Source organism: Pseudomonas sp. GM78 (assembly GCF_000282475.1).
GTDB lineage: Bacteria > Pseudomonadota > Gammaproteobacteria > Pseudomonadales > Pseudomonadaceae > Aquipseudomonas.
Window position 1 is genome coordinate 1 of sequence record NZ_AKJF01000206.1, and the last position, 54140, is coordinate 54140.

A 54140-nucleotide genomic window follows, 5' to 3' on the forward strand; every position below is an offset into this window, starting at 1 on the left:
ACCTGCGCCTGGTGCAGCAAGGCGCCGACACCTTGCTGCAATGGGACCGGGACGGCGCAGGCATCGCCACTAACGGTTGGCAGACCATCATCACGTTGCAGAATACCGAGGCGAGCACGCTGACCAGTGAGAACTTTGCACCGGCCACCTCGCCGGAAGCCAGTTTGTTCAACCTGATCGCAGGGGGTACCGGCGACGATTCGCTAACCGGCTCGGCGTCGGCCGATCGCCTGCTGGGCGATGGCGGTAACGATACGTTGTCTGGCCTTGCAGGCGACGACCAGCTCAACGGCGGTGCCGGCAATGATCGGCTCGACGGGGGAGCGGGCAACGACAGCGCTCGTTACAGCGCCGGCATGAACCAATACACCGTCACCTTCGACCCGCGTGGCTATCTGGTGGTCGAGGCGGGTGCAGGAAGTGGCGAGGCGGGGCGAGACCGGATCGATGATGTCGAGCAACTGCGCTTTGCCGATGGCACGATCACGGTCAACGGTGCTCCCGGGGGGGAGCATCTGATCAACACCACCACGGCCAGCGATCAGTATTATCCGAGTGTGGCCGCACTGGCTGACGGTGGGTATGTGGTGAGCTGGACGTCCAGCGGCCAGGACGGCAGCGGGCAAGGCATCTACGCGCAGCGCTACGACGCCAGCGGCGCAGCGGTGGGTAACGAGGTACGGGTCAACACCACCACGGCCAACGATCAGGTTTTTCCGAGTGTGGCGGGGCTAACTGACGGTGGGTATGTGGTGAGCTGGACGTCCAGCGTCCCGGGCGGCAGCGGCATCTACGCGCAGCGCTACGACGCCAGCGGCGCAGCGGTGGGTGAAGAGGTACGAGTCAACACCACCACGGCGAACTTTGGTTCTTATGCGAGTGTGACGGCGCTGGCAGACGGCGGCTATGTGGTGGGCTCAGAGTCCTACACCTTCGTTCGGAGCGAAGGTTTATTTTTAATAAGGGCTGACGTAAACATGCAGCGCTATGACGCAGCGGGCATGGCACAGGGTGGTGAAGTTCATGTCAACACCAGTACGGTCGACATCGATATTTTCAACAGTCCAAATGACATACAACCGATGGTAGCTGGACTCAGCGACGGTGGCTATGTGGTGATCTATAGCCCGATCGACAGCGGCTATAACCTCTACGCGCAGCGCTACGATGTCAACGGTGCAGCGGTGGGTGCTGAGGTGCTGGTCACAAGCAATACGCATCCGTTTCAGTCCGAGCCGGCGATCGCTGGGCTCAGCGACGGTGGCTATGTGGTGACCTTCAGCCAGTACGACAGCAGTTTTGACCTCTACACGCAGCGCTTCGATGCCAACGGTGCAGCGGTGGGTGGTAAGGTGCAGGTCAACAGCACTACGCAGTTCAATGGTTATGAGCCGGCGATTGCAACGCTCAGCGCCGGTGGCTATGTGGTGAGCTGGAGTGCCCACAATCAGGATGGCAGTGGCGCGGGCATCTACACGCAGCGCTACGATGTCAACGGCACACCGGTGGGAGGCGAAGTGCTGGTCAACAGCACGACCGTCGGCTTTGAGCAGCAACCGAAGATCGCCACGCTCAGCGACGGTGGGTATGTGGTGAGCTGGGTGTCCAGCGGGCAGGACGGCAGCGGCACGGGTATCTACGCACAGCGCTTCGACGCCAGCGGCCAGGCGGTCGCCAACACGCTGACGCTTGTGGGCGATGCTGGCGACAACCTAATCCGGCTGGGCAGCGGCGACGAGCGCATTGTCGCAGGCGCTGGCAACGATATCTTGTTCGGTGGAGAAGGCCACGACACGGCACTGTATCTGGGTAACCAACACGACTTTGCCTTTGGTGTGCAGGGTCGAGATCAGATCAGCATCAATGATTTGAATGCTGATGACGGCAACGAAGGCCTCGATGCATTGCATGACTTCGAAACGTTGCGGTTTGGCGATGGTGTACAGCTGCAGGTACTTCGCGGCGAGGTGCGGGTCAACAGCACCGCCCTCGGCTATCAGTTTGATCCGACTATCGCGGGGCTCAGCGACGGCCAGTATGTGGTGAGCTGGGTGTCCCTGGACCAAGACGGCAGCGGTGGAGGCATCTACGCGCAGCGCTACGCTGCCAGCGGCGCGGCGGTGGGTGACGAGGTGCGGGTCAACAGCACCACGCTTGACTATCAGGCGGGACCGGCGATCGTCGCGCTCAACGACGGTGGGTACGTGGTGAACTGGACATCCTTCGGCCAGGACGGCAGCGGTGGAGGCATCTACGCGCAGCGCTACGACGCCGGCGGCGCAGCGGTGGGGAACGAGGTGCGGGTCAACAGCACCACGCTCGACAGTCAGCACGAACCCGCGATCACCGCACTCAGCGACGGCGGCTATGTGGTGAGCTGGACATCCAACGGCCAGGACGGCAGCAGCTGGGGCATCTACGCGCAGCGTTACGCTGCTGGCGGCGCTGCGGTGGGTGACGAGGTGCGGGTCAACACCACCACTATCGACAGCCAGCAAGACCCCGCGATCACTGCTCTCAGCGACGGCGGCTATGTGGTGAGCTGGACATCCAACGGCCAGGACGGCAGCGGCTGGGGCATCTACGCGCAGCGCTACGCTGCCAGCGGTGCAGCGCTGGGTAACGAGGTGCGGGTCAACACCACCACGCTTGATCATCAGTATGATTCGGCGATCGCCGCTCTCAGCGACGGCGGCTATGTGGTGAGCTGGACTTCCAACAGCCAGGAAGGCAGTGGCGCGGACATCTACACACAGCGCTACGCTGCCGGCGGTGCGGCGCTGGGTGACGAAGTGAGAGTCAACAGCACCACGGTCGACCAGCAGGCTGAGCCGGCGATCAGCGGGCTTAGCGACGGCGGTTATGTGGTGAGCTGGGCGTCCCACAGCCAGGACGGCAGTGGCTGGGGCATCTACGCGCAGCGCTACGCTGCTGACGGCGCAGCGGTGGGTAATGAGGTGCGGGTCAGCAGCACCACGCTCGACAGTCAGCACGAACCCGCGATCACCGCACTCGGCGACGGCGGCTATCTGGTGAGCTGGACGTCCGACGGCCAGGACGGCAGCAGATCTGGTATCTACAGCCAACGCTACGACGCCAACGGCAACCCTGTCGCCGACCATCTCGAATGGACCGGCGACGCCTCTGCCAACCTGATCCGCAGTACCGTCGAAACCGACTGGTTCAGCGGCGGCACCGGTGCCGATACCTTCCAGTTCGCCCAGTTGCCGGACGATCGTGCCGACCTGATCACCGACTTCACCCAGGGCAGTGACGCCTTGGCGCTCAACAGTGCACTTTTCAACCTGCAAGGCCAGACCGTCGCCGACACACTGGCCAACGTCAGCGGCGAGCAGCACGAGGCGGCGGGCGCGCACCTGGTGTTCAACCAGAATGACCACACGCTCTATTACGATGCCGACGGCGCAGCCAACGACAATGCGGTCGCAGTGGTGACCCTGGTGGGTGTGACGACTCTGACGGCAAGTGATGTGCAGATGTTCGTCTAAGGTGCCGGGGGCTGCAGGACAAACCCGTCCTCAACCCCCGATCAACCGGGTGAAGAGCTTGATCAGTTGCACCTGACCGGTGGTGCCGGTTTTGCGAAACAGTGCGCGCAGTTGGGTCCGCACAGTGTTGATGGAGACGCTCAGGCGCGCCGCGCAGTCTTTCAGGGGCAGCCCCTGGGCCAGCAGTTCGGCCAGTCGCAGTTCGGCTGGGCTGAGCTGGAAAAGCTCGGCCAGCAATGGGCTTGGCAAGCGATTTTCCAGCAGTGCCAGTAGCACCAAGGGTTTGTTGAAGTGACGGTTGTAGCCCGCGTCGGCGGGAACCGGAGTGACCAGCAATTCTTGTGATTGGGTAGTGTCGAGGCGTAGGCAGCCGGCCTGGCGCTTGCCGTCTTTACCCGCAGCACGGCGGATAAGTGTCCGCAGACGAGTGTCTTGAATCGTGCTGTGCAGATGGGCGAATTTTTCAAACAGCGGTGAACCACTCAGGCTCATGTGCCGCGCGGCCTGATTGCAGTGCAGCACCTGGCCCTCGTCATCGAGCAGCCAGAGCGGCGTCGTGTGGTGGTCCAGCAACAGGTCGCGCTTGGCCAGGTCCTGTTCCAGGCAGTTGATCCTGGCAGACACTTTGACCGCCTTGAGCAAGTGCGGGGTGATTCGCTCCAGCAGCGCATAGTGCCAGGCAGAGGGGGAAGGCGCGCCGACCTGGTGGAGTACGGTCAGGTAGATGCCCGAATCGGTCTGCTCATCGAGTCTGACGCTGGCGACATGATGCAGGCCATGAGGAAGGTAGGGCGCCTGATCATTCGGATCGTGCAGGGCATGCTCACTCCCGAAATCGATGAGCGCCTTGCGCCAGGAGCCCAAGGAGTGGAAACCACTGAAATCCAGGCCCGGGGTAAGCTGCCAATGCAGGCTGTTGTAGCCGTTCAATCCTGCAGGGGTGCGCAGGTTGATGGTCGGAGCGGCTTGGGCGTCGCTCTTGTGGTGACTGGCGTAGAACAAAAAAACCTTCTGATGACCGCTGGCCTCGACCAGTCGCTCCAGCAAGGGCTGCCAGCTTGTTATACCCAGCGCAGACTCATAGCACAGGTCGACGAGTTCGTCGTACAGCCGCTGTTTGTGTCCTTGTTTCACCATGCTGAGTTGGCCTTTTGCCTTGAGGGAATACCTTGTAACGATGATGGCGTATTGCTTTATATATGGTTCAAGGTCGGCAGCTCTGCAATGCCGGTGGTCGGGATAGGAGCTGCGAGGAGATGAAAAACATGCATGCGACATGAGTGCGTTGTCAGCAGTTTCTTTTCAGGTGGAGCATAAATGCTTGCAACGAGTATCGATGTCCCGCGGGACAGTCACTGACAAGGCGACATTCGACGGTGGAAGACGGAATGCCAATTTAAATGACTGCTATTGGCCGATAGTTGCCCGAAGGGCAGCAACTGGCCGATGGCAGCCGGTTGCGAGGATCAACAGTCGCAGGGGACGAATCCCCCTGACTTTCGCCTTACTTAATTCGCCACCGTCTCGCCATAAGCGGGATAGTCGGTATAGCCTTTGGTTGAGCTGCCGTTAACGCCATAAAAAGTAGTCCGATCCCCTTCAGCGATCGGCCAGCCGTTTTGCATCCGTTGGACCAGGTCGGGGTTGGAAATGAAGGGGCGGCCAAACGCGATCAGGTCCAGGTCGCCGGCTTCCAGTGCAGCCTCCGCCAGCTCCCGGTTGAAGCCTCCCGCAGCGATCAGCGTGCCTTGGTACGCTTGGCGAAACTGGTTGGCGAAGCCCTCGGGAATCGCTTCTGCGCCAATCGTCAGCTGATCACTCAAATGCACATACGCCAGGTCTCGGTCATTGAGTGCTGAGGCCAGGCTCAGCCAGGTCTCGGTTTCTTCGGCGTAGGGGTGCATGTCGAAAAGGCGACCAAACGGGGATAGTCGCACGCCCACTCGGGCACTGCCGATCGCTGTGGCCAGGGCATCGAGCGTTTCGAGCAGGAAGCGTTGGCGATTGGCGATGGAACCGCCGTAGGTGTCCTGGCGATTGTTCAATGCACCGTTGAGGAATTGCTCGAAGAGATAGCCGTTGGCGCCGTGCAATTCGATGCCGTCAAAGCCTGCCTCTATCGCTCGACGCGCGGCGCTCACGAAGTCAGCGGTAATGCGCTGGACTTCAGAGGTGCCCAATGCTCTCGGCACGCTTGCTTGCACGGGGCCTGGCTGGCCTTTTTCAACCCACGCATAGGCATTCGAGTGGGCGGCAACGGTAGCCACCGACGACACCGGCGCGGCGCCTCCCGGCTGCAGTGAGACATGGGACATGCGCCCCACATGCCACAGCTGCGCGAAGATTCGCCCGCCTTTGGCGTGGACGGCATCAGTGACCCGGCGCCAGCCTTGGGTCTGTTCATTGCTATAGAGACCGGGGTTGAACAGGTAGCCACAGCCCTCGCGGGAAATCGGTATGCCTTCACTGATGATCAGCCCGGCAGAAGCTCGCTGGGCGTAGTAGAGCACAGTGTGTTCATCCGGAATGTCGTTCAGGGCGCGTGCCCGGGTCATGGGGGCCATGACCACGCGGTTGGCCAACCGGGTGCCGGCCAGATCATAGGATTTGAATAATGGGTTCATCAGAAACTCTGCAAATGAGGGAGAAGAGGGGATGTATCAGGACGGCAGAACCAGCCCGTTGCCCGGATCGCCGCCGCCGACATCGGGTTCAGGCCACACCACATCCAGGCGGGTACGGCTGATCAGCCATTGACCATCCACCCGTCGATACTCATCGGCGTACAGCCCAACCAGCAGCAAAGGGTTCTGGCCCGGCGCCCGCTGGGTGGCGAAGTCGATCAAATAGCAACGGCCTTCGGCCCGGTCTTCATCAAGGATCTCGATCCAGTGATTCGACACCGCGTGCAGGAAGGGATACGCCCCACGTTGTTGCTGATCGAATGCCGAGAATGCTTCAGACAAGCCCTGCGCGATGGCGTCACGCCCCCGCCAGCCAGCGCGATCAACCTGGCAAATGGCGTCATCGGTAAACAACTGCGCGAGCGCATCCATCCGGTTGGCGTCGAGGTGATGGCAGTAGCGCAATCGCAGGTTCCTGATCGCTTCCAGCGTGAGCAATCGGTTCAAGTCGGTGTTCAGGGTGGCCTCCAGGGGAAGGTCGTTTAAAAGTGCGGCCACCTTAATCCAGTCTGCAAATTCCATTAATCCGTGAAAATTACGATCAGTTGATCCTCTAGGGATAGAATCAGGTTTTCATGTCAGTGGAGCCAGTGATGGATTCCCTTCAATTCGATGGCATCCCCGAGTTCATCCTGGCTGCGCAATGCGGGAGTTTCACGGCGGCTGCGTTGCAACTGGGTGTGACCAGTTCGGCGGTGGGCAAGAGCGTGACCCGGCTGGAAAAACGCCTCGGCACCAAGCTGCTGCATCGCACCACGCGCAAACTGAGCTTGACCAGCGAGGGGGAGATTTACCTCGCCAGTTGCTTGCGGGTGATGGACGAGTTGCGGGGCGTTGAAGGCAGCTTCCTCAACGGCGTTGCCGAACCGAAGGGACGTCTGCGGATTGATCTGCCGGCCGCCTTTGGACGGCGGCATATCGCACCGATGCTGATTGCCCTGGCGCGGCAATACGCGCAACTGGACTTGACCCTGACCTTTGGTGAACGGACGGTCGACATGATCAACGATGGCATTGATCTGGCGGTACGAATCGGCGATCTCAAGGATGATCCGGAGCTGGTGGCGCGCCGGCTCGGTGAGCAACACCTGGTGGTCTGTGCGGCGCCCGACTATTTGAGCCGATGCCCGCCGATCCGGCACCCGTCCGATTTGCTTGCGCGCGATTGCATCATTGCCTGGCGCAGGGGGCTGCGCATGACGTGGTTGCTGAGCAATGCCAAAGGCGAGGTGCAAGAGCAGGAAGTGCGAGTGCGCCATGAGTTCGGCGACGGTGACATGATGCTGCGCGCGACCCTGGATGGCTGCGGACTTTGCCAGTTGCCCACCTGGCTGGTTTCCGAACACTTGCGCAGCGGCGCATTGGTCACGGTCCTGGACGACCACGCGGGAGCAACCATGCCTATCCACGTCATCTGGCCGCGCACGCGTTACCTCCAACCGAAGGTGAGAATGGTCGTCGATGCCTTGCTCGAGATGGCTCAAGAGCAAGTCGTCCTGTTCGGCGCAAGCCGGGATTGATGTCGAACTGGCTGGCACCTGTTTCCAGGTGCCTTGTCCCTGTGGTTAAAGCCAGGCCTTGATTTGAGTGCAAACCGCTTGGGTTGAAATCCCGTAACGATCATGGAGTGTCGGCAGCGCCCCGGCATCGAGGAACGCGTCGGGCAGGGCGATCTGCCGGAAGGTGGGCGTGACGCCATTGCGCAGCAACACACCGGCCACTGCTTCGCCCAGCCCACCAATGATCGAGCTGTTCTCTGCGGTGACCACCAGGCGACTCGGTTTGCGGGCTTCGGCCAGAATGGTTTGCTCATCGAGCGGCTTGATCGTCGGCACGTGCAGCACGGCGACATCGACGCCGTCCGCTTGCAGCGCTTTGGCAGCCTCCAGTGCACGCATGGTCATCAGGCCGGTGGAGATGATCAGCACATCGTTGCCGGTACGCAGGGTCTTGGCTTTGCCGATCTCGAATTGGTAGCCGTACTCGTCCAGCACCAGCGGCACATTGCCGCGCAACAGGCGCATGTAGACCGGTCCCTGGTGCGCCGCGATGGCGGGCACGGCCTGTTCGATTTCCAGTGCGTCGCACGGGTCGACGATCATCAGGTTGGGCATGGCGCGGAAGATCGCCAGGTCGTCCGTGGCCTGGTGGCTGGGGCCGTAACCGGTAGTAAGACCGGGCAAGCCGCAGACGATCTTGACGTTGAGGTTCTCCTCGGCGATGGCCATGCAGATGAAGTCGTAGGCGCGGCGCGAAGCGAACACGGCGTAGGTGGTGGCAAAGGGCACGAAGCCTTCACGGGCCATCCCCGCTGCCGCACTCATCAGCAGCTGTTCGGCCATGCCCATTTGATAAAAGCGATCGGGATGGGCCTTGGCGAAGATGTGCAGGTCGGTGTACTTGGACAGGTCGGCGGACAGGCCGACGATATCTTTGCGCTGATCCGCCAGCGCGGCCAGTGCATGACCAAATGGCGCCGACTTGGTGGCTTGGCCCTCAGAGGCGATCGAGGCGATCATCGCCGAAGTGGTCAGGCGTTTCTTGGCCGGCGTAACCGTGGAAGTCGGAGTGTTGGCTGCGTTGCTCATTGGTTGTTTCCTTCTTCAAGGTTGCTCAGTGCCAGGTCCCATTCGTGTTCTTCGACGCGGATGAAGTGGGTCTTTTCGCGGGTTTCCAGGAAGGGCACGCCCTTGCCCATTCTGGTGTCGCAGATGATCACGCGAGGTTGCGCGCCAGGGTGGTTACGCGCGGCATCGAACGCGGTGACCAGTGCCTCCAGATCATTGCCATCGACGCGCTGGGTGAACCAGCCGAAGGCCTGCCAGCGATCGACGATGGGTTCGAACGAAAGGATCTCACTCGAATGACCATCGGCCTGCTGGTTGTTGACGTCGACGATGGCGATCAGGTTGTCCAGCTTCCAGTGCGATGCCGACATCACCGCTTCCCAGGTCGAGCCTTCGTTCAGTTCGCCGTCCGACAGCAGGTTGTAGACGAAGGAGGGTGAGCCTTTGCGCTTGAGGCCCAGGCAGGCACCGACGGCGATGCCCAGGCCCTGGCCGAGCGAACCGCCGGTGATCTCCATGCCCGGGGTGTAGGCGGCCATGCCCGACATCGGCAGGCGGCTGTCATCGGCGCCGTAGGTTTCCAGTTCGTCCAGCGGGATGATCTCGGCTTCGATCAGGGCCGCGTACAGGGCAATCGCGTAGTGACCGATCGACAGGTAGAAGCGATCGCGGGCTTCCCATTCCGGGTCTTCGGGCCGGTAGCTCAGGGCGTGGAAGTAGGACACGGCCAGCAGGTCGGCGGCGCCGAGAGCCTGGCCGACGTAGCCTTGCCCTTGAACCTGACCCATGCGCAGGGCGTGGCGGCGAATGTTGTGGGCGCGTTGCGCCAGCGTCGTGGATGACGTGAATGCGGTTTGAGCAGTCATGGTGAAACTCCAATGAATCAACGATTGACCGAGGCGGCGGGGATGCGCAGGACCAACGTGGCACCGAACAGCAGGACGCCGGTGATCAGGTACATGCCGATGGCGCTGGAGCCGGTCTGTGTGGTGACCCAGCCGATCAGATAGGGCGAGCAGAAGCCGGCGAGGTTGGCGAAGCTGTTGACCGCCGCGATGCCAGCGGCGGCGGACACGCCACCGAGCAGCGTGGTGGGCAGCATCCAGAACATCGATGTCGCGGAGAGAATTCCGGAAGCGGCCAGGCACAGACTGAGAATGGAGAGCAGTACATTCCCGCCCATCAGCGCCGCCAGGCTCAAACCGATGGCACCCGCGATCATCGGCACAATGAGGTGCCAGCGACGCTCACGGTGTTTGTCACCGCTGCGTCCGGCATACAGCATGGCCACGATTGCGCAGAGGTAGGGCAGGCTGGTCAGGAAACCGATGTGCAGCGGATCGGAAACCCCCGCGTTACGCACCAGGGTTGGCAGCCAGAAGGTGAGGGCGTACTGGCCCATGACCACGCAGAAGTAGATCCCGGCCAGCAACCACAGACGACGGTCGCGAATGAACTCACCCACTGAAGCATGGGTGACTTTCTGCTGGTCGTCCTCGGCCAGCTCACGGCTGATCAGTGCCTTTTCGTCATCATCCAGCCAACTGGCCTGATGCACGCCGTCCTTGAGATAGCTCAGCACCAGCAGCCCGATAAGCACCGTGGGCACTGCTTCCAGCACGAACATCCATTGCCAGCCGGCCCAACCGTGCATGCCGGCGAAGTGGTTCATGATCCAGCCCGAAAGCGGGCCGCCGACCATGCCCGACAGCGGGATGGCGATGAACCACAACACGGTCATGCGCGCACGCCGGTAGGAGGGAAACCAGTAGGTCAGGTACAGCAGCAGACCCGGTGCCAGGCCGGCTTCGGCAACGCCGAGCAGGAAGCGCAGGGCGTAGAACTGCCAGGCGGTTTCGACGAAGGCGAACAGGGCGGAGACGATGCCCCAGGTGATCATGATGCGGGCGATCCAGACCCGCGCACCGACCTTGTGCAGGATGATGTTGCTGGGCACTTCACAGAGGAAGTAGCCGATGAAGAACATGCCCGCGCCAAGTCCGTAGACGGTTTCGCTGAGCGCCAGGTCGTTCATCATTTGCAGCTTGGCAAAACCGACGTTGACCCGATCCAGGTAGGCGCACAGGTAGCACAGCATCAGGAACGGCATCAGGCGCCACGCAGTCTTGCGGTAGGCGTTGGAGCGCACGGTCGAAACCGCTTCGAGCGACAGGGTAGTCATGATGGTCTGATCTCTTGTTTTTATTGACCGCCAGGCTTGTGGCCCGGCTGCGTCGTCGATCCAGAACCGCACGGGCCGCGAGGCCCGTCAGCTGTCATCAGTGAATCAGCATGCCGCCGTTCACATCCAGGGTGATGCCGGTCAGGTAAGAGGATAGGTCGCTGGCCAGGAACAGCGCCGCGTTGGCCACATCCTGCGCCTCACCCAGGCGTCCGAGGGGGATGCCGTCGATGATCGCGTGGCGGCGTTCGTCCTGCATCAGGCCGCCGGTGATATCGGTATGGATCAGGCCGGGGGCGATGGAGTTCACGCGCACCTTGTCCGGGCCCAGCTCGCGCGCCATGGCTTTGGCCAGGCCCAACACGCCGGCTTTGGCGGCGCTGTAGTGCGGGCCGCCGAAAATACCGCCGCCCCGTTGAGCGGAAACCGATGACATGCACACGATGCTGCCGGACGACTGCTGGCGCATGACCGGGATCACCGCCTGGGACATCAGCAACGTACCGCGCAGGCTGACGTCCAGCACCTTGTCGTAATCCGCAGGGCGGATGTCCAGGGTCTTGAGGGGTTGGGTGATGCCGGCGTTGTTGATGAGGATGTCGATGCGACCGAAGTGCTCGATGATTGTCGCGACCGCCTGCTGCACCTGGGATTCGTCCGCGACGTTGGCGGCCAGGCCCAGATGGCCTTCGCCCAGGGAGGCCGCGGCATCGCGTGCGGCGGATTCGTCCAGATCGAGAATCACCACGCTGGCGCCCTGTTGCGCGAACGTGGTCGCGGTAGCGCGGCCGATGCCACGTGCGGACGCTGCACCGGTGATGATCGCGACTTTGCCTTGAAGAAGCATGGAACAGTACCTCGGATGATTGTTTTTATGAGTCGATCCACCAGGAACCGATGACTCAGCTTGTTCTCCAGACTGCCCCTGAGCAATAACGCGAACGTCACTGGGTGCTGAAAAAAATTCAGCACTCGCCAGCGAAGTATCGGAATGATTGAATGGCGAAACGCCCGGTTTAAGTAACTTGCAGCGGAATAACCACAATCATGCGCTCATCCGACGATGCACCTGTGATACTGCCACCCCTGAAAGCCATTCAGGCCTTCGAGCAGACAGCCCGTTTCGGCAATGTCGCTCGCGCCGCTGAATTGCTCGACCTGACACCCTCGGCGGTCAGTCACCAGCTGGCCAAACTGGAGGCGATGATCGGGCGCCAGTTGTTTTTCCGGACCGCCAGGGGCGTGACCCTGACGCCGGTCGGCGAGCAATACCTGACGGAGGTTTCCGGCATCCTGCACAGCCTCGCCGTGGCCACCGAACGTGCCTCCAGCGACGTCAGCCTTGATTGCCTGCGGCTGCATTCATCACCCAGTTTCGGCCTGCTGTGGCTGATGCCGCGCCTTGAGCAGTTTCGCGAGAGCCACCCGGATATCCAGCTCAACCTTTCGTGTTCTTATGAATCGCTGCACTTCAGCCGCGACAAGATCGACGTCGACATCCGCCATGGCATGCCCAATTGGCCGAGCTACGAAGTACGCACGATTCGCAATGAACGGATTGCGGTCATGGCTTCCCCGAAGTTGCTGGAAAAACACCCGATCCGCAGCGCTGCGGATTTGCTCGACAGCCAGTTGATCCTGTCGGAGGCGACGCTGATCAAGTGGCCACAGTTGTTCGCCCAGCACGGCGTCTCACGCCCGGAAAAACCCTACACCCTCAGCTTCGACCGTTCCTACATGACCCTGGAAGCCGCCAGTCACGGGCTTGGTTTTGCCCTCGAAAGTACCTTGCTGGCGCAGGACTATCTGGCACGTGGTGCATTGGTCGAGGTGGGACCTGCGTTGAGCGCGCCGATCACCGCGCACCACCTGGTGTTTCCCCGCGCTCACTCGAACTTTCCCCGTGTCAGGCGTTTTCTGGAATGGATGCAAAAAGAGTTGGGGCATGACTTCAGCTACTGATTTTGCGCTACTTCATCATCAAGTCGGCCAGCTCCCGTTCGCGCTGGGAAACTTCCTCTTCCACCGCCCGCACTTCGCGCATGTAGGCCTCCACGGCGGGCGGCAGCGAGCGCTCCTTGAGCGAGATAAAACCGTAATGGGTGTGCGACGCCTGATCGTGGATGGGCAGCGGGACGATTTCACCCGCCAGCAACTCCCGCTCAAAGGTCGTCAACGTGCCGACGGCCAATGCATTGCTGTTCGCCGCGAATTGAACGATCTGCATGGGCACGTCAATTTCAATCGCCGGCACGAAATCGCCGGTCACTGTGTCGTAGGCGCCGGCGCAGCCTGACGTCGCGCGTGACAGAAGGCCGGCCAGGCGGGACGGAATGCGCGACGCCACCCAAGGGTAATCGAGTGCTTGCGCCCGCTTCAGGGAGCGTTGCGCAAGCAACGGATGGCCGGGCCGACAAAACAGGCGCCCCTGATGCTCACCCAACAGCTCGCAATTGAATTCCTTTTCGCCTTGCAAGGCGCTGATTTCAGCGATCCCCAGATCCACCACACCGCTGGCGACCTGCTGCGCAACCTCTCGCCAACCGGCGACATGGGCCGTCACCTTGAGGTTCGGATGGCGGGTGTGCAACCGGGCAATGGCGCGGTAGCCGCTGATCACACTGGGGTAGGGCCCGAGGGCCACCTTGAGTGTACCGATGTCGCCAACCGCCAGCAGGGCGATGTCCCGCCGAAGGTCCTCTTCGGCCATCAACAAGCGCTGGCTTTTGCCCTGCAGCACCTGACCGAACGCCGTCAGGCTCACGCCCTCGGTGCGTCGATCGAACAGCGTAACGCCAAGCTCCTGCTCCAGCAGCTGGATACTTTTACTGAGCGCCGGTTGCGAAACGCCCAGCGCTTTGGCGGCCTGACCAAAGTGTGCGTGTTCGATCAGCGCTAAAAACTGGCGTAGGCGGCGCGGGGTCATGTCATAACCTTTGTGTTATCGATATTGAGCAAAACGGAATTTTTCGTAATCAAATGAATATGCTATTCCTTGCCGGGCGGGTCAAGACGAACAAGAGCAAACCCGCGCCATCAAAGGCATCGATACTCTGGCGAAGGAACATTTCATGAACAACAAGACCCTCAGTTGCGCGCTGGCCGTCGCACTGTCCACGGGCTTCAACCCCAGCATTTTTGCTGCTCAGACAACTGCCGTGCCGGCCACGATTGAGCATTTCGATAACAAGGGCAAGTCGCCGTCTACGTACACCATCGAATATCAGAAGGGCGTGCGCGAGACGCTGCCTTTTGCAGACAAACGCGATTTTGAAGAGGCCAAAAAAGGCTTCATCGCAGCCCCGACCTACAACAAGATCATGGGCGATGCGGGCAACGTCGCCTGGAACATGGGCAGCTACGATTTCCTGCTGGACGGCAAGGACTTCGACACGGTCAATCCTTCGCTGCAGCGCCAGGCCGTGCTCAACATGGCCTATGGTCTGTACGAGGTGGTGCCGGACCGGATCTATCAGATCCGCGGCTTTGACCTGGCCAACATCACGTTCATCAAGGGCGACACCGGCTGGATCGTTTTCGACACCCTGACCTCAAAGGAAACCGCCAGGGCGGCGCTGGCATTCATCAATGAAAAGCTGGGCAAGCGCCCGGTCGTGGCCGTGGTGATTTCCCACTCCCATGCGGACCACTTTGGCGGTGTCCGCGGCATCGTCGAAGAAGCGGACGTGCGCAGCGGCAAGGTCGCGCTGATCGCCCCCGTGGGTTTCATGGAGCATGCGGTCGCGGAAAACGTCTACGCCGGCAATGCCATGAACCGCCGCGCATTCTTTCAATACGGCCTGCTGTTGCCACACAGTCCCTACGGTCATGTCGACATGGCGATCGGCAAAAACGCCGCGTCCGGCACCATGGGCCTGATTGAACCTAATCGATACATCGAAAAAGATTTCGAAAGCCTGACGATCGACGGCGTTCAAATGGACTTCCAGAACACGCCAGGCACCGAAGCACCGTCGGAAATGAATACCTGGTTCCCGCAATTCAAGGCGTTCTGGGCTGCCGAGAACATCACCGGCACCATCCACAACATCTACACCCTGCGCGGTGCTCTGGTGCGTGATCCGCTGGTGTGGTCGAAGAACATCAACAACGCCCTGTACCTCTACGGCCAGCAGGCGGATGTGATGCTCGCCGCACACAACTGGCCACGCTGGGGCAACGAACGGATCCAGGAAGTGATGCGCGCGCAACGCGATGCCTATGCCAACCTGAACAACGCCGTCCTGCACGCGGCGAACCAGGGCGTCACCATCAACGAGATCCACAATGTCTACAAGTTGCCCGAGAGCTTGAAGAACAACTGGGCGACCCACAGCTATCACGGCTCGGAAGAACACAACAGCCGCGCGGTGATCAACCGCTACCTGGGTTACTGGGATGCCAACCCGGCCACGCTGATGCCGCTGTCACCGAAGGATTCGGCACCGCTGTACGTCGAAATGATGGGCGGTGCGGAAAAGATCATGGCCAAGGGCAAGACCTTGTTCGACCAGGGCAAATACCGCGAAGCCTATGAAATTCTCAATAAGTTGGTGTATGCGGAGCCGCAAAACACCCAGGCCAAGGACCTGCTGGCGGACGTCTATGAGCAGGTGGGCTATCAGAAGGAAAGTGCCGGCGTGCGCAACAGCTTCCTCGCGGCGGCCTATGAATTGCGCCACGGTATGCCCAAGGGCCTGGCACCGAAATCCAGCGGGCCGGACATTGTCCGCGCCATGAGCACAGAGCTGTGGCTCGAATACCTCGGCATCTGCCTGGATGGCAGCAAGGTGGCGGACCTGCATTTCGTCCTGAACCTCAAGACCCCGGACAATGGTGAACAGTTCGTGGTGGAGCTGAGCAATTCAACGCTGACCAGCATCAAGGGCCAGCAGGCAAAAAACGCCGACCTGACCCTCACCCTCGATCGCTCGGCGCTTGAAGGCGTGATGGCGAAGAAAGTCAGCCTCGATCAGCTGGTCGCGGACGGCAAGGCGACCTTTGAAGGCGATCGCAAACCGTTCGCCCAACTGATGGCCGCGATGACCCCGTTCACCCCGGACTTTGAACTGCTGCCGGGGACGAGGCAGTAACTCCGATTGTGCGGCTGATCCTGGCAATGGACAGGTAGGCGGGCGCGTCTGTGGCTTGGACGCGCCCGTCAATGTTCAGTGCCGTGGGCCGGCATGAAGGCTTAGTTAACCATCACCTCGTCCAGTGCCTGCTCAAGGGTGCTGACCGTGCGCTCGATATTGTGCAGCTTTTCGAGGCCGAACAGACCGATGCGGAAGGTCTGGAAGTCGGCCGGCTCGTCGCATTGCAACGGCACTCCGGCGGCAATCTGCAGGCCGTGGGCGACAAATTTCTTGCCGCTCTTGATGTCGGCAACATCGGTGTAGCTCACCACGACGCCAGGGGCCTGAAAGCCGGCGGCGGCCACGCTCTTGATGCCTTTGCCGGTCAACATGGCGCGCACCCGATCGCCCAGCGCCTGCTGTTCGTCACGGACCTTGTCGAAACCGTAGGCTTGCGTCTCTTTCATCACCTCGTTGAACCGCGCGAGGGAATCGCAGGGCATGGTCGCATGGTAGGCATGTCCGCCCTGTTCGTAGGCCTGCATGATCTGCAGCCACTTTTTCAGGTCGCAGGCGAAGCTGCTGCTCTGCGTCTGCTCGATGCGCTCGAGGGCCAGGGCACTGAACATCACCAGGGCGCAGCAAGGGGAGGCGCTCCAGCCTTTCTGCGGTGCGCTGATCAGCAGGTCGACGGCGCATTTGTGCATGTCCACCCAAAGCGTGCCTGAGGCGATGCAGTCCAGCACGAACAGGCCACCCACCGCATGCACGGCGTCGCCGACGGCCCGCAGGTAGTCGTCGGGCAAGATAATCCCTGATGAGGTTTCCACGTGGGGGGCGAAGACAATCTGCGGCCTCGAAGCCTCGATGGCTGCCAGCACTTCATCTAGAGGGGGAGGGGCGTAGGCCGCCTGGCGACCCGTGTCGACCGGTCGGGCTTTCAGCACCGTAGTGGCCGCCGGGATGTTGCCCATCTCAAGGATCTGGCTCCAGCGATAACTGAACCAGCCGTTGCGTATCACCAGGCATTGCTGGTTGGTAGCAAACTGTCGCGCCACCGCCTCCATGCCGAATGTGCCGCTGCCCGGCACCACCGCAACACCCTGGGCGTTGTAGACCTGTTTCAGGGTCCTGGAAATGTTCTTCATCACGCCTTGAAACGACTGCGACATGTGGTTGAGCGAGCGGTCGGTGTAGACCACCGAGTACTCGACCAGCCCGTCGGGATCGATGCTGGGATACAACTTTGACATGGAGTGACTCCTTTGGCAGAGATGTTTGGCAGAGATGTTTGGCACAGATGTCCGTGGTATCGACCGTGCCCTAAGCCTTGGCAAATGACAAGATTGCCCGGAGAAAACAACCCATGGCTATCAGGCTGAATCCTCTCACATGTATTCGCGACTAGAATTTCACTGCCGGCTCTTCCAGGGCCGAGAGTCAGATTTCAACCGCGCAGCGACAGGTCTCCGAGTGTTGTTCCGGTCTACGGGAAACATCTATGACAAATCCGCCAGATAAAGCCGAATCCGACGAGGATTTAGGTCAGATGGTCATAGGGCGAGGGCCCTGCACCCATCTATTGCTGCTCTTGCTGGGATTGATCCTCCTGTTTCCCTTTCTCGAGGAAGGTATAGCTGCTCGTACGTTGCTCGGCATTCTGTTTTCAATCGTGCTGCTCGTGGGCGCTTTCGCCACCCGGCAGACGCGGCGGGGGTTCATCCTCAAACTGGGCCTGGCGTTGCTGGGGGTTGGCCTTCAATGGGCGGCGTTGTGGGCTGGAAGCACCACGATGCTTTTCTGTGTCGGGATCGTTTATGCGGCATCTCTTGCCGTCTCGTTCATCGGAGTGCTTCGCTATATTCTCAAACGCGGGCCCATTACCGCCGACAAGCTGCATGGCGCGCTGGCGGGTTACATCATGCTGGCCTTCGTCTGGTCCTTCGTCTATGCCCTGGTCGAGATCTCCAGCGCTGGCTCATTCGGCCCTGCCCACCTCGACTTCGGACAGCCCGGCACTTTCTTCAAACTGATCTATTTCAGCCTCACGACGCTCACGACCACAGGTTTCGGTGACGTTCTCCCGTTGACTAACCACGCCCGCTCACTGGTGATGGTTGAAGAGTTTTCAGGGGTTTTTTACGTTGGCGTGGTGATCGCGCGGCTTGCCGGTCTTTATCCGTCGAATCAGATCCAGTGACTCTCGATTTGCCTGGGGCATCTTCGGGCATTAGTGATTGGGTGGTCTGCGACCGACTGCTTTTGGCCGTTTTCTGCCTGTCACGAAGGGCAGCAAACGACCCATCTCAGTCATTTAGCCTGCGGCCACCGATCCTGAATCTCATACCACGACGCCTTGGATTCAACTTCGATATGTCGCTGTGTCTCGGACTTGAAAGACGTGTCCAGGGTGCCCAGCGCTATGGATATCCAGTCGGCGTATTGCCCTTGGCTTTTTGACCAGAACAACGATGAACCGCATTGGCTGCAAAACTGCCGAAGTACTGATTCGGAAGAGTTGTAAGCCGTGATCTGCCCTGCACCTTCGATGAGATGCAGGTCAGTGCGGGGCACGCTTGCGTAGCTGGCAAACGCGGCCCCATGGCCTTTGCGACATTGGCTGCAATGGCAATGCGAAAGTGCTTTGGGGCGTGATTTGAGTTCGTACCTGACGGTGCGGCAGAGACAGCTGCCTTGGAGCGTGCCGGTCATTGTGTGTGCAGCCTGATAAGAAGGACTGGCAATTTAAACGGGGTGCAGGTGCGGTGTCGAATGACGGCTTCTGGTTTTATGACCTTTTTACTGCCTGGAAATTGTGTGTAGGACGTGTGCGCTTATCCGTTAAACATCACCCGAGAGTGCTTGTTTAAAGGCTCCTACAGTTACCGGATGAAAGCCACAAAACCTTGCGCCGCTGCCTACGGTTACGCCAGAATCCGCCGGCTTGTGCGCCTTGGGGGTCATCGGTAACTTGATTCGCGTCACTGCCCATCAGTGATCGGGTTTAGCAGCCTGTGGTCAATCGAAGCTCATCTGCATCCAGAGAGTCAGGTCATTTTATGCCTGCACTTTATGGTAGCTGTGCGCAGGGCGCCCTCGGGCGCGCCGGTTTCGGTTCTCCCCGGTCTGCTAACCTGCGCACGGCTGCCACCCATCGTTTAGCAGCGATTCGGTGACGGCTCCAATTGTTGGAGAATCGAATATGTTCAAAGTCACACCCAATCCCCCGGACACCGATCCCGCATCCCCCTACGAACCCGATTCAAAAAAGCTCAACGAGGCTGCCGAACGTGCCCTCAATTACCATTTCCCCTCGACGGCCGATATCAAGGCCACCCCACGAACGCCCAGCACTTTGTTTGCCGTGAACCCGCAAGCCACGACCGAAACGCTGGTGGTGTACCTGGTCGAAACCTTGGCCTCGGTGGATGTGATGGTTCATCAGTTGGTCGATCATCTGGACGGTGGCGATCGCCATGCGCTGCTGGGTATTTCCAACAGCATCATGCTGGCGGAGATCACCGCGAACCGGGTGCTGGATCGGATTGATCCGCGCTGAAAGATCGTACCGAGGACCTGTAGGAGCGAGCCTGCTCGCGAAAAACGTCCAGGCAACGGGCTCATCCAGATGGCCCGCGTTATCGTTGACGTCCATCGCGAGCAGGCTCGCTCCCACAGGGGGAGCGCGTTCATCCAGACGGCCCGCGTCATCGTTGACGTCCATCGCGAGCAGGCTCGCTCCCACACGGGAGTGCGATCATTCAGACGGATCGCGTCATCGTTGACGTCCATCGCGAGCAGGCTCGCTCCTACAGGGGTAATGCGTTCATTCAGGCGGGGGCAGTCTCAACGCTCCATGACATAGGTGCCAGGGGCGGGGCAGAGGGTCGGGTACTTGCGCGAGCCTTGCTTCTTCGGCGCCGGCAGCTGTTCGCCCGAGCGCTGCCCGATCCATTCGCGCCAATGCGGCCACCAGCTGCCTTGCTGGCGCTCACCGGCGTTCTGTAGCCAGGTTTGCGGGGTCTCCTCAGAGGCAGGCGCGGCGTAGTAGAACGACTTGGGATTGCCCGGCGGGTTCACCAGGCTCTGCAGGTGGCCGGCGTTGGACAGCACGTAGGTGGCGTCTTCGCCAAACAGCCGGGCGGTGCCGTAGCAGCCCTGCCAGGGGGTGATGTGGTCGGTGGTGCCGCCCACCACATAAGCGCCCACTTTTACCTGGGTCATGTCGATTGACTCGCCGGCAATCTCCAGGGTGTTCGGGTTGCTGTAGGGGTTCTGCTGGACCAGGTCGAGGTAGTCGGCGTGCAGCTGGGCGGGCAGTCGCGTGGTGTCGTCGTTCCAGGCCAGGATGTCGAAGGCCGGCGGCTTGTTGCCCAGCAGGTAGTTGTTGACCCAGTAGTTCCAGATCAGGTCGTTGGGCCGCATCCAGGCGAACATGCGGGCCATGCCCTGGCCGCTCAGCACGCCTTTGCGCCGGGAACTGGCCTTGGCTGCACGCAGGGCGGACGGGGTGGTGAACAGCCCCAGGGTGGTGTCGTCCAGCGCCGAGGGCATGTCGAGTACGCACACCGCCCAGCTGGTATTGGCCACCTTGTGGCCTTCGCCACGGGCCGCCAGCCAGCCGAGGTAGGCCGCCATGGTGATGCCGCCCGAGCAGGAGCCCCACATGTTCACATCCGGGCTGCCGGTGATCTTGCGCGCCACGTCCACGGCCTGGTCGAGGCACAGCGCGTATTCGGACAAGCCCCAGTCGCGGTGCTCTCGGGTGGGGTTGCGCCAGCTGATGACGAAGAGGGTCACGCCGCTGTCTTGAATCCACTTGATCAGGCTTTTTTCCGGCGACAGGTCGATGGCGTAGTACTTATTGATTTGCGGCGGCGACATCACCAGGGGCCGGGCATAGACATTTTCGGTGGTGGGCGAGAACTGCAGCAGCTCGAACATCTCGTTGCGAAACACCACTTGGCCCTTGGCCGTGGCGATGTTTTCGCCCACCGTGAACGGCGTGCTGTCGACCTGTCTCGGCAGCCCACGGTTGTGCAGCATATCCTCGCCGAATTGGCGGATGCCCCTGGCCAGGCTCATGCCACCGGTGTCCACCAGCTTGCGCAGCGCCGCCGGATTGGTCAGCGGTGAGTTGCTCGGTGCCACGGCATCGGCCAGCAGCGTTGCGACGAATCGGGCCCGGCTCTTTTCCAGCGGGGCAAGGTCGGTGGATTCGATGAAGCGGGTCAGTTCACTCTGGCCGGCCAGGTAGCTCTGCAGCAGCGCGTGCAGGAAGGCGTTGGATTGCCAGGCCGGATCGGCGAAGCGCTTGTCCTTCGGGTCCGGCGCGATGCTGGAGTTGCCGCGGACGATGCCGCGCAGCGACTTCAGGTAGCCACCCAGATGAGCGCCAGCCTTGAGCGGCGACTTGCCCACGGCCTTGACCAGGTAACCGGCAGAGCTCGCCAGGTCCGCCGCACGCACGCTGACCAGCGGATTGGCTGCCAGGGTCTGGTTGGCAGCCGTGCCGATCAGCTCTTGTTGCTGGGTGTCGCCCGGAAGATCGCCATCCTTGCGGGTGCGACGTTTTCGGGCGGTTGCCGGGGGACGCTGGGCGGGGGTTACGGACTCGGTCGTTCGGGTGGATCTGCTCATGACGGTTCTCGTGTTTCCGGGTGCTGGGCCCGGTTGTTATTTTGTTCCGACTCTAGGCTGTAGCAGGGGGCGGCCACCTCGCATTGCACGACAGCGATTTTTCATTTCATGACAAGGGGCATCGGGCGCCGACGAGTTGAGCGGATGGCTTGCGGGAAAGGTGGTGGCTACGAAAATGCGTCGCGGTGTTATTTTCATAAGCTTTGGCAGTTGGTTTTTTTCTTACCGGTGGCTGTCAGCAATATCTTTTGCGCCCGGGGCAAATACCCCGGCTGGCAAGCGGATGAACTACGCTGCAAACACAACCCCGCAGATCGAAGAAACAGTGCGCAAGGAATCCAGCTGACCCTTCTTCGGGATCCGGCATCCCTGATCGCCACCACCCGGAGCACGCTCCGTGAGAATCAAACAGCCCCCGCTTGCGCTTCTGTTGATCGCCTTGCTGTTTGGTGGCTGCACGACACTCAATGTCCCTCACGAACCCAGTCAAGCCTTGCCCGCGAGCGATTCGGCGTTCGGTCGTTCCATCCAGGCCCAGGTAGCCCCGCATCAGGGCCAATCAGGCTTTCGCTTGCTATCGGACAGTGCCGAGGCTTTCACCGCCCGCGCCGAGCTGATTCGCAACGCCCAAAGCAGCCTCGACTTGCAGTATTACATCGTCCACGACGGCATCAGTACGCGGATCCTGGTGAGCGAGCTGCTCGACGCCGCCGACCGCGGAGTCCGCGTGCGGATTCTGCTCGATGACACCACCAGCGATGACCTGGACAAGATTATCGCGACGCTGGCGGCGCACCCGCGGATGCAGATCCGCGTGTTCAATCCGCTGCACCTGGGCCGCAGCACCGTCGTGACGCGAACCATGGGCCGACTGTTCAACTTGTCGCGGCAACACCGGCGCATGCACAACAAACTGTGGCTGGTGGACAACAGCGTGGCCATCGTCGGAGGGCGCAATCTGGGGGACGAGTATTTCGATGCCGAGCCGAACAAGAATTTCACCGACATCGACATGCTCAGTGTCGGCCCGGTTGCCGAGCAGTTGGGGCATAGTTTTGACCAGTACTGGAACAGCGCCTTGAGCAAGCCGATCGAGCAATTTCTCTCGTTCAGGCCGACCACCAGGGACCTGGAAAATACCCGGACCCGGCTGGACGAATCCCTGGAGGAAACGCGCAAACAGAATCATGCCCTCTACCAACAGTTGATGACCTACACCACTCACCCACGCATGGAAGTCTGGCGGCGGGAGCTGATCTGGGCCTGGAACACGGCGATGTGGGATGCCCCGAGCAAGGTCTTGTCGAAGGGCGAACCCGGCGCGCACCTGCTGTTGACCACCCAGTTGGCCCCCGAGCTTGATGGGGTCACCAAGGAGCTGATCATGGTGTCGGCCTACATGGTGCCGGGCCAACCGGGGGTGCTGTACTTGACTAATCGTGCCGACGCCGGCGTGTCGATCCGCCTGCTGACCAACTCACTGGAAGCCACCGATGTGCCCGCCGCGCACGGTGGTTACGGCCCTTATCGCAAAACCCTGCTGGAGCATGGCGTGCAGTTGTACGAGTTACGCCGCCAGTCCGGCGACAATGACGACAGCGACAGCGGACCGCGTCTGTTTCACAGCGGATCCTCCAACAGTTCCGACTCCAGCCTGCACAGCAAGGCGATGATTTTCGACCAGCAGAAAGCGTTTATCGGCTCGTTCAATTTCGACTCGCGCTCATTATTGTGGAACACCGAAGTCGGGGTGCTGGTGGACAATCCGCAACTCGCCGCACGGGTGCGCGAACTGGCCCTGGAGGGGATGGCACCGCCTCTCAGCTACCATGTCCTGCTGGAAAAGAATCAGGTGGTCTGGGTCACCGAGGATGACGGCAAACAGCATACGTTGACCGAGGAGCCGGGGAGTTGGTGGCGACACTTCAATTCGTGGCTCAGCAGCACGATCGGGCTGGAGAAAATGTTATAGGGCGAGATCTCCATTCATTTCACTTTCAGGGCCAGGGTGAATCATGCGGATGTGGACAGGCGGCACCGCGCGGCTTATCAGCCAATTGATGATGGCTGCGTGTATCAGCCTCATCGCAATCGTCACTCATGTGCAGGCTCAAGCCACACCTCAAGCCACTCAATAGATAAAAGGCTTGCTGGACTTTGTCGAACACAGTGAGTGTCAGTTTGTGCGCAACGGCAGCGAATACCCGGGTCCGCGCGCTCGGGCGCATCTGGAAAAGAAACTGAATTATCTCGAAGGCAAGCACCTGGTGAACAGCGCAGAAGACTTTATCGATCTTGCTGCCACTAAAAGCAGTGTGAGTGGCCGCGCCTATGAGGTGCGCTGTCCAGAAGGTGTAGAACCGGCAAGCACCTGGTTGAAGAGGGAACTGGAGAGGCAACGGCAACTTCATTGATATTGTCTCAAGTCTGATAACAGCCAGGATGGCAATGGGCTTTTTCACTTACATAATGTGAAGCGTATTGACCCAACCAAGATGTCACCTACCTGTGCCAAAACTTCAAAGCAGGTGTGATTTATTAGCTATATCCATCAATTCTCGTCGGGTTTCTAATTTGCGGACGGTGAACTCCAACGCTCTCATTGTTTTGGAGTCGCCTGCAAACCCGACGTTGCGAATGCTCTGCGCTGATCAATTGTCGGGGAACAATAAAAAGAAAACTCAGCGGGAGATATTCCTATGGGCCTCGCTCAAGAAAAAGCAGCTGTTATTCCGTCGTTCACCCGGGTTTCCAAAGGTGCAGGAACAGCCTCGTGGGGCGCAATGGCGTTGCTCTGGCTGGTCTACGCCATGGACGCCAACTCACGCCAGATGTTCTTTATGGTATTGCCTTCGATCACCAGCGAATTCAAAACCAGTGCAGAGATGACAGGCCTGCTCGCGGCGTTTATCACCATCGCAACATCGTTGATCGCTGTGCCTTGCATGATCTGGGCTGACAAGGGCGGGCAAGGTTGGATGAGGAAGTACCGGCACCTGCCAATCGTGATTGCCTACACGCTTTTTACCTTTCTGACCGGGTTGAATTTCCTGACCGGTTCACTTGGAGTGCTGGTGGCGTTGCAGGTGATTTCACACGCCTTTGGTGGTGCCGGTGAGGCCATCGAAGTCACGTCGTTGTCCGAGTGGTGGTCTCGCGAAAGGCGAGGGTTTGCGTTGGGTCTGCATCACACTGGCTATCCGTGGGGGACGTTGATCGGTGGTCTGGCGATCAGTGCATTGCTGAACGCCTACGGTCCGGAGAACTGGCGCCTGGCCTTCCTGCTGTTTCCGGTGCCAATGATCATCATCTTTTCCATCTACTGGTGGTTCTGCACGAAAAAGCGCTATGAGTCGTTTGTCGATCACGTGCGTGAGGTTGGGGAAACCGTTCCGGCGTTGAGTGCAGCCCAGGGGGTAGTGGCGCCACCCGAAGGTGCCTTTCGCTCGGCGATGCGCAATCCGAACATCAGCACCATCGCATTGGTCTCGATGCTCGCCATCGTCGGTTATTTCGGGATCAGTTTCTGGCTGCCGCAGTACCTGGCCTTCGTGGCGCATTACAACTTCGCCGAGGCCGCGGCGTATTCCGTGTTGTTCACCATCACCGGTGGCATCGGGCAAATCGTCTGGGGTTGGATCTCTGACCGCATGGGCCGCAAGCTTTGCCTGATGATTGTTTTCGCCTGGCTGGCGATTGGCATGTACCTCTTCCAGTTCACGTCCTTGAGCCTGACATGGCTGGTCTGCATTCAGTTGTTCGCCGGTTTTGCGATGAACGCGCCTTATACCTTGCTGTATGCGATCGCCTTCGATTCAGCCAAACCCGGTACATCCGGCATCGCCGGCTCGATTGTCAACGTGGGCATCTACGCCGGCGGCTTCGGGCCTTTTGTGATCGGCATGTTCATTGGTGCAGGCGGCGGTTTCGATCAGGTGGCGGGTTACAACTACGCGCTGTATTTCATTTCCGGATTGATGATCGTCGCTGCGTTTGTCACAGCCTTTTTTACCCGGGAAACCACCGGCTGGTTCCTCAAGCACGACCGGGCGCTGGTGTCCAAGGCGTCCTGCAACATGGCCGGTTGAGGCTGTCGTTGCGACTGAAAAAAACCTACCTGCAACCATTAAAAAAATTCCCTCGCGGGGATGTCCAGCGTCAGGAGAATCAACATGCAACACATCAACCATTCACACGGCAACCACATTCAGGTCAACGGCACGACACTATGGGTCGAAGACACCGGTGAAGCCGACCTGCCAGTCGTTCTGTGCCTCCATTCCTGCTTTCTCGACGGGACCATGTTCGATGGCCTGGTCGAGGCCGCCGCTGGCAAGTTTCGGGTCATACGGCCCGACTTCAGGGGGCAGGGTAAAAGTGCCCTGGAGGATGTCGATATCATCACCATGGATCAATGTGCGGACGACATGGAAGCGCTGATTGAAAGGATGGAACTCGACTCGATCAATGTCATGGCCCAGTCCATGGGCGGCGATGTCGCGTTCAGGCTGATTGCGCGGCGCCAGGAACTGTTCCGCTCACTGGTGGTTGCAGGGTCCTCGGCCTGCGGCGAGCCGCCCGAGCAAGGCGCGCGCTTTGCGCAATGGGTGGTCGATGCAGGTCAGCAGGGTTTCGTCGGTGAGATTCTCGACATGACCATGGAAGTGATGTTCGGCAAGACCACGCGCCACAACCCTGAAAAACAAGAATTGATCGCTTACTGGCGCGACCGGATCGAAGCGCTGCCGAAAACCCTGCGCCCGGCGATGAAAGGGGTGATGCACCGTGAGAGCTCGGTTGAGCTGTTGTCGTCGATCAATATTCCGGTGCTGATCATCAATGGAGAAGAGGACATGCCACGGCCGCCGGCGTGGTCCGATGAAATGAAGCGGGAGCTGCAGAATTCGAAGCTGATGCGGCTAAGCGGGATCGGGCACAGCCCGACGCTGGAGGCGCCTGAGTGGGTGCTGCCAGCAATCATCGACTTCTATTCAAATCCACGCGTTTGAAAGAATGGCTCGTGGCTGATTGCCCAACAAACGAATGCTCTCCCTTGTCGGCGCGAGCAAGCTCGCGATGAACTCGTGAGCACCGCGTTTAACCAGAAAGCACGCGTTATCGTTAACGACCATCGCGAGCATGCTCGCTCCTACAGTTATGACCAGACGTCACATCTGGTGTGATCAGGTAGCTATTTTCGTCGATAGATCAGTCACCTAACCTTTCAACCAGCCACCGTTCAGGCGCGATTGCGATGCTGTGAACGCTTTGAAAAACCGAGAGGCCTAAAAATGAATTCCCCCGTGAAGCCTGATGAATCAGCCATTGCCTACCAACTACCGCAAGTCCCGTTCATGACCCCGGACATGGTTCACCCCGGCGTGATGACCCAATGGCTGGAAGACGATGAGCTGTGGGTGCCAGTGACCAAAACCGTTTCCTTCAAACCGCTTCTGCTCAACACCTCGGGCGGGTACTACATCAACCTGTTGCGTGTGCGTCAGTCCGGTGTGCTGTCGCGTCACCGCCACACCGGCGGCGTGCATGCTATCGTGCTCAAGGGCCGCTGGCATTACCTGGAACATGACTGGATTGCGGAAGAAGGCTCTTTCGCCTACGAGCCACCCGGTGAGACCCATACCCTGTTCGTCCCCGAAGAAGTTGAAGAAATGATCACCTGGTTTCACGTGCAGGGTGGCTACACCTACGTCGATCCCCTGGGCGTCGCGGTGGGTTACGAGGACGTGTTCACCAAGCTTGAAAGCGCTCGCGTTCACTACAAGACCCTGGGCTTGCCAGACGACTATATTGAACAGTTCATCAGGTAATCCGAACGCTGACGAAAAACGCGCTTCGGCGCGTTTTCTCATGACCCAGGACCGACAATGGACAACTACTCCCAGCTGCTCGCGTTTATCTGGTCCACCGAATGCGGAAGCTTCTCGGCGGCGGCCCGGGTTCATAACATCACGCCCTCGGCCGTGAGCAAGTTGATCACGCGCCTGGAAGACAGGCTGCAGGTTCGGTTGTTCCAAAGAGGCTCGCGCCTGCTGACGCTGACCGAAGAGGGCGCCGCGTACCTGCTCAGCGCCAAGGCCGTTGTTGATGCCATGAACGAGGCTGATTCCCTGGCCGAAGGCCTGCCTTCCAGGGTCAGCGGTACCCTGCGAATCCACACCATGACCACCTTTGCCAAGCACCAGATCGTGCCTTGGTTGCCCGAGTTCCTGGATCTGTATCCATCGTTGGATGTGGAAATTCAGTTAGGGGCGCAGTTCGTGGATCACTTTGAACAGGGACTCGATATCGCCATCCACAGTGGAGTGCTGCCGAGCTCTTCACGTATCGCCAAGCGGATTGGGGAATGTGAGTGGCTTGTTTGTGCTTCTCCCGCTTATCTGGCGGAACATGGTGTCCCCACTGTTCCGTCCGACCTGTTGAATCACCGCTGTTTCAATTTCAGCTTTGTCAGCCCATGGAGCAAATGGGCATTTGTGCAGGAAGGAGAGGGGGTATCCGTGCCCGTGACGCCCAGTGCATCGTTCACTCAAGGTGATTTACTGCGGGACATGGCTCTATCGGGTGCGGGCGTGGTCAAGCTGGCCGACTTCCACATTGGGCCAGACATCAGGGCGGGCACGCTTGTGCCTCTTCTGGAGGCCTTCAAGTCGGGGATCATTGAACCGGTGTATTTGTTGTACTCGGACAGAAAACACCTCAGTCCACGTATTCGGGTGTTCATCGAGTTCTTCTGTGAAAAGTGGCGGCGCAATCCCTGGAAGGTCACTTGAAGGAAGCTCCAGAGCACCTGCGTGGCGGCGCACCGCACAAGTGCGGATACAGGTCGCCATCTATCTGCTTTTACACCATTGCACTGGCCCCTGAAGTGGATAACAACTAAACCCAAACAAATGTGCAATCGATTTCCAGCGCCATTGATCATCACTTGTTTGCGGTACGATCGAGAGAGATCAGATCATGAACGACGTGTTCGTATTCGGACCGTTCTGCTTGTATCCAGGCATTCGTATTTTGCGAAAGGATGGCGTAGACGTCGTGCTGGGAAGCCGGGCCTTCGACATCCTGACAGCACTGGTAGCGTGCAATGGCAAAGTTCTGAGCCGTCGGGAGTTGATCGCCGCCGCCTGGCCTGATCTGGTCGTTGGAGAGTCCAATGTACGTGTGCAGATCGCCAACGTTCGGCATGCGCTCGGGTGCGGTCTCGACGGCGCTCGTTACATCGCCAGTGTGGCGGGACGTGGGTACTGTTTTGTAGCAGCGGTAGAGCATATCGAAGGCAATAACCCGTTGCCTTCGGGGCAGGACGTGGCAATGCAATCGCTTATTGCACAAGTTCCAGAAATGACCGTGGTGCTTTCGCACATCCCCGTACCGTTTAAAGGCGCAGTCGGGCGCGAGGGTTGCATTGCCGAGCTTTCGCAGCTGATCTCGGACTGCCGGTTGGTCACACTGGTAGGTGCCGGCGGAGCGGGGAAGACCACATTGGCTGTTCTCGTTGCGCATACCCTCGATGCTTTTGGTGACGGGATTTTTTTCGTGGACCTTAGCACCGTGGATCGCGGCGAGCGGGTCCTCGAAGCGCTTGCCTTGGCGGTTGGCTACCGACCCTCAGGTGCAGATCTGTTTCCCGAACTTTTGGAAGTACTTTCGGTAAAGAAGACTTTGATCATTCTCGACAATTGCGAGCATGTGATTGCTGCTGTAGCCGATATTTGCCTGCTTATTCTGGATGCGACCGACAATGTGTCCTTCTTGAATACAAGCCGAGAGGCTCTGCGGGTCAAAGACGAGTTCGTCTATCGGCTACGCCCCTTGGCCTGCCCTCCTGAGGCCGAGCATCTTACTGCCAATCAGGCAATTGTCTGGCCTGCCATTCGGTTGTTCATTGAGCGGGCAAAGGAAAGCGGGGCCCGAGAACAACTCAGCGATGACGATGCCCTCGTTGTAGCTGCTCTGTGTCGTCGTCTGGATGGAAACCCCCACTCGATAGGATTACTTGCCAGCCAAGTGGGTGCATACGGAGTTCGGGGTGTTGCCAATCTGCTCGCGAACCGGTTTGCCCTGCACTGGCAAGGTCGTCGCGATGCCTGTCCCAGGCATCAGACGGTCGAGGCCATGATCGACTGGAGCAACAATCTGCTCACCCCGCGCGATCGGGGGATTCTCTACAGACTTTCAGTGTTCTGCGGGAGATTTTCGGTCGCAGATGCTGTAGCTGTGGTGGCGGACGATCATGCCGACACTTTCGAAGTGGAGGAGGCCATCAGAGATCTGGTGGGCAAGTCGCTGGTCGCCATCCATTCGCAGGAGAGCGAAACCTATATCAGACTGCATGAGACGACCAAGGCGTACGCGGCTAACCGGTTAGCCAGGCTGCACATAACCGACAAGATCGCACTCAGGCATGCCTTGTACTACGCGCAGCAACTACGGACTTTTGAGTTTGTTCAGTCCGCAACCACCAACAGCACTGCCTTTCGCATGCCGGAAATCGATAATGTACGTGCGGCGCTGGAGTGGTCCTTTACGACAGGGCAAGATCCTGGCCTGGCAGCGCAATTAAGCAGCCTGGCAGCGCCACTTTTCCTGGCGCTTGGCCTTCTCATGGAGTGTAAGCGTTGCTGCGAGCGTGCCCTGGGAATGCTGCCGCACCACCTCTGTTCGACGAAGCTCGAACTGGGCCTTCTTGAGACACTGGCCATCACGTACTACAGCGGAGGTGAGTACGGCGGTGAAATGACGGGGACTGTGGAACGCGGTCTGGCGTTGGCACGGCGCTTGGATGACAGCCACTCGACGTTTCATTTTCTTGCGGGCCTTCATTTGGTCTTGATGGCAACTGGCAGGTTTCGGGAGTCGCTGGTCGTCAGTGAGCAGTATGCCATTGCCGCGCGCGATCATGGAGGACCAAGTGAGAAGGTGATCGCTTGTTGGATGGAGGGTTCATCCTGGCATTTCTCGGGTGAACAATTGGCGGCCGATGAGCACTACCTTTCTGGTATCGATCTCGTTGCCCAGAATGTGTTGCGCCCACTGCGTTACTTTGAGAGCAAAGAGAAAACCATTGCCAGCCTCGGTAGGGCGCGTGTCAAGTGGATTCGGGGGATGCCGGTACAGGCGTTGCAATTGGCGCATAGCGCTATCAGCGATAGCAGGGTTCATCCGGATTCGTTCTGCCTCTGTGCGACGCTCTGTTTCCCGATCCTTCTCACCAACGACGAGTCAGACTTCGCCGAGCGCCTCATTCAGGAGTTGGAGAACGTCGCCCAAGACTACAAAGTTGGGGTGCGCCATCAGGTCATCCATTTCTTGAAAGGCTTGCTATCGCTGAATCAGAGCGGCTTCCTGGTTGCCATTGAGCATCTTCAGCAGTGCCTGGCGAACCTGCCGCCACCGACGCTCAGCTTTGTGAGAATGGATGCACTGCAGGCACTGGCCGAAGCGCTAAGTGCAAGTGGAGATCAGCCAGGCGCATTGGCCGCGATCAAAGAGGCGATCGATCTGGCACATGAGACAAGGGGCCTATTCAGCTTTGCAGACCTGTTGAAAACCAAGGCCGAAGTGATCATGGCCTTTGAACAGGCTGGATCTGAAGAGGTCGAGGGCTTGCTGTCCCAGGCATTGGGCTGTGCCCGGGAACAGCACGCGTTGGGTTGGGAGTTGCGAGTAGCCCTTGTCATGTTTCGAACCAGATTCTCCCTGAGTAAGAGCAGGGAAGCCAGGGATGCGCTGGAGAGCGTCTTTTGTCGATTCACGGAAGGGTTCGAAACGCACGATTTGAAAGCGTCGGCACAGGCACTTCAGCTCAACTGAGTGTGATCTGCCGCCATGTTCACCGCAATTGACAACGTTTAACCGTCTGCACGACCAGGCCAGCGCTAAGGTGGCGGTGCTGATGTGCATAGAGCATCGACTGCTTTTCGCTGTGCCTCTACCCGGGCGTTCTTCTGGCTCGTTCATGAGATGAGGAGCCTGCGTGAGCAGGTCGCTGTCTTCCTGCGCATCAAGCCACCGGGATTTCCCACAACGCGTGATGTACAGAAGGGTTTACGTTATGAGACTGCAAAACAAAGTGGTACTGGTCACTGGCGCTGCCAGCGGTATTGGCTACTCCGTCACGGAGCTGTTCGCGAAAGAGGGAGCCACGGTGTTTGCCAGTGATATTGCTGCTCCTGCAAGCCCCTATAGCGAAGATGTCGAGGTCCTGAAGCTTGACGTCACGAGCGAAGAGGACTGGTCGTCGGCGGTCGCGGTGATCATCGCTAAACATGGTCGTCTTGATGTGCTGATCAACAATGCCGGGATCATTGCCTACGAACGGCTGGACGAGCTGGAGATGAAGGAATGGATGCAGATGATCGCGGTCGATCAGACGGGCGTCTTTCTCGGTATGCGCGAGGCGGTCCGGGTGATGCGAAAACAGGGGGCGGGGTCGATCGTCAACATCTCGTCGATTTGGGGCAGTGCGGCCGTTGCCGGTGCCCACGCCTACCACGCTGTAAAAGGTGCGGTACGTACCATGTCGAAAAACGCTGCGCTGACTTATGCGACCGAAGGGGTCCGGGTCAACTCGGTGCATCCCGGTTTTATCGATACGCCGCTTACCCAGGCGCAAGCACCTGACCTTAACGATCTGGTCATCGAATCGACGCCGATGAAACGAGCAGGCAAACCCATCGAGATTGCCTACGGCTGCCTGTACCTGGCCTCTGATGAGTCGCTCTACGTCACGGGTACGGAGCTGGTTATCGATGGTGGTTACCTGGCGCAATAGCCGGGGTTGACTCTAACGGGCGCCAGTTGATCGCGGTGGGGGAAAGCGCCACTCGATCAGTTCAATGCCATGCGCCACTTCTTCGTTTGATCCGGTCGTGAGGCTTCAACAGTCCTTCGCGACTGGTTCGACAACTGTGAACAAGACCCTTGAGGTTACCTATGATTATTAGCCCGATAGTTCAGGAACGTATCGTTGCATGGAATACCGCATCATTAGCCTTCGGCCCTTTGTTGCGCGGCGAGGCTGGGTGTTGGGAGACAGCCCGGCGTAACTATGTCGAGGTGCTCGCAGCTCATCCAACCCCTGAAGGTGTAACGATAGAGACGATCGATATGGGCGGTGTTGCCGCGACGCTCGTCTCGCCAGCGGAGGTCGAAGAAGGCAGGGTGCTGCTTTACATCCATGGCGGTGGGTATGTCGCGGGCAGCCCCGATGGTTATCACGGTCTGGCAGGGCATTACGCCAAGCTGTTGAGGGCGACGGTTTACATGCCCGATTATCGTCTCGCACCAGAGCACCCGTTTCCCGCCGCGATCGAAGACACACTGGCGTCTTACCTTTGGCTGCTGGAGCAGGGCACATCGCCGCGAAAAATCGCATTTTCGGGTGATTCTGCGGGTGGGGCCATGGTGGTATCGGTGATGGTTGCGGCACGCAATGCCGGGCTGCCGCTTCCGGTCGCCGGAGTAGCCCTTTCTCCTTGGGCCAATCTTGAACATGGCGGCTCATCGATGCTGACCCGTGATGGAGTGGACCCCACCGTGAACTTGGCGGGCCTGAACTTGATGGCCAAGGCATTTTTGCAGGGAGCGTTGAAAAACGATCCGGATGCGTCCCCGGTCTTTGCAGATGTGCGTGGGTTGCCACCGATACTGGTGCACATCGGGGAGAGTGAAGTCATGTTGAGTGATGCGATTCGATTGGCTGCGCACCTGGCAGAGAATCGCGTTCGCGTGACGCTGGAAGTCTGGCCGGAAATGTTTCATGTCTGGCACCTGTTCGCAGCGATTCTCCCGCAAGGAATGAAGGCCCTCAAAGGTGCAGCAGCATTCATCGATGAGGCATTCAAGGAGAGGATGCTTGACCACGTTTAACCGCGTTTAACACCCCATTTTCCGTCACCCCTGTAACGTTTTGGAACCCGCTCCTGACACTTGTTTGCGAGTGGTGCCTGGGCTGCACACCTGGCTTGTTTCGTCGGTGTTTCGCAGCCTGTTACTTGAAACCTGGAGTCAAAACGTATGTCCGTCAACCAACGATCCGATCTTTTTTCTCCTCTGTCGATCGGCGCAATCAAAGTCGCCAACCGTGTCGCCATGGCGCCGTTGACACGCTCCCGGGCGACGATGGAGGGTGTGCACACGCAACTGGCGGTTGAGTACTACCGGCAGCGGGCAAGTGCAGGTCTTATCATCTCGGAGGCCACTAACATTTCACGGCAGGGCCGTGGTTATGCCTTTACGCCAAGCATCTATACAGCGGAGCACGTAGCGGCCTGGCATCAAGTCACTGATGCGGTGCATGAGGCGGGAGGCAAGATCGTGTGCCAGTTGTGGCATGTCGGTCGAATGTCCCATGTGAGCCTGCAAGAGAACGGTAACGCCCCCGTTGCACCCTCGGCAATACAGGCCGGGGAGGTGGTTTTCCTTGAGTCGCAAACATTGGGCGCACCGTCGATGCCCCGTGCACTGCGGACCGAAGAAATTGCATTGATCCTGGAGGATTACCAGCACGCTGCACGTTGTGCGCTGGAGGCTGGTTTTGATGGCGTCGAGGTGCACTCGGCCAACTGCTACCTGCTTGAGCAGTTCATTCGCGACAGCACTAACGTGCGTACTGACCAGTACGGTGGCTCGGTGGAAAATCGCATTCGATTCCCCCTCGAAGTTGTACAGGCCGTTTCGCAGATTTGGGGCGCGGACCGTGTTGGCGTGAGACTGTCGCCGATCACGCGTGCTGTCGGCGATACGCCGCTGGACAGCGATCCACAGGCGACCTATGGCTATTTTGCCGAACAGCTCGGGCGACTGGGTTTGGCTTATCTTCACTGCGTGGAAGGCCAAACCCGAGGCGAAAATGAGGCTGACGCCTTTGACTTCAAAGCGCTGCATGCGGCGTATGGTGGTCGTTACATCGCCAACAACAGCTACGACCGCCAGATGGCCCTTGACGCTGTTGCCACTGGCCACGCCGACATGGTGGCCTTCGGACGTCACTTTATCAGTAATCCTGATCTGGTCGAACGGCTGCAACTCAATGCGCCGCTCGCGGAATCGGACCGCGATACCTATTACGGTGGTGACGCGGCAGGGTACACCGATTACCCAAGCCTCTCCTGAAAGAAACTCTATCGCCAGGGATGAAGGAAACAGCCCCTGAATAGACCTGATGGCCGGGGTGTCTTTGCCGATGTCGATGGCGGGAGCACTGAGACGCTCGCAACGCAGGCTGATCGACCCAGGTTCGAGTCGATCAGCAGGCACCATCAGAACGCCCAGTCCCGGGCTTGAACAAGCCGGCAGAAGGGCCCTGCCAGGGTCGCGTTGTGATGGGCGATAACGGCCTCAGCCTTGAGGGTCGGGGTATCAGGGCAGGTATGGCCGTCGGCGATCAGCACTGCATCGAAACCCGAGTCGCGGGCGGCGCGGGTCGTGCTGTCGACACAGTATTGGGTTTTCATGCCGGTGATGACTACACCTTCACAACCGCGCTCACGCAACTGTGCCGCGAGGTGGGTCTGGGCGAAGGCATTGGGGCGGGTTTTCTCGAAGATCACTTCGTCACCTTGCAACGCCAGTTCCTGGACAAGTTCTGTGAGGGGGCTGCCTGACTCGATAGGCGAGCCCGCGGGGCCGATGTGACGGGCAAGAAAGATCGGCGCGCCCGCCTCATGGGCGTTACTCATCAGGCGCTTCAAGGTGCCCACGAGCGCTTCGCTGCGCCACGGTTTCTCCGGGCCGTGCACAAGCCCTACCTGCATGTCGAGAATCAGAAGTGCGTACATGGAGCGTTTCCTTACGTTTGAGCCAGCGCCGAGGGGGCAAAAAAAAGACCCGGTCCATTGCTGGCGGGTCTTTGAGTTTTCGGTTTTTTCAGCTCACGAAAACGTTTACGACCCGCCGATGGCGGTCGTGGTGTTCGTGGTCGATTTGATGCGCAATGGAGTCATGCCCTAGACCTTATCTTTCGTGCGTTGGTCATGCAAGTGAACAAGCCTGGTTCAGGCCCGTGCCAGCGGTTCAGGCAGGCCCTTCACCCCGGGATTCAAGGCGAATACACCTCCGGCCAGCGGCTGGTCGGTCAGGTCGATGCCCTGGGGACGGATCGAGGTGACGAACAACGTATCCAGCTGTGGGCCGCCAAAGGCGCACATGGTCGGTTTTTTCACCGGCAGGTGCAGTGCGCGATCCAGTTTGCCTTCGGGGGTGAAGCGCAGCACCTGTCCGGCATCGATCGCACAGATCCAGTAGCAGCCCTCGGCATCCACGGCGGCACCATCCGGGCGGCCCGGGTGCTGGTTCATGTCGACGAACACTCTGCGGTTGTGCGGTGTGCCGCTGTCGATGTCGTAGTCGAAGGCCCAGATCAATTGCACGCCGGGATGCGAATCCGAGAGGTACATAGTCTTGCCGTCCGGGCTGAAGGCCATGCCGTTGGGGACGGTCAGGCCTTCCAGGCGAGCGTGCAAGGGTTGTATCGAGCCACCGGCTTGCGGGTCGTAACGGTAGAGTGCGCCAACCGTATCGGCGCCCATGCCGGGGTGCATGGTGCCGGCCCAGAAGCGGCCCTGGCGGTCGCAGCGTCCGTCATTGAAACGCATGTTGTCGCGGGCATGTTCGACGCTGGCGCATTTTGTTGCGCGCAGGCGCCCATCCGCCTGGGGGGTCAGCTGGAAGATCCCGCTTTCTTGTGCGCCCAGCCAATGGCCTTGCGGGCTGCGGGCGATGCACGCGAGCATTTCCTCGGCCTGCCAGGAGTGGGTCTGGCCGTCGAGCTGCCAGCGGTGCAAGCGGCCGGCGGGGATGTCCACCCAGTAGAGTGCGTTTTCCTGTGGCTGCCATATCGGGCTTTCGCCGGTGGCGTTGCGGGCGTCGATGATGAGTTCTGCGGTCATGGGTCGGTTCCGGATTCAGGGGCCGGCGTTGCCGGCTGTGGGGACAGGGTTCAGTCGCCGAAAGGGCCGGCCGCCGTGAACGCGCCCCCTTGCAGCCGGGCGTTGGGATCGTCCGTCGCAGGCTTGGGCTGTTGCTCCATCTGCGCGCGGAAACGCTCGGAGCTGTCCTGCGGGTTGAAGCCCAGGTGCGCCGCGAAACGGTTGTTCCACCACAGGTCGCGGTTCGCCGAAACGCCATAGACCACGGTGTGGCCAACGTTCTCGGCGAGCAACGCACGTTCCACCAGGTGCGCCAGGTCGGCGTAGCTCAGCCAGGTGGACAGCATGCGCAGGTTGCGTGGCTCGGGGAACGAGGAGCCAATGCGCAAGCTCACGGTCTCGATGCCGTAGCGATGGAAATAGAAGGTCGCAAGGTCTTCGCCATAGGACTTGGACAGCCCGTAGTAGCAGTCCGGGCGGCGCGGGGAATGCGCGTCCAGTTGCTGGTCCTGCGGATAGAAGCCGGTGACGTGGTTGGAGCTGGCGAAAACCACGCGCTTGATCCCGTGTTTGCGCGCGGCCTCATAGACATGAAACGTACCGCGGATGTTGGCCTCGAGAATCTCCTCGAACGCACGCTCGGTGGAGATCCCGCCCAGGTGCACGATGGCATCCACTTCGTTGGCAAGCGCCAGGACCCCGGCCTTGTCCGCCAGGTTGCAGCTGATCACCTCTTCATGCTCGCCAGCGGGTGGCGCCATCTCGCTGATATCGCTGGCGCGTACGACATTGGCGTGCGCCTGCAACGCTTCGCGCAAAATCTGCCCAAGCCCGCCGGCGGCGCCGGTCAGCAGCAGGCGGTTGAAGGGCTTGTTCGCAGTGGAGGAGGGAGATGTCGTCATGGCGGGTGCGTCTCTAATGGGATTTTTGTCGTGGACCTTGCGGGGCAACCCTGGCGGCTGCCCGGCGGTGGGGCATTACATGAACGTGTACTTGATCCCCAGGCGCCAGCGGCCCTGGCGGTCGTCGGTGTAGGCGTTGACCTTGATGTCGCCCACTTCCATGAACGGGGCCCACTGCTTGTTGATCTTGTACTTGATGATCAGGTTTTGCTCGTAGTCGCTCTTCTTGTTGTCGTAGCGGATGTAGTCGGTGTCGAAGTAGATGTACTGGTACTCGAACGCCCACGGGCCTTGGGGGGTGTAGCCGAGCCAGCCTTCGAAGCGGGTAGTGTTCTGGTTGTCCTTGGCGCGGTCGCTGTAGCTGTGGTCGATCTGGTCGCGGTCCAGGCTCTTCGCATCGAGACGCAGGCGCGTGGCGACGTACCAGGTGTCGGAGATCTTGTAGTTGTATTTCAGGCCGAACTTGTACGTGGTGGCGTCCTTGGAGCTGTCCACCTGGAATGACGGCGTCAGCGTCGACTTGGGGCTCAACTTGAAGTTGTAGTCCACGGTGAGCTCATGGCCGTTGTTGACCATGTTGTCGTAGGCGACGTCTTCGCGATCGCCTGCCGTCTTGTATTTGATCTCGGCTGCAAAACCCAGGCCGCTGTCCATCCGGTAATTAAGTTTCACCCGGTCGGAGTGGATGCTGTCGTCTTCGGTGTAACCGTGACGGTAATCGATACTGGCCGAGTCTGCGCAGGCATAAAAAGACCAGCCGAGGGTGCTGACAGCAATGAGATTGCGGAGTGATTTGTTCATGCGATCTTCTTTTTTGTTTTTGTCGAGGTCGTTATGAGGCGGGTCGTGGCTGTGAAATCCGGTGCGGCGGGGTGGGAGCTCCCTGGTGAATTTCGGCATAAGTTATCGTACAACATTCAGGTCGTCTACGGTTTCTTCAAATGTTGTCGGACAACTCGGTACGATCGCTCTAAAATGGGCTTTATAGAGGATTGATCGGCAATGAAATGATGTCTAAGTGATGATAATCACCCTGAAAAAGCGTCTTTTTTAAAGTTTTCAAGAGGGCCTTTTCAAATGTTGTACGATGACGTAGGATCACCTCCAGAGCGTGACTCACCCGCCACAAATCAAACAAGAAGGCTCAGACGTCCATGATCATCACTGCTGTAAACGTCCAGGTTTTTTCCTACCCCACACGCCGCGCTGTCGACAGCGCCGGCCATGCCCACCCGGGCGACGTTGCCCAGGCCCAGATGGCCTTGCTGCGCATCAGGACCGAATGCGGTAACGAAGGCTTCGCACTGGGTGCGCCCGAGCTCATTCGCCCTTATGTGCTGGACGGTTTCGTGCGCAAAGTGCTGGTGGGCGCCAATGCCTTTGATCGCGAGAAGATCTGGCACGACCTGGCGCACTGGCAGCGCGGCAGCGCCAGCCAGTTGACCGATCGTGCCCTGGCGCTGGTCGAGCAGGCCCTGTGGGACTGGGCCGGACGCAAGCTGAACGTGCCGGTGCACAAGCTGATCGGCGGTTACCGCGACAAGGTGCCTGCGTACGGTTCGACCATGTGCGGTGACGAGCTGGCGGGCGGTTTGTCGACCCCGGAGGAGTACGGCCGTTTCGCCGAGACCCTGGTCAAGCGCGGCTACAAGGCAATCAAGCTGCACACCTGGATGCCGCCGGTGTCGTTCGCACCCAGCGTGAGCATGGATATCAAGGCGTGCGCGGCGGTGCGCGAGGCGGTCGGCCCGGACATCGCGCTGATGATCGATGGTTATCACTGGTACAGCCGCACCGAAGCACTGACCATCGGCCGCGCCCTGGAGAAGCTGGATTTCGCCTGGTTCGAAGAGCCGATGATGGAAGACTCTGCCGAATCCTATGCCTGGTTGTCCGCTCAGCTGGACATTCCGGTGCTGGGCCCGGAAAGCCTGGGCGGCAAGCACCTGAGCCGGGCCAGCTGGGTGAAGAACGATGTCTGTGACATCTTGCGCGCCGGTGTCGCCGGGGTCGGCGGGATTGCACCGTGCCTGAAAGTCGCGCACATGGCCGAGTCGTTCGGCATGAATTGCGAGATCCACGGCAACGGCGCGGCCAACCTGGCGGTGGTCGGCGCGATCAAGAACTGCACCTGGTACGAGCGCGGCCTGTTGCACCCGTTCCTCAACTACGACGAGGTGCCGGCATACCTCAAGCGCCTGGTCGACCCAATGGATGAAGACGGCTTCGTGCACCTGTCGGACCTGCCAGGCCTGGGCGAGGAGATCGACTTCGACTACGTCGAGACCAACACGCTGCACAACTACTGATTCGTGCATGGCGGCACGCGTCATGGCGTGCCGCCCGAGAGTCCAATAACTATAAAAAGGCTATCTCACATGAGCGTTCTCCCCAAACTCTGGGCGGGGGTCTTTGCCGCATCGCTGGCGCTGACCTCGGTCTCTGCTGCATTCGCCAAGACCCCGGCCGACCAGTTGATCGTCGGCATGAGCATGATCAACCTGCTGTCCCTCGACCCGGCGGCTGCCACCGGGCTGGATGTCTCGGAGATCAACGCCAACCTGTACGACATGCTGCTGGTGCAGGATGTGCGGCAACCGGACCGGCTGGTACCGGCCCTGGCCGAAAGCTGGCAGGTCAGCGCTGATCGCAAGACCCTGACCTTCAACTTGCGCAAGGGCGTGACGTTCCAGTCTGGCAATCCACTCGGCGCCGAAGACGTCGCCTGGTCACTGCAACGGGTTCTCAAGCTCAACCTGGCCCTGGCCTCGACCTGGAAGGCCTACGGTTTTACCGCTGGCAACGTCGACCAGTACCTGCGCGCCACCGACGAGCACACCTTCGTCGTCGAACTGCCGCGCCCGACCGATCCGATGCTGATCCTCAATACCCTGGCGACCTCGCCCAGCGCATTCATCCTCGACCGCAAAGTGGTGCAGCAGCATCAGAAGGGCAATGACATGGGCGGCGCCTGGCTGGTTACCCACGCTGCCGGCAGCGGTCCGTTCATCCTCAATGACTGGCGCGCCAACGACGTGATCCTGATGACCCGCTTCGACGGTTACTGGGGTGGCCCGGCCAGGCTCAAGCGCATCGTCATGCGCAACATGACCGAATCGCAGTCACTGCGCCTGATGGTCGAGCGCGGTGACCTGGACCTGGCCAAGGGCATGTCCGCGCCGGATATCGAAGCGCTGGAGAAGTCCGACAAGGTGCGTACCCAGACCGTGCAGCGCGGCACCCTTTATTACGTGGCCCTGAACGTCAAGCAAAAGCCCTTTGACGACGCCCGCGTACGCCGGGCGGTGCGTTCGCTGATCGACTATCAGGGCATCAACCAGACCGTGATGCCGCACTACGGCCAGCTCAACCAGCGGCCACTGCCGCTGGGCTTGCCGGCGCGCCTGGACGATCCGGGCTACACCCTGAACGTGGCCGAGGCGAAACAGCTGCTGAGCGACGCCGGCTACCCCGAAGGCTTCAAGACCACTATCCGCGTGCTCACCGAGCCGCCGTTCATCAACATTGCCTCCAGCCTGCAATCGACCTTGGCCCAAGCCGGCATCCAGGCCACCATCGTGACCGGCACCGGCAACCAGATCTACGGCGCCATGCGTGAGCGCAGTTTCGACATGCTGGTCGGGCGCGGTGGTGGCGGTGCTGAGCGGCATCCGCATTCGAGCCTGCGCACCCTGGTGTACAACCCGGACAACCGCGACGAAGCCAAGCTGAGCAACTTCCAGGGCTGGCGCACGTCGTTCTACAGCCCCGAGTTGAACAGCCTGATCGAACAGGCCGAAGTCGAGCCGGACAAGGCGCGGCAACTGGCGCAGTACCAGCAGATCCAGACCACCCTGGATGCGCAGGTGGGGGCGATCCTGCCCGTCTCGCAAATGACCGACACCGTGGTGCTGTACAACGATGTCCGGGATTACCAGGGCCACACCGCGGCCACCACCCCTTACAAGGACGTCTACAAGTCGCGTTGAGCGGGTGAGGGGCGTGCGCGTCCCTCACGCTTCGGTGCTTGGTGAACGCTTTTTCAGGAGCCTGATATGTTTCTTTCGACTGCCTCTGTGCTGGGCGCCCGCGTGTCCGGCACGGCCCGCCGGGCCAGCACCGTCCTGGTGACTCTGCTGGGCCTGCTGGCGCTGACCTTCTTCATTGGTCGGGTGATGCCGCTGGACCCGGTGCTGGCCGTGGTCGGTCCGGACGCCGACAGCACCACCTACGACCAGGTGTACCGGGCCATGGGCCTGGACAAACCGATCTGGACCCAGTTCGGCCTGTACCTCGATGACCTGCTGCACGGTGATTTCGGCAACGCGCTACTGACCGGCCACCCGGTGCTCGAAGACATCAAGCGGGTGTTCCCGGCGACCATCGAACTGGCGACCCTGGCGATCCTGTTCGGCATCCTCATCGGCTTGCCGCTGGGTGTGGTTGCCGCCAGCAACCAGGGCCGCCTGGGTGATCATGTGGCACGGGTGATCACCCTGTTCGGTTACTCCACGCCGATTTTCTGGGTCGGCATGATGGGCCTGCTGGTGTTCTATGCCTGGCTGGGCTGGGCGGGCGGGGCAGGGCGCATCGACCTGGCCTACGACGGCATGGTGCCGGACGTCACCGGCCTGCTGTTGATCGACACGGCGCTGGCGCGTGACTGGGAAGCCTTTGCCAGCGCACTGCGGCACATCGTCCTGCCGGGGCTGATCCTCGGCCTGAACTCGGTCGCCTACATCAGCCGCATGACCCGCAGCTTCATGCTCGAACAGCTGTCCCAGGAATACATCATCACCGCGCGGGTCAAGGGCCTGTCGCGGCGCCAGGTGGTCTGGGGGCATGCGTTTCGCAACATCCTCGTGCAGTTGCTCACGGTGGTCGCCCTGGCCTACGGCTCGCTGCTCGAAGGTGCGGTGCTGATCGAGACGGTGTTCGCCTGGCCCGGCTTTGGCCAGTACCTCACCAGCAGCCTGATGCTCGGTGACATGAATGCGGTGATGGGGTGCGTGCTGGTGATCGGCCTGATCTTCGTCGCCCTCAACCTGGTCAGCGACGCCCTGTACAAAGTGTTCGATCCCCGGACCCGCTGAGCCGCCCAGGCCTGCGTGAGCACAGTAAACAACTATAAAAAGAAGGATGCCCACATGAACACTGTATTGCCGACCCTGCGCATGAGCCTGCTGGGCGCGATCATGGCGCTGAGTCCGATCGCCGCGGTGCAGGCCAAGACCCCTGCCGATCAGTTGATCGTCGGCATGAGCATGGTCAACCTGTTCTCCATCGACCCGGCCAACGCGCCGGGCCTGGATGCCTCCGGGGTCAATGCCAACCTCTACGACACGCTGGTCAAGCGCGACCACGGCAACCCGGAAAAACACCTGCCGCAGCTGGCTGAACGCTGGGAGGTGAGCGAAGACGGCAAGCAGATCACCTTCCACCTGCGCAACGGCGTGAAGTTCCACTCTGGCAACGCCCTCACCGCCGAAGACGTGGCGTGGTCGCTGTACCGGGTGATGAAACTCAACTTCGGCCTGGCCACCACCTGGAAGGCCTACGGCTACAGCGTCGACAACATCCAGGGGCTGATCCGCGCCACCGATGCGCAAACCCTGGTAGTCGACCTGCCACAGCCGACCGACCCATTGCTGGTGATCGACTCGCTGGCGATTTCGCCCAGCGCCGTGGTGGTCGATCGACAGGAAGCCTTGAAGCACGAGAAGAACGGCGACCTGGGCGCTGCCTGGCTGGTCACTCACGAAGCTGGCAGCGGCCCGTTCACCCTGAGCAAATGGAGCGCCAACGATTCGCTGGTGATGAGCCGTTTCGATGATTACTGGGCTGGGCCGGCCAAGATGAAGCGGGTGCTGGTGCGCCACATGACCGAGTCGCAATCGCTGCGCCTGATGCTCGAACGCGGTGACCTGGACCTGGTCTACGGCATGGCCGCGCCCGACATCAAGGCCATCGAGCACTCCGACAAGCTGCAGGTGCAGTCGCTGCAACGCGGCACGATGTATTACGTGGCGATGAGCATGAAACAGCCCGAATTCGCCAACCAGAAAGTCCGCGAAGCGGTGCGTAACCTGATCGACTACCAGGGCCTGGACGAACAGGTGATGCCGCATTACGGCAAGCTCAACCAGCAGCCGATGCAGCTGGGCCTGGAGGCGCGCCTGCCAGACCCAGGCTACAAAATGGACGTGGCCAAGGCCAAGGCGCTGCTGGCCGAGGCCGGCTACCCCCAAGGTTTCAGCACCACCATTCGCACCCTGTCCGAGCCGCCCTTCATCGACATTGCCGCGCGCATGCAGTCGACCCTGGCCGAAGGCGGGATCAAGGCCAGCATCGTCACCGGCACCGGCAACCAGGTGTATGGCGCCATGCGCGCGCGCAACTTCGAGATGATCGTGGCGCGCGGTGCCGAGCGCTACCCGCACCCGTACTTCAGCCTGCGCACGTTCATCTACAACCCGGACAACGGTGACGCCGCCGGCTTGCCCAACTTCCAGGGCTGGCGGGCGTCGTTCTTCAATCGCCAGCTCAATGAGCTGATCGACCAGGTCGGTGTCGAGCGCGACGCAGGCAAGCGCCTGAGCCTCTACCACCAGGCGCAGAAGCTGTACGACGAGCAGGTCGGCCCGATCATGATGATCTCGCAGATGACCGACACTGCCGTGAGCGCGGTGGACGTCAAGGGCTTCGTCGACGATGACGCCGAGGCGACCCGTTACCTGGGTGTCTACAAGCAACGCTGAACACCGCCGGGAGGCGTCTGCGGACGTCCCGGGTGGCCATGATTTCACATCGAGAGCATGCCGATGATTGCCAACCTGTCTTCTACCGAATCAACCGCCGGGCGGCCGGCCGACAAGACGCCCGCCTCCAGCCTCGACGCGCTGTACAAAAGCAGCCTGCGGGTGCTGCGTCACCTGTTGCGCAACCCGATGACCCTGGCCGGGGTGCTGGTGGCCTTGCTGCTCATGGTGGTGGCCGCCTTCGCGCCCTGGATCGCCACCCACGACCCGGTGGTGCAGAACCTCGCCAACGCCCTGCAGGCCCCCGGCGCCGCGCACTGGTTCGGCACCGACGAATACGGCCGCGACATCTTCAGCCGGTTGGTCTACGGCTCACGCATCACCCTGTACATCATTGCCCTGGTGACGATTATCGTCGGCCCGATCGGGCTGTTCATCGGCACCGTCTCGGGCTATTTCGGCGGCATCGTCGACACGGTGTTCATGCGCATCACCGACATCTTCATCTCGTTCCCGAGCCTGGTGCTGGCCCTGGCGTTCATCGCAGCCCTTGGCCCTGGCCTGGAGCATGCCGTGGTCGCTATCGCGCTGACTTCATGGCCACCGATCGCACGCCTGGCCCGGGCCGAGACCCTGTCGCTGCGCAAGGCCGACTTCGTCGTGGCGGTGGAGCTGCAGGGGGCGTCCTCGAGCCGCATCATCCTGCGCCACATCGTGCCCATGTGCCTGTCGTCGGTGATCATCCGCCTGACCATGAACATGGCCGGCATCATTCTCACCGCCGCGGCCCTGGGCTTCCTCGGCCTGGGCGCGCAGGCGCCGCTGCCGGAGTGGGGCGCGATGATCTCCACCGGCCGGCGCTACATGCTCGAGTGCTGGTGGCTGGTCGCGGTACCGGGTGCGGCAATCATGCTGGTGAGCCTGGCGTTCAACCTGTTGGGCGATGGCCTGCGGGACATTCTCGATCCGCGTAGCGAGTAACTGGAGGCTTTATGTCGACGCTCAAACTCAATGTCGATTCGCTCAATGTGCGCTTCGTCAACGGCAAGAAAGAAATGCACGCGGTGCGCGATGTGTCGTTCACCCTGGGCCGCGAAAAGCTCGCCATTGTCGGCGAGTCCGGCTCGGGCAAGTCCACCGTCGGGCGCAGCTTGCTCAAGCTGCACCCGGCGAGCACGCAGATCAGCGCCAAGGCCATGCAGTTCGGCGAAGTCGACCTGCTCGGCGCCAGCGAAAAGGCCATGCAGAAGATCCGTGGCCAGCGCATCTCGATGATCATGCAAGACCCCAAGTACTCGCTCAACCCGGTGGTCAAGGTCGGCGACCAGATCGCCGAGGCTTACCTGGCGCACCACAAGGCCAGCCGCAGTGAAGCCCGCGACCGGGTGCTGCTGATGCTGGAAAAGGTCCACATCCGCGACCCGCAGCGCGTCTACAACCTGTATCCCCATGAAGTCAGCGGCGGCATGGGCCAGCGCATCATGATCGCCATGATGGTGATCACCAACCCTGAAGTGATCATCGCCGATGAGCCGACTTCGGCGCTCGATGTGTCGGTGCGCCAGCAAGTGCTCAACGTGCTCGAAGAGCTGGTGGTCGAGCAGCAGATGGGGCTGATCTTCGTCAGCCACGACCTCAACCTGGTGCGCAACTACTGCGACCGCGTGCTGGTGATGTACGCAGGAAGAGTGGTCGAGTCACTTGCCGCCTGCGACCTGCAGTACGCCGAACACCCCTACACCCGTGGCCTGCTGGCAGCCTTGCCGAGCATGGACAACCGCCGCCCGCGCTTGCCGGTGTTGCAACGCGACCCACTCTGGCTCACCTGCTGAGGTAATTGACATGTCCATGATCCAGGCACAATCGCTGAACCTGAGCTTCGGCATCGGCCCTGCGCTCAACCAGGTGCTGCACGACGTCAACCTGAGTGTCGAGGATGGCGAGTCGTTCGGCCTGGTGGGCGAGTCGGGTTCCGGCAAGACCACCGTGCTGCGCTGCCTGGCCGGCCAGTACCGGCACTGGAGCGGAGCGCTGAGCATTGCCGGCGTACCGCTGCAGCACAAGATCCCCAAGGAGCACTTTCGCAAGGTGCAGATGGTCTTCCAGGACCCGTACGGCTCGCTGCATCCGCGCCATACCATCGACACCGCGTTGCGCGAGCCGCTGACCATCCACGGGATGGACGAGCGTGACGACCGCATCAACGACATCCTGCTCAAGGTCGGCCTCAACGACAGCTTCCGCTATCGCTATCCGCACCAGTTGTCCGGCGGCCAGCGTCAGCGCGTGGCGATTGCAAGGGCGCTGATTCTCCAGCCGCGGGTGTTGCTGCTGGATGAGCCGACCTCGGCCCTCGACGTTTCGGTGCAGGCCGAGATTCTCAACCTGCTGGCGGATCTGCGTCAGCGCGAGAAGCTCACCTACCTGATGGTGACCCACGACCTCGGCGTGGTCAGCCATCTGTGCGACAAGGTCGCGGTGATGCAGCAGGGACGGATTGTCGAGCGCCTGGACAGCCAGGCGTTGAGTCAGGACCTGGCTCGTCACGAATACACCCGCATGCTGGTGCAGGCCAGTCGCGATTTCAGTGCCGAGTCGCCGCGGGTTGCGACGGTCTGAACCCTGCGTTTTCACTCAAGGAATTCAACATGCCCCATTGCATTATCGATTGCCCGGCAGCCCTCGCCCGGCGAGTCGGCGAACAGAAGTTGCTGGCCGCCGTGCACGACGCCATCGACGCCAGCGGCTTGTTCAAGCCTGGCGATATCAAGGCGCGCCTGAACAGCTTCGAGCATTACCGCTGCGGTGCCACCCAGGATGATTTTGTCCACGTGGCGCTGTACCTGTTCGCCGGGCGCAGCGCTGAACAACGGCGCAGCCTCGCGTCAGCGACCATGGCGGCGCTGGTCGCCTTGTTGCCAGAGGTCGAGGCGTTGTCCATGGACGTGCGGGAAATGCCGCGGGAAACCTTCGTCAATCGCAGCCAATACCTCGAACAGGCTGCGCTGGCGATCTGAGCCTGTTGGTTCAGGTGCACACACAAGGAAAACCAGAACATGCCGTATGCGAGTCCTGCCGTTGCTTCAAACCGTCACCCTTTGGCGCAGTCGGTACTGGCTGTCCTGGCCGTGGGCTGCAGTCTGCCGCTCTGGGCATTGGAGGCGCCCGCCAGGGTCCAGGTGCCGACCCTGGCGTATGACGACCAGCAGATTATTTTGGTATGGGAGAAGCCGGCAGGGCATGCTGCTATCGCCGATTACCATGTGTACGCCAATGGCAAGCTGCTGGGTGGCGCCAACGCCAACAATGCCCGAGTGTCGCCGGCCAGGCCTTACATCGACAGGTTCTACGATCAGGACACCCGGCACTTCCATCACCGCATCGCCATCCACAGTTTCACCGCGCTTGGCCTTGCGCCCGACACCGAATACCGTTTCACGGTGCGTTCGGTGGGAAGCGACGGCAAGGAGTCGGCTGATAGTCCGGCGGTGGTCCAGCGCACCACCGCCGTGCCAGCGCTATTCGATGTAAGAGAGCAGGGTGCCAAGGGCGATGGCAGCACGCTGGACACCGCCGCGATCCAGCGCGCCATCGATGCCTGCACCCCGGGTTGCAAGGTGTTGTTGCCGGCCGGCACATACAAGAGCGGCGCGCTGTACCTCAAGAGCAACATGACCCTCGAGATCGCCGAGGGTGCGACCTTGCTTGGCTCCGAGCGTGCCGAGGACTACCCGCGTGATGGTTATGTCCAGTACCCGTATTCCACCACCGTGCGCCCGGCCTCGCTGATCAACGCTTTACCCCGTGACCCGCGCAAGCACCAGGCTTTCGAGAACATCCGCATCGTCGGCAAGGGCACCCTCGACGGCAATGGCTGGAAGCGCCAGGCCGACGCTATCGACGAACGCGGCCAGCCGTTGCCGGTCTATGTGCCGAGCGACAACACGCGATACATGCACGATGGTGTGCTGGCCAAGGCTCAGGTAGAACGCGCGGTGGCCGAAGGCATGAACGTCAAGGACGCCTATGGACAGATGCGCTCGTCGCTGATCACCCTGCGCGATGTGACGAACGTCTTCTACGGTGGCTTCACGGTACTCAACCCCGCTTACCACGGCATCATGAACCTGGAAAACCACAACGTGGTGCTGGCCAATATCACGCACAAGACCTTTGATGCCAATAACGGTGACGGTGTCGAATTCGCCAACAGCCGCGGCGCGATGGTGTTCAACAACTTCTTCGACACCGGCGATGATTGCGTCAACTTCGCAGCCGGCACTGGCGCCGAAGCGACGCAGCAAAAGCCTCAGGAAGACGCCTGGATCTTCAACAACTTTTTCCGCAAAGGCCACGGCATGGTCGTCGCCGGCAGTCATACCGGGGCGTGGATCCAGGACATCCTGGCCGAGGACAACGTTTCCGACGGCACCGATGCCGGTCTGCGTATGAAGAGCACCAACTTCATGGGCGGCGGGGCGCGCAACGTCACCTTCCGTGATTCGGCGATTCGCAATACGCTCAAGCAGGCCTTCATCTTCACCCTTGATTACAACGATCCGAATGCCAAGCTCGACTACAGGAGATCGACCCTGGCAGGGCAGTTCCGCGATATCCGGGTCAGTGATGTGAGTGTGGAGAACGCCGGGATGGCGGCGATCGAAGTCAAGGGTGATAGCCAGCACAGCGCCTTTCATCAAGGCCTGGCCTTTGAGCGGGTACGCTTCAGCGGGCCGGCCGGCGTGAAGATCGATGGCTTGAAGGATTCGCGATTTGACACTGTTCGCTTCAGTGAAGCCGGGGATGCCAATCCATGGCAGGTGAGCGGTAGCCAGGGGCTGGCCTTCCATGAGGTGGAGCCCGCGCCGCCCGCTCAATAGCCGGTAGCGTTATTCGTTGTAGAACGCCTGGCGTTGTTGCGCTTCACGCAGGCGCATGCGGCTGTTGCTCAAGTGCAGGTACATGGCCGCACGCGCCGCATCCACCTGGCGACTGGCGATGGCGTCGAAGATCTGCTGATGCTCGCTGTTGATGCCCTGCAGGTAGGTGCTGCGATTGCTTTGGCCGGTATAGGCGGAGTTCATCCGGGTGCGCGGGATCAGCTTGGTACCCAGGTGCTTCATGATGTCTATCAGGTAGGGATTGCCGCTGGCCTTGGCGATTTTCAGATGGAACTGGAAATCGGCGTTGATGGTGCTGCCGGATTTTTCCGGACCTTGCAGCAACGCGTGCAAGGCTTGCTCCAGCTCCTCGAGTGCCTGCGGTGTGGCACGTTCGGCGGCCATGCCGGCGGCCTGCACTTCCAGGCTCAGGCGAAACTGCAACAGGTCGAGCACTTCCGACAGTTCAACAATCGTCGGCGGCCCCAGGGTGAATCCTTCGGGGGCCGGCATGTCTTTGACGAAGGTACCGACCCCGTGACGGGTTTCGACCAGGCCCGCCGCCTGCATGCGCGACAGCGCTTCGCGAACCACTGAGCGACTGACCCCTTCGGCCGCCATGATATGCGCTTCGGTAGGCAGCTTTTCGCCACGCTTGAGCTCGCCTTCACGCATGCGCCGGGCAAAGCGTTCAACCAGTGATTCGGCCATTCGGCGCGGTTTGTTTTGGGCTGCAGAGGAGGAATCCGACATCGTCTTGCTCTTGGCTGATCGGCGGGCATTATAGTGCGTTTTGAGCCAAGGCTGCGGGTATAATGACGCCATCGTCTGGTATGAAAGGATTTGTTACATGGTGAGCGCTGCCCCTGATCGACGCCTGAACCTGGCCCAGCAACTGGTGCTTGATCTGTCGCGCAAAATTCTCGCCGGCGAGCTGCCAGCGGGGACCAAGCTCCCTACCGAACAAGTCATCACCCAGGAGCGCGGCGTCAGCCGGACCGTGGTTCGCGAAGCCTTGTCGCGACTGCAGGCAGAGGGGCTGGTAGAGACCCGGCGTGGCATCGGCACCTTCGTTGTCGACACCATCCGGCCCGGCGACTTCCAGGGTAACCAGCATGAAAAGGGCAGCGCCTACGACGCGGTGGCGATCATCGAGCTGCGCTTGAGCCTGGAGGTGGAGGCCGCCGCCATCGCTGCGCAATGCGCAACCCCCAGCCAGTTGTTGGCCATGCGTTACGCACTGGATGAGGCCCACGCGCTGGATCCGGCCAATGAGCAAAGTACGCGCCTGGACTTCGAGTTCCACCTGCAGATTGCCCAGTGCACCGCGAACGGTTTCTTCATCGATGCCATGACCCACCTGGGCAGCATGCTGCTGTCTGCCACGCAGCAGCCCACCCCGGCGGTGACGGAGCCACTGCGCAGCTTGCAGGTACGTGAGCGCGAACAGATCTACGCCGCGGTGGCGCGCCAGGACGTCGAAGCCGCACGCGCGGCCATGCGCCTGCACCTGACCAATGGCTTGCACCGCGCGCGTAGCGTCGTTCAGTCAGCCGCTGAATAACGGCTCTGCGTACCGCGTCCTCAGAAGTCGAAGAACACGGTTTCCGCTTCACCTTGAAGATGAATATCGAAGCGGTACGCCAGCTTGCCGTCCACCGTGCAGCGCCGGGCGACCAGGGATTCACGGCGATGGGGCTGTTCGATCAGGTTCAACACCGGATCTGCGGCATTCGCCTCGGGTTCGTCGTCGAAGTACAGGCGGGTGTGCAGGTGAATGTTGATGCCCCGGGCAAACAGCGCCACGTTGATATGTGCTGCCATGGTCACGCCCGAGGCGTTTTTCAGCCGGCCGGGCTTGACGGTCTTGATCGTCCATTCACCGGTATCGGTGGTCGCGGTGCGGCCAAAGCAATTGAAGGGTTTTTCCAGGTCGAACGCGCTGTCGTAGACGCCGTCGTGGTTGGCCTGCCAGCACTCCAGGAACGCGTCGCGAATCAAGTGGCCGTTGCCGTCATACACGTGACCCAACACTAGAATGTGCTCGCCTGGCGCACCAGGCCTGGCCATCTCGTTCCAGATTTCCTGCTCGCGCGGCGCGTTGCCGGCGGCCTCCAGCGCCAGGCCGATGTGCACATAAGGGCCGGCGGTTTGCGACGGGGTTTCAGGCAGAAGTTGAACGGGCATACGCAGGCCTCCTCAGCAGTTTTCGAAGTGGGTCTTGCGCTGGCCGCGCAGGACGATATCAAAACGATAAGCCAGGCAATCCATAGGATTGGCCATGCCCATGTCCAGCCGTGCGATCAAGCTCTGCACCGCGTCCGGGTTGGCGATCGACTTGACGATCGGGCACATGGGGATGAGCGGATCACCTTCGAAATACAGCTGGGTAATCAAGCGCGTGGCAATCGACGGGCCACTGATGGAGACGTGGATATGCGCAGGGCGCCAATCGTTGGGACCGTTGCGCCATGGGTAGGGGCCAGGCTTGACGGTGCGGAAGCTGTAGTTGCCATCGCGGTCGGTCAACGCACGGCCAACGCCGCCGAAGTTCGGGTCGAGGGGGGCCAGGTAACTGTCCTTCTTGTGGCGGTAACGACCACCGGCATTGGCTTGCCACATCTCCACCAGGGTGTGGGGAATCGGCTTGCCGTACTGATCGCAAACCCGGCCGGCGACGATGATGCGCTCGCCAATGGGCAGGCCGCCGTGATTGAAGTTCAACAGCAGGTCGTTGTCATGGCGCCCCATCTGCAGATGGGAAAAATCCGGGCCGCTGGTCTCGGATGCAGACTGGGGGATGCTCACCAGTGCCTGGCGGGGAGAGCGCAGGATCGAAGTCTTGTAGTCAGGCGTCAGGGCTTTTGGATGCCAATTACGGTCACGAATGACGAAGCGGCTGTCGTGCGCATCAGACATGTCGTTTTTCCTATTGTTATGGTGGGACGAAGGCAATCACTGGAGTTGGCAGCGACTGGTAGCCCAGTGTCCTCTTGTACGGCCCACCGTAAAATTGAAAAAATCGACCTTATGCATATCCAGATGGTTATGGATACTGGCCTTCGCGATACTCCTGCCCGACCTCGCGCAGTGCCTCCACGCACCACTGCGCCGCCGGTGTCACCGGCAACGCAGGATTGGTGCACAGCCCCACGGAGCCACCCGGCTCACGCATGCCCAGGTCCAGTTCGACCAGCTCACCTTGGCGCAAGTCCTGCCTGACCGCGTCGAAAGGGGCGACCCAGATGGCCTGGCTGCACAGCACGTAGCGCCGACTCAGGGCCACCGACAGGGTTTCCAGGCGTTGGCGTGACGGCGTTATCCCGTGCTGCACGAACAGGCTGTCGGCGAATTTGCGGATCGTGGTTCCCGCCGAGGGCAATACCAGTGGATAGTCTTCGAGGTTTTTCTGCCCCGTCGGATCGGCGAGCACCGGATGGCCGCTGCGGACCACCAGGGTCATGGATTCGCTGTACAGGTGCTCGAACGCCAACCCGAGGATCAGTGGGCTGTCGGTCATGCGGCCGACCACCAGGTCCAGCTCGCCTACGCGCAGTCGGGACAGTAAATAGGCACTCGGGCCGGTCACGATACTGACCACCAGCGCCGGGTGACGGTCGTGCAGACGGCGGACCACTTCAGGTACCAACAGGCTTTCGACGGTGGACAGCACGCCGAGCTGCACGGTAATCGGTTCATGCACACCCGAGCGCAAACTGTTGACCCCGTCGCGCAGCGATTGCACGCTCGGGCCCGCATATCGCAGGAAGGCCACGCCGGCCTCGGTCAGCGTCGAGCCTTTTTTGCCCCGTTCGAACAGCCTGGTATCGAGCAGGGTTTCCAGTTCCTTCAGGGTCTTGGACAGCGCCGGCTGGCTGATCGCCAATTTGTCGCAGGCACGCGCCAGGCTGCCCTGGCGTGCCACCTCGAGAAAACACAGCAGATGACGGAATTTGATTCGGTTATCGATGTTCAATCGGGGGGCTCTGCCGTCGTGTTTTGGCCAATATTGGTCAGTGAACCCAATCTTCGTAAGACAGACCGGGAACGCGGCTGAATTCACGCACATTGTTGGTGACCAGCACACAACCTGAAGCAATCGCGTGTCCTGCTATAGCCGTATCATTCTCACCTATTACCGACCCTGCGTCGGTGAGTCGGCTCTTCACCTCTATCGTCGCGTCAACGGCGGTCTGACCCCACGGCAAGATTTCATCCAGACGCTTCACAAATTCATCAACCAGCATTTTGTGCTTGGGCGATGCTTTTTTACCGATTTGGCCGTAACGCATTTCTGCATAGGTGATTGCAGAAATTACGATCCGATTATTCTGCGCGACCTCTGCGGCTAATCGCTGCAGAACGGAAACCGGGTGCTCGCGCATGATGAAAGAGCAAATGCAGGTATCCAGCATGTACGTCGTCACAGATTGAACCTGCCTTCATCGCTGATAACGCTTGGACGCTCTTGTAGAAAGTCCTCATCAGCCTTGGGCAATTCAGCCAGTGACAACCAGCTCGGGCGAACAGGACGCAGGGTTATGGTGTCGCCGCTGCGGGTAATTTCCAGCTCCCCGACACCTTCATAAGCCATGTCAGTGGGAAGGCGAATTGCCTGATTCTTACCGTTCTTGAAAATTGAGACCGTGCGCATGACGTCACTCCTGCCGATTGACTGACAGGTGCAATATAGTCATGCGCGCAGGCATATGCAAGGCATATGTTTGCTCTCACTTGATGACGAGCTGCACGGTAATCGGCACATGCACACCCGAGCGCAAACTGTTGACCCCGTCGCGCAGTGATTGCACGCTCGGCCCGGCCATTTTTTGGGGGGGGCATATCCATTGCTGCGGTAACGGCGGCTTATGGTTTCGCCCTTACTGTAGGAGCGAGCATGCTCGCGATGGAGGTCAACGATGGCGCGGGGAGCCTGATACACCGTGGTGCTCTCAAGTTTTTCGCGAGCATGCTCGCTCCTACAGGGGTCGCCGCGATGGGCCATCCCTGGCCCAGCGCGGCTAAACCGGCGTCCTGCCGGTTTCCCCACTG

Annotated in this window: 47 protein-coding genes and 1 pseudogene; 27 read left to right on the forward strand and 21 right to left on the reverse strand. The window is 60.4% G+C overall.

All coding sequences use genetic code 11. From position 1 onward, the window contains the following. Positions 1-3509, forward strand: a 3509-nt coding sequence (locus tag PMI35_RS0133125) for a hypothetical protein (RefSeq protein WP_032832124.1), incomplete at its 5' end; no start/stop codon positions are given. 30 nt (positions 3510-3539) lie between these two features. Here the strand turns inward: PMI35_RS0133125 and PMI35_RS03075 are convergent. The 3 genes from PMI35_RS03075 to PMI35_RS03065 all read right to left on the reverse strand — a co-directional run bounded on the left by PMI35_RS03075 (position 3540) and on the right by PMI35_RS03065 (position 6715). Continuing rightward, the gene (locus PMI35_RS03075; protein WP_008065559.1) at positions 3540-4646 is read right to left on the reverse strand and encodes a helix-turn-helix transcriptional regulator; all 1107 of its coding nucleotides are present in this window, start codon (positions 4644-4646) and stop codon (positions 3540-3542) included. Positions 4647-5017: 371 nt separating this feature from the next. Continuing rightward, positions 5018-6133: an alkene reductase gene (locus tag PMI35_RS03070; RefSeq protein ID WP_008065561.1), complete on the reverse strand. Its 1116-nt coding sequence runs from the start codon at positions 6131-6133 to the stop codon at positions 5018-5020. Positions 6134-6169: 36 nt separating this feature from the next. After that, positions 6170-6715, reverse strand: coding sequence for a nuclear transport factor 2 family protein (locus PMI35_RS03065; RefSeq protein WP_008065564.1), 546 nt, complete (start codon positions 6713-6715; stop codon positions 6170-6172). Positions 6716-6786: 71 nt separating this feature from the next. Here PMI35_RS03065 and PMI35_RS03060 point away from each other — a divergent pair, with 71 nt between their 5' ends. Next, on the forward strand, positions 6787-7713 hold the full coding sequence (locus PMI35_RS03060) for a LysR substrate-binding domain-containing protein (RefSeq protein ID WP_008065567.1): 927 nt from the start codon (positions 6787-6789) through the stop codon (positions 7711-7713). A 45-nt stretch (positions 7714-7758) separates the two neighbouring features. Here the strand turns inward: PMI35_RS03060 and PMI35_RS03055 are convergent, their stop codons facing one another. The 4 genes from PMI35_RS03055 to PMI35_RS03040 form a co-directional block, all read right to left on the reverse strand. Further along, positions 7759-8781: a transketolase family protein gene (locus PMI35_RS03055; protein WP_008065568.1), complete on the reverse strand. Its 1023-nt coding sequence runs from the start codon at positions 8779-8781 to the stop codon at positions 7759-7761. Continuing rightward, positions 8778-9626, reverse strand: a complete 849-nt coding sequence (locus tag PMI35_RS03050; protein WP_008065570.1) for a transketolase — start codon at positions 9624-9626, stop codon at positions 8778-8780. Before PMI35_RS03050 ends, PMI35_RS03055 begins: the two co-directional genes overlap by 4 nt. A 17-nt stretch (positions 9627-9643) precedes the next feature. Then, positions 9644-10942 carry an MFS transporter gene (locus PMI35_RS03045; protein ID WP_008065571.1) on the reverse strand — a complete coding sequence of 433 codons (1299 nt, stop codon included), beginning with the start codon at positions 10940-10942 and terminating at the stop codon, positions 9644-9646. A gap of 97 nt (positions 10943-11039) precedes the next feature. Then, complete coding sequence (locus tag PMI35_RS03040; RefSeq protein WP_008065572.1) at positions 11040-11789, reverse strand: SDR family NAD(P)-dependent oxidoreductase; 750 nt, start codon at positions 11787-11789, stop codon at positions 11040-11042. A 200-nt stretch (positions 11790-11989) separates the two neighbouring features. Here PMI35_RS03040 and PMI35_RS03035 point away from each other — a divergent pair, with 200 nt between their 5' ends. Further along, on the forward strand, positions 11990-12904 hold the full coding sequence (locus PMI35_RS03035) for a LysR substrate-binding domain-containing protein (RefSeq protein ID WP_008065573.1): 915 nt from the start codon (positions 11990-11992) through the stop codon (positions 12902-12904). 7 nt (positions 12905-12911) lie between these two features. Here the strand turns inward: PMI35_RS03035 and PMI35_RS03030 are convergent, their stop codons facing one another. Continuing rightward, complete coding sequence (locus tag PMI35_RS03030) at positions 12912-13868, reverse strand: LysR family transcriptional regulator (protein ID WP_008065574.1); 957 nt, start codon at positions 13866-13868, stop codon at positions 12912-12914. A gap of 145 nt (positions 13869-14013) precedes the next feature. On the opposite strand from PMI35_RS03030, the gene PMI35_RS03025 reads away from it, so the two are divergent. After that, positions 14014-16035 carry an alkyl/aryl-sulfatase gene (locus tag PMI35_RS03025; RefSeq protein ID WP_008065575.1) on the forward strand — a complete coding sequence of 674 codons (2022 nt, stop codon included), beginning with the start codon at positions 14014-14016 and terminating at the stop codon, positions 16033-16035. Positions 16036-16136: 101 nt separating this feature from the next. Here PMI35_RS03025 and PMI35_RS03020 read toward each other — a convergent pair whose 3' ends face one another. Next, a complete protein-coding gene (locus tag PMI35_RS03020) occupies positions 16137-17270 on the reverse strand; it encodes an aminotransferase class V-fold PLP-dependent enzyme (RefSeq protein WP_008065576.1) in 1134 nt (377 codons plus the stop codon). A gap of 248 nt (positions 17271-17518) precedes the next feature. Between PMI35_RS03020 and PMI35_RS03015 the strand changes: the two genes are divergently transcribed. Further along, the gene (locus tag PMI35_RS03015) at positions 17519-18217 is read left to right on the forward strand and encodes an ion channel (RefSeq protein WP_032832125.1); all 699 of its coding nucleotides are present in this window, start codon (positions 17519-17521) and stop codon (positions 18215-18217) included. 110 nt (positions 18218-18327) lie between these two features. On the opposite strand, the gene PMI35_RS34305 is transcribed toward PMI35_RS03015, so the two are convergent. Beyond that, complete coding sequence (locus PMI35_RS34305; protein WP_081504870.1) at positions 18328-18729, reverse strand: GFA family protein; 402 nt, start codon at positions 18727-18729, stop codon at positions 18328-18330. Positions 18730-19219: 490 nt separating this feature from the next. Between PMI35_RS34305 and PMI35_RS03010 the strand changes: the two genes are divergently transcribed. Then, positions 19220-19576, forward strand: coding sequence for a DUF6124 family protein (locus PMI35_RS03010; RefSeq protein ID WP_008065579.1), 357 nt, complete (start codon positions 19220-19222; stop codon positions 19574-19576). 287 nt (positions 19577-19863) lie between these two features. Here the strand turns inward: PMI35_RS03010 and PMI35_RS03005 are convergent, their stop codons facing one another. Further along, positions 19864-21657, reverse strand: coding sequence for an alpha/beta fold hydrolase (locus PMI35_RS03005; RefSeq protein WP_008065581.1), 1794 nt, complete (start codon positions 21655-21657; stop codon positions 19864-19866). Positions 21658-22054: 397 nt separating this feature from the next. Here PMI35_RS03005 and PMI35_RS03000 point away from each other — a divergent pair, with 397 nt between their 5' ends. From PMI35_RS03000 to PMI35_RS02960, 10 genes and pseudogenes are all read left to right on the forward strand, one after another. Continuing rightward, positions 22055-23629, forward strand: coding sequence for a phospholipase D family protein (locus PMI35_RS03000; RefSeq protein ID WP_008065582.1), 1575 nt, complete (start codon positions 22055-22057; stop codon positions 23627-23629). Between the two features lie 43 nt (positions 23630-23672). Beyond that, positions 23673-24071, forward strand: a pseudogene (locus tag PMI35_RS34310) (DUF5329 domain-containing protein). Between the two features lie 285 nt (positions 24072-24356). Further along, entirely contained in the window at positions 24357-25745 is a 1389-nt protein-coding gene (locus PMI35_RS02995; protein ID WP_008065584.1) for an MFS transporter, read from the forward strand. Positions 25746-25829: 84 nt separating this feature from the next. Further along, positions 25830-26666, forward strand: a complete 837-nt coding sequence (locus PMI35_RS02990) for an alpha/beta fold hydrolase (protein WP_008065586.1) — start codon at positions 25830-25832, stop codon at positions 26664-26666. A 282-nt stretch (positions 26667-26948) separates the two neighbouring features. Further along, positions 26949-27485, forward strand: coding sequence for a 2,4'-dihydroxyacetophenone dioxygenase family protein (locus PMI35_RS02985; protein WP_008065590.1), 537 nt, complete (start codon positions 26949-26951; stop codon positions 27483-27485). Between the two features lie 57 nt (positions 27486-27542). Beyond that, positions 27543-28448, forward strand: a complete 906-nt coding sequence (locus PMI35_RS02980) for a LysR family transcriptional regulator (RefSeq protein ID WP_008065591.1) — start codon at positions 27543-27545, stop codon at positions 28446-28448. Between the two features lie 187 nt (positions 28449-28635). After that, positions 28636-31491: an ATP-binding protein gene (locus PMI35_RS02975; protein WP_008065592.1), complete on the forward strand. Its 2856-nt coding sequence runs from the start codon at positions 28636-28638 to the stop codon at positions 31489-31491. Between the two features lie 241 nt (positions 31492-31732). Continuing rightward, on the forward strand, positions 31733-32452 hold the full coding sequence (locus PMI35_RS02970; RefSeq protein ID WP_008065593.1) for an SDR family NAD(P)-dependent oxidoreductase: 720 nt from the start codon (positions 31733-31735) through the stop codon (positions 32450-32452). Positions 32453-32613: 161 nt separating this feature from the next. Further along, complete coding sequence (locus PMI35_RS02965; RefSeq protein WP_008065594.1) at positions 32614-33549, forward strand: alpha/beta hydrolase; 936 nt, start codon at positions 32614-32616, stop codon at positions 33547-33549. Between the two features lie 147 nt (positions 33550-33696). Further along, positions 33697-34794 (forward strand): alkene reductase, encoded by a 1098-nt coding sequence (locus PMI35_RS02960; protein ID WP_008065595.1) that lies wholly within the window; start codon positions 33697-33699, stop codon positions 34792-34794. A gap of 146 nt (positions 34795-34940) precedes the next feature. Here the strand turns inward: PMI35_RS02960 and PMI35_RS02955 are convergent, their stop codons facing one another. After that, complete coding sequence (locus PMI35_RS02955; protein ID WP_008065596.1) at positions 34941-35459, reverse strand: cysteine hydrolase family protein; 519 nt, start codon at positions 35457-35459, stop codon at positions 34941-34943. Between PMI35_RS02955 and PMI35_RS34800 the strand changes: the two genes are divergently transcribed. Then, on the forward strand, positions 35458-35631 hold the full coding sequence (locus PMI35_RS34800; protein WP_157295821.1) for a hypothetical protein: 174 nt from the start codon (positions 35458-35460) through the stop codon (positions 35629-35631). The two genes, PMI35_RS02955 and PMI35_RS34800, sit on opposite strands and share 2 nt — an antisense overlap. A gap of 44 nt (positions 35632-35675) precedes the next feature. Here PMI35_RS34800 and PMI35_RS02950 read toward each other — a convergent pair whose 3' ends face one another. From PMI35_RS02950 to PMI35_RS02940, 3 genes are all read right to left on the reverse strand, one after another. After that, positions 35676-36569 carry an SMP-30/gluconolactonase/LRE family protein gene (locus PMI35_RS02950; protein ID WP_008065597.1) on the reverse strand — a complete coding sequence of 298 codons (894 nt, stop codon included), beginning with the start codon at positions 36567-36569 and terminating at the stop codon, positions 35676-35678. 50 nt (positions 36570-36619) lie between these two features. Then, on the reverse strand, positions 36620-37450 hold the full coding sequence (locus PMI35_RS02945; protein ID WP_008065598.1) for an NAD-dependent epimerase/dehydratase family protein: 831 nt from the start codon (positions 37448-37450) through the stop codon (positions 36620-36622). Between the two features lie 75 nt (positions 37451-37525). Further along, positions 37526-38251 carry an oligogalacturonate-specific porin KdgM family protein gene (locus PMI35_RS02940; protein ID WP_032832128.1) on the reverse strand — a complete coding sequence of 242 codons (726 nt, stop codon included), beginning with the start codon at positions 38249-38251 and terminating at the stop codon, positions 37526-37528. A 353-nt stretch (positions 38252-38604) separates the two neighbouring features. Between PMI35_RS02940 and PMI35_RS02935 the strand changes: the two genes are divergently transcribed. The 9 genes from PMI35_RS02935 to PMI35_RS02895 all read left to right on the forward strand — a co-directional run bounded on the left by PMI35_RS02935 (position 38605) and on the right by PMI35_RS02895 (position 49088). Next, entirely contained in the window at positions 38605-39759 is a 1155-nt protein-coding gene (locus tag PMI35_RS02935; protein WP_008065601.1) for a mandelate racemase family protein, read from the forward strand. Between the two features lie 69 nt (positions 39760-39828). After that, positions 39829-41439 (forward strand): ABC transporter substrate-binding protein, encoded by a 1611-nt coding sequence (locus PMI35_RS02930; RefSeq protein ID WP_008065602.1) that lies wholly within the window; start codon positions 39829-39831, stop codon positions 41437-41439. A 66-nt stretch (positions 41440-41505) separates the two neighbouring features. Beyond that, positions 41506-42543, forward strand: coding sequence for an ABC transporter permease (locus PMI35_RS02925; RefSeq protein ID WP_008065603.1), 1038 nt, complete (start codon positions 41506-41508; stop codon positions 42541-42543). Positions 42544-42597: 54 nt separating this feature from the next. Continuing rightward, on the forward strand, positions 42598-44208 hold the full coding sequence (locus tag PMI35_RS02920; protein ID WP_008065604.1) for an ABC transporter substrate-binding protein: 1611 nt from the start codon (positions 42598-42600) through the stop codon (positions 44206-44208). 63 nt (positions 44209-44271) lie between these two features. After that, positions 44272-45189 (forward strand): ABC transporter permease, encoded by a 918-nt coding sequence (locus PMI35_RS02915; RefSeq protein WP_008065605.1) that lies wholly within the window; start codon positions 44272-44274, stop codon positions 45187-45189. 11 nt (positions 45190-45200) lie between these two features. Next, the gene (locus PMI35_RS02910) at positions 45201-46040 is read left to right on the forward strand and encodes an ABC transporter ATP-binding protein (RefSeq protein ID WP_008065611.1); all 840 of its coding nucleotides are present in this window, start codon (positions 45201-45203) and stop codon (positions 46038-46040) included. Positions 46041-46050: 10 nt separating this feature from the next. Continuing rightward, on the forward strand, positions 46051-46827 hold the full coding sequence (locus tag PMI35_RS02905; protein WP_008065612.1) for an ABC transporter ATP-binding protein: 777 nt from the start codon (positions 46051-46053) through the stop codon (positions 46825-46827). Positions 46828-46856: 29 nt separating this feature from the next. Next, on the forward strand, positions 46857-47225 hold the full coding sequence (locus PMI35_RS02900) for a 5-carboxymethyl-2-hydroxymuconate Delta-isomerase (protein ID WP_008065613.1): 369 nt from the start codon (positions 46857-46859) through the stop codon (positions 47223-47225). A gap of 39 nt (positions 47226-47264) precedes the next feature. Next, positions 47265-49088, forward strand: a complete 1824-nt coding sequence (locus PMI35_RS02895; protein WP_008065614.1) for a glycoside hydrolase family 28 protein — start codon at positions 47265-47267, stop codon at positions 49086-49088. A 9-nt stretch (positions 49089-49097) separates the two neighbouring features. On the opposite strand, the gene PMI35_RS02890 is transcribed toward PMI35_RS02895, so the two are convergent. Continuing rightward, complete coding sequence (locus PMI35_RS02890) at positions 49098-49841, reverse strand: FadR/GntR family transcriptional regulator (protein WP_008065615.1); 744 nt, start codon at positions 49839-49841, stop codon at positions 49098-49100. A gap of 97 nt (positions 49842-49938) precedes the next feature. On the opposite strand from PMI35_RS02890, the gene PMI35_RS02885 reads away from it, so the two are divergent. Next, positions 49939-50652, forward strand: a complete 714-nt coding sequence (locus PMI35_RS02885; RefSeq protein ID WP_008065616.1) for a FadR/GntR family transcriptional regulator — start codon at positions 49939-49941, stop codon at positions 50650-50652. Between the two features lie 20 nt (positions 50653-50672). On the opposite strand, the gene pcaG is transcribed toward PMI35_RS02885, so the two are convergent. From pcaG to vapB, 5 genes are all read right to left on the reverse strand, one after another. After that, positions 50673-51275 carry a protocatechuate 3,4-dioxygenase subunit alpha gene (gene pcaG / locus PMI35_RS02880; protein ID WP_008065617.1) on the reverse strand — a complete coding sequence of 201 codons (603 nt, stop codon included), beginning with the start codon at positions 51273-51275 and terminating at the stop codon, positions 50673-50675. A gap of 12 nt (positions 51276-51287) precedes the next feature. Beyond that, entirely contained in the window at positions 51288-52007 is a 720-nt protein-coding gene (gene pcaH / locus PMI35_RS02875; protein WP_008065619.1) for a protocatechuate 3,4-dioxygenase subunit beta, read from the reverse strand. Between the two features lie 127 nt (positions 52008-52134). Next, the gene (gene pcaQ / locus PMI35_RS02870; protein ID WP_008065621.1) at positions 52135-53064 is read right to left on the reverse strand and encodes a pca operon transcription factor PcaQ; all 930 of its coding nucleotides are present in this window, start codon (positions 53062-53064) and stop codon (positions 52135-52137) included. Positions 53065-53101: 37 nt separating this feature from the next. Next, positions 53102-53515 (reverse strand): type II toxin-antitoxin system VapC family toxin, encoded by a 414-nt coding sequence (locus PMI35_RS02865; protein ID WP_032832129.1) that lies wholly within the window; start codon positions 53513-53515, stop codon positions 53102-53104. Further along, positions 53512-53742 carry a type II toxin-antitoxin system VapB family antitoxin gene (gene vapB / locus PMI35_RS02860; RefSeq protein WP_008065625.1) on the reverse strand — a complete coding sequence of 77 codons (231 nt, stop codon included), beginning with the start codon at positions 53740-53742 and terminating at the stop codon, positions 53512-53514. Before vapB ends, PMI35_RS02865 begins: the two co-directional genes overlap by 4 nt. Positions 53743-54140 lie beyond the last annotated feature (398 nt).

Bases quoted from the DNA above. Each gene is read 5' to 3' on its own strand.
- PMI35_RS03075 (WP_008065559.1), bottom strand. From the start codon at position 4,646: ATGGTGAAACAAGGACACAAACAGCGGCTGTACGACGAACTCGTCGAC.
- PMI35_RS03070 (WP_008065561.1), bottom strand. From the start codon at position 6,133: ATGAACCCATTATTCAAATCCTATGATCTGGCCGGCACCCGGTTGGCC.
- PMI35_RS03065 (WP_008065564.1), bottom strand. From the start codon at position 6,715: ATGGAATTTGCAGACTGGATTAAGGTGGCCGCACTTTTAAACGACCTT.
- PMI35_RS03060 (WP_008065567.1), top strand. From the start codon at position 6,787: ATGGATTCCCTTCAATTCGATGGCATCCCCGAGTTCATCCTGGCTGCG.
- PMI35_RS03055 (WP_008065568.1), bottom strand. From the start codon at position 8,781: ATGAGCAACGCAGCCAACACTCCGACTTCCACGGTTACGCCGGCCAAG.
- PMI35_RS03050 (WP_008065570.1), bottom strand. From the start codon at position 9,626: ATGACTGCTCAAACCGCATTCACGTCATCCACGACGCTGGCGCAACGC.
- PMI35_RS03045 (WP_008065571.1), bottom strand. From the start codon at position 10,942: ATGACTACCCTGTCGCTCGAAGCGGTTTCGACCGTGCGCTCCAACGCC.
- PMI35_RS03040 (WP_008065572.1), bottom strand. From the start codon at position 11,789: ATGCTTCTTCAAGGCAAAGTCGCGATCATCACCGGTGCAGCGTCCGCA.
- PMI35_RS03035 (WP_008065573.1), top strand. From the start codon at position 11,990: ATGCGCTCATCCGACGATGCACCTGTGATACTGCCACCCCTGAAAGCC.
- PMI35_RS03030 (WP_008065574.1), bottom strand. From the start codon at position 13,868: ATGACCCCGCGCCGCCTACGCCAGTTTTTAGCGCTGATCGAACACGCA.
- PMI35_RS03025 (WP_008065575.1), top strand. From the start codon at position 14,014: ATGAACAACAAGACCCTCAGTTGCGCGCTGGCCGTCGCACTGTCCACG.
- PMI35_RS03020 (WP_008065576.1), bottom strand. From the start codon at position 17,270: ATGTCAAAGTTGTATCCCAGCATCGATCCCGACGGGCTGGTCGAGTAC.
- PMI35_RS03015 (WP_032832125.1), top strand. From the start codon at position 17,519: ATGACAAATCCGCCAGATAAAGCCGAATCCGACGAGGATTTAGGTCAG.
- PMI35_RS34305 (WP_081504870.1), bottom strand. From the start codon at position 18,729: ATGACCGGCACGCTCCAAGGCAGCTGTCTCTGCCGCACCGTCAGGTAC.
- PMI35_RS03010 (WP_008065579.1), top strand. From the start codon at position 19,220: ATGTTCAAAGTCACACCCAATCCCCCGGACACCGATCCCGCATCCCCC.
- PMI35_RS03005 (WP_008065581.1), bottom strand. From the start codon at position 21,657: ATGAGCAGATCCACCCGAACGACCGAGTCCGTAACCCCCGCCCAGCGT.
- PMI35_RS02995 (WP_008065584.1), top strand. From the start codon at position 24,357: ATGGGCCTCGCTCAAGAAAAAGCAGCTGTTATTCCGTCGTTCACCCGG.
- PMI35_RS02990 (WP_008065586.1), top strand. From the start codon at position 25,830: ATGCAACACATCAACCATTCACACGGCAACCACATTCAGGTCAACGGC.
- PMI35_RS02985 (WP_008065590.1), top strand. From the start codon at position 26,949: ATGAATTCCCCCGTGAAGCCTGATGAATCAGCCATTGCCTACCAACTA.
- PMI35_RS02980 (WP_008065591.1), top strand. From the start codon at position 27,543: ATGGACAACTACTCCCAGCTGCTCGCGTTTATCTGGTCCACCGAATGC.
- PMI35_RS02975 (WP_008065592.1), top strand. From the start codon at position 28,636: ATGAACGACGTGTTCGTATTCGGACCGTTCTGCTTGTATCCAGGCATT.
- PMI35_RS02970 (WP_008065593.1), top strand. From the start codon at position 31,733: ATGAGACTGCAAAACAAAGTGGTACTGGTCACTGGCGCTGCCAGCGGT.
- PMI35_RS02965 (WP_008065594.1), top strand. From the start codon at position 32,614: ATGATTATTAGCCCGATAGTTCAGGAACGTATCGTTGCATGGAATACC.
- PMI35_RS02960 (WP_008065595.1), top strand. From the start codon at position 33,697: ATGTCCGTCAACCAACGATCCGATCTTTTTTCTCCTCTGTCGATCGGC.
- PMI35_RS34800 (WP_157295821.1), top strand. From the start codon at position 35,458: ATGGAGCGTTTCCTTACGTTTGAGCCAGCGCCGAGGGGGCAAAAAAAA.
- PMI35_RS02955 (WP_008065596.1), bottom strand. From the start codon at position 35,459: ATGTACGCACTTCTGATTCTCGACATGCAGGTAGGGCTTGTGCACGGC.
- PMI35_RS02950 (WP_008065597.1), bottom strand. From the start codon at position 36,569: ATGACCGCAGAACTCATCATCGACGCCCGCAACGCCACCGGCGAAAGC.
- PMI35_RS02945 (WP_008065598.1), bottom strand. From the start codon at position 37,450: ATGACGACATCTCCCTCCTCCACTGCGAACAAGCCCTTCAACCGCCTG.
- PMI35_RS02940 (WP_032832128.1), bottom strand. From the start codon at position 38,251: ATGAACAAATCACTCCGCAATCTCATTGCTGTCAGCACCCTCGGCTGG.
- PMI35_RS02935 (WP_008065601.1), top strand. From the start codon at position 38,605: ATGATCATCACTGCTGTAAACGTCCAGGTTTTTTCCTACCCCACACGC.
- PMI35_RS02930 (WP_008065602.1), top strand. From the start codon at position 39,829: ATGAGCGTTCTCCCCAAACTCTGGGCGGGGGTCTTTGCCGCATCGCTG.
- PMI35_RS02925 (WP_008065603.1), top strand. From the start codon at position 41,506: ATGTTTCTTTCGACTGCCTCTGTGCTGGGCGCCCGCGTGTCCGGCACG.
- PMI35_RS02920 (WP_008065604.1), top strand. From the start codon at position 42,598: ATGAACACTGTATTGCCGACCCTGCGCATGAGCCTGCTGGGCGCGATC.
- PMI35_RS02915 (WP_008065605.1), top strand. From the start codon at position 44,272: ATGATTGCCAACCTGTCTTCTACCGAATCAACCGCCGGGCGGCCGGCC.
- PMI35_RS02910 (WP_008065611.1), top strand. From the start codon at position 45,201: ATGTCGACGCTCAAACTCAATGTCGATTCGCTCAATGTGCGCTTCGTC.
- PMI35_RS02905 (WP_008065612.1), top strand. From the start codon at position 46,051: ATGTCCATGATCCAGGCACAATCGCTGAACCTGAGCTTCGGCATCGGC.
- PMI35_RS02900 (WP_008065613.1), top strand. From the start codon at position 46,857: ATGCCCCATTGCATTATCGATTGCCCGGCAGCCCTCGCCCGGCGAGTC.
- PMI35_RS02895 (WP_008065614.1), top strand. From the start codon at position 47,265: ATGCCGTATGCGAGTCCTGCCGTTGCTTCAAACCGTCACCCTTTGGCG.
- PMI35_RS02890 (WP_008065615.1), bottom strand. From the start codon at position 49,841: ATGTCGGATTCCTCCTCTGCAGCCCAAAACAAACCGCGCCGAATGGCC.
- PMI35_RS02885 (WP_008065616.1), top strand. From the start codon at position 49,939: ATGGTGAGCGCTGCCCCTGATCGACGCCTGAACCTGGCCCAGCAACTG.
- pcaG (WP_008065617.1), bottom strand. From the start codon at position 51,275: ATGCCCGTTCAACTTCTGCCTGAAACCCCGTCGCAAACCGCCGGCCCT.
- pcaH (WP_008065619.1), bottom strand. From the start codon at position 52,007: ATGTCTGATGCGCACGACAGCCGCTTCGTCATTCGTGACCGTAATTGG.
- vapB (WP_008065625.1), bottom strand. From the start codon at position 53,742: ATGCGCACGGTCTCAATTTTCAAGAACGGTAAGAATCAGGCAATTCGC.